This is a genomic window from Acinetobacter sp. 742879 (assembly GCF_000588535.1).
Classification (GTDB): domain Bacteria; phylum Pseudomonadota; class Gammaproteobacteria; order Pseudomonadales; family Moraxellaceae; genus Acinetobacter; species Acinetobacter pittii.
This window is the reverse complement of sequence record NZ_JFYC01000004.1, coordinates 1-56375: the sequence shown is the minus strand read 5'-3', so window position 1 is coordinate 56375 and position 56375 is coordinate 1. Positions and strand designations below refer to the sequence as shown.

Sequence of the window (56375 nt, the reverse complement as noted above, 5' to 3'; positions counted from 1 at the left end):
TTTACCAGTTAAACCTTGTAATTTACACGCATCATAGAAGCCTTCAATTTTTGCATTTACACCACCAATTGGTTGAACTTGGCCTAACTGGTTCATAGAACCCGTAATTGCCCAAGATTGATCAATTGGTATTTGGCTAATTGCAGAAATTAATGCAGAAAGCTCGGCAACTGTTGCACTGTCGCCATCTACTTGTCCATAACTTTGTTCAAAGGCTAGAGCAGCAGAGAAATGTAAAATCTGTTCACGACCAAAGTGAGCTTTCAAGAAGCTAGACATGAGCAACACGCCTTTGGCATGCAGTGAACCACCAAGTTCTACACTACGTTCAATATCAAGAATATCGCCGCCGCCTTGATAAACTGATGCAGTCAAACGTGAAGGTAAACCAAACTCAACATCTGCATAGTGAATAACAGAGAGGGCATTGATTTGACCTAAACGATGACCAGAAGTCTCGATTAACTGAGTTCCACGTGACAGATCTTGCCAGTAAAGCTCTCTTAAATAGCCTAAGCGATACTGTCTGTGTTGTAGTGCCAAGTTAATGTGCTGGTCAGTTACAAGCTTTTCATTAGCTTTAAAAGCATGGTGATGTGCTTCCCGAATCAGGTCGCCCAAAGTTGAAGCATGTAATGACAGTGAGCTTTGATCTTCTGCCTGACGACTTGAGTCGGTAAGTAAAGCTGCTAAAGCACTGCGGTCAAACGGAAGTAATTTATCCGCTTGTACATAATCAGCAATTAGCTGCATGTAGGCTTGCTCATTTTCGTCATTACGTTGCAGAGTATCGGTAAAATCTGCACGAATTTTAAAGACACTGCCAAGCTCTGGTTCTACTTCTAAAATTTCATAATAAATCTCAGGCTCTGCCATAAGAACCACTTTAATATCAAGTGGAACCGCAGCAGGTTCTATCGAGATAGAGCCTGTTAATGTCAGCATATGTTCAAGAGAAGAAAGCTTGAGTTGACCTGATTTCAAGGCACGCTTTAAACCTTGCCATGCATAAGGCTGTTCGAGTAATTGCTCGGCCTCAAGCATTAAAAAGCCACCATTCGCTTGATGTAGAGCACCTGGACGAATGAGAGTGAAATCTGTGGTAATTGTACCGTTGTGAGTAAGTTGTTCAACATGACCAAGCAAGTTGTAGTGCGTTGGGAAATCTTCAAAAATAACTGGTGCACCACTGTTTGGTTTGTTTGAGACAATTACATTGGCCTGATATCGTGCAGGCACACGATTGAACATTGCCGGAGCAAAGTCATCTTCTTCTTGCTCTAAAATGAGTTCAACATTATCAATTACATCTTGAGCATATTGTTTTAAATAATCTTCAAGGCCTTTGACTTGACCATATTTATTTAAAATCAAATCCATGCGTGGCTTAACCACTTGAGTCGCGATGTCTCGATTCAACACAGAGACTTTGTCACGTGCGTCATCTTCTAAATCACCTAAATGCAAACCAAGACGCTCGAGCTTTTTATCCATGTAGCGAACATTCGCTGCAATTTCAGCACGTTGCTTAGTATTTAAAGCATCAATTTCTGTTTGGGTGAGTTCTTGCACCTGATCATCTTTTACTTGTACAGGTACAAAGCCATGCTTTTCATTGCGAGAGATGAGTTTTAAATCGAGTTCTTCACCTTCTTTGGTTAACTCGACAAGCGCTTGTTGCTGCTCATCTCCAGTTTCCTCACGGATACGCTCAATACGATTATGATAGGTCTCGGCACTAAAACGGCGTTCAAGCTGTTTTAAAATAATTTGCCAAGTTTGATGAAGGGCATGTTGAAACTTGGTTCCTTGTCCAGCAGGGAAGCGTAAAGCAAGTGGTTGGCGTGCTTGCTTAAAATTATAAACATATACCCAGTCATCTGGAGTAGGCATTGTTTTCGCATGTTGTTGGAGTAAACGCTTAATCATGGTGCGTTTACCCAAGCCTGCTGTTCCTACTGCAAAAATGTTATAGCCAGAGTAGGGTAAAGAAATACCTGCTTCTACCGATGCTTTGGCACGGTCTTGTCCTAAAAAGTTATTAAGCGGTTTTATACGTTTTGTAGAAGCTGGAATTTTTTCAAAATCTGGAATATGTGTAAGTTGTTCGGGTTTTAAGGCTGTTTTATCCAAAGTCATTTTTATATCAGGTTGCTCAAAAGCTGAAGGAAATGCATTTATTGTGACGTTTGTGGTGTTTGTTTTAGCGAGTGATAAAGTTGAGATGGTCACTTGATCAAGTTTTTGTGTCACTGTTGATATCCAGCAAAAGAAAACGAAGGTTGAAGCTTAAAGGTATACAGGTTTAGCATAAAATATCAAGCAAACTTGCCGTTTTTATCGCCAAAACAAAATTGATTGCATAAAGAATCTTGAAAGGAATTGTAAGAAGGGTTTGAATAGGCACATTTATAATTTATGGAAAATAAAAAACGAATGACCACACAAGCTTCGGGTTGGGTCTCGGCTTTTAAAGCATTTTTAGATCGCCGTGCATTAATTATGCTGTTTCTAGGTTTTTCTGCCGGAATTCCGATTTTATTAATTTTCTCTAGTCTCTCTTTATGGCTTGGAGAGGCGGGCATTGATAAAAGTGCAGTCACTTTTTTTAGTTGGGCTGCCCTAGGTTACTCTTTTAAGTTCGTTTGGGCTCCTCTTATCGATGAGTTACCTGTGCCTGTCTTAACTAAAACCTTAGGCCGAAGACGAGCTTGGTTGTTAATTGCACAGTGTTTGATCGTTCTTGCTATTTGTATTATGGCTTTCTCTGATCCTGCTTTAGGTCAAAGTTATCTTATTCAAATGGCGGTAGGTGCTGTATTACTCGGCTTCTCGGCAGCCACCCAAGATATTGTGATTGATGCTTACCGTATTGAATTAGCAGAAACAGAAATGCAAACGGTTTTGGCCTCTACCTATAATGCGGGTTACCGAATTGGCATGATTGTGGCTGGAGCGGGTGCATTATTTCTAGCTGCCCACTTGGGAACTGCTAAAGGTAATTACATTTACGAAGCTTGGAAAACGACTTATTTAACCATGGCAGGCGTTATGTTAGTGGGTATTGTCACGACCCTACTTGTGCGTGAGCCTGTTGTAAATCGAGTTTATAAAAATTATAAGAGTAGTGATTACTACCGTTTGGTTCTCGTATTTTTTATTGCAGTTATTTCATTCGTAGTCACTTATATTTATTCTGGGCAAGTTACCGAGGCCATTTCACAAGCTGGTAATATTAAAGACAGTGCTGCGTTATTTGGTTTGGAAGCTTTAAGATTTTTAACTGCAACTGCTGCTGCGATTTTTGTAGGTTATCTACTCGTTAAAATTGGTGTGGTTAACCAGCAAATGGCGAAAGAGACATGGATTGCACCAATTCTAGATTTCTTTAAACGCTATGGTGCCAAACTCGCATTAGTGTTGTTGCTACTTATTGGTTTCTTCCGTATTTCAGACATTATTGCTGGTGTTATTTCTAATGTGTTCTACCAAGATCTTAACTTCAGTAAAGAGCAAATTGCAGAAGCAGTTAAAATCTATGGGGTACTATTTAGTTTAGTCGGCGGTTTCTTAGGTGGTCTTTTAGCACAGCGCATCAACATTATGAAACTGATGTTTGTCGGTGCTGTTTTGGCTAGCTCTACCAATTTAATTTTTATTGGACTAGTAAAATCTGGTCAGCCATTAGATATGGTAGACGTAAAAGTTGGTGAACATAGCTATCAAGTCAAGCCAGATGAAGTCGGGTTATGGAAGTTAGAAGTACCAAGTTCTGCTTTTAGTGGAACAAAACAAATTGAAGTAAAAGCTGCTTATGCTTCAAATGATGTAGCGCCTGTTACACGTACTCAGCCATTACTGACAACTGAGTCAGCTAAATCGCCTCTACAAATTTTACCCGTTATGGGCAATGATCAGGTCTCACTTAAAGATGGTGAGGGAAGTGTTGTGGTTCGAGGGCAATACTTTGGACAAGCATTAACTCCTACCCAAAAAATTATTATTAGCCTTGATGGGCAAAATTTTGATGCAAAAATGACTGATCAAAAAGGTGTTTTTAGTACAGCCATTGATGCAAAAAAACTAGTGGCATCGACAAGTAAAGAGCTTAACGTAGCTGTAATGGATGGCGAACAAAAAATACTTTCTGCATCTCATTCATATGCTGTTAGCTCAAATCAAGAAGCGGCAAGTGAACTTGATGTGAATATTGAACCGGTAGCTTATATTGATCCGCTTTCTGGTCAATCTGTTGAAGTCAGCGGTAAGGTCATTAAACCATATAGTTCTTTATGGCTTTATTTTGCCATTATTGTCGATAATTTAGCTTCTGGTTTGGCTGGTGCGGCATTTATTGCATTCCTTTCAAGTTTAACGAGTGTCTCATTTACAGCTGTTCAATATGCAATCTTTAGTTCACTCATGACACTTACTCCAAAACTTTTGGGTGGATATTCAGGTACCATAGTCAGTAATATTGGTTACCCAAAGTTCTTTTTGATGACAACTCTTATTGGTATTCCAATCTTGATCTTAGTGGTTTGGGTTGGAAAATTGCTAAGAGATCATCAAACACATGAATCAGAAAAGGCAGGTGAATAAACATGCGAATGCTTCATACAATGTTGCGAGTAGGCAATTTAGAACAATCTTTAAAGTTCTATACCGAAGTATTAGGGATGAAGTTACTTCGTAAGCGTGATTATGAAGAAGGGCGCTTTACACTAGCATTTGTTGGTTACGGTGATGAAGAAACCAATACCGTGCTTGAGCTTACCCATAACTGGGATACATCAAGTTATGATTTAGGCAATGCCTATGGTCACATTGCGATTGGTGTTGACGATGCCTACAAAGCGTGTGCAGAAATTAAAGCACGTGGTGGGAAAGTTGTTCGCGAAGCGGGTCCAATGAAAGGTGGTGTTACCGTGATCGCATTTGTTGAAGATCCAGACGGCTATAAAGTCGAATTGATTCAACAAGATGCTAATGCGACAAATAATTAAAAATTGACTGTGATGCTTTAAGAATTAGTTCTTAAAAGTCTAGCTTTATTTTTTTAGCCCAGTATGATGAAGGCTTGACCAAATGGTCAATTTATCAACTGGGTTTTTTATTTATCTAAAATAATCATAGGATATGGCTATGCTGAAGTTATTGGCGCTTGATCGATTTACAATTTTATTGGTTGGAATGGTACTACTCGCAACATTCTTTCCAGTCAGTGGTCAAGCAGCGCAATATTTCAATACACTGACCACAGTCGCAATTGCAATCTTATTCTTTTTGCATGGTGCGAAACTATCACGTGAGGCTGTAATTGAAGGTATTTTGCATTGGAAAATGCATTTACTGGTCTTCGCATTTACTTTCTTTATTTTCCCTGTGATTGGTCTGTTGGCTAAGCCAATTTTATTACCTCTGTTAGGTCAACAGCTCTACTGGGGTTTTTTATTTATGTGCTTTTTACCCTCTACAGTTCAATCCTCTATTGCATTTACGTCGGTTGCAAAAGGGAACGTGGCGGGAGCGGTGTGCAGTGCATCTTTTTCAAACTTGATTGGTATGTTTATTACGCCAGTATTGGTGAGCTTCTTTATTTTAGGCCAAAGCCAACATGGATTTGACCCGACGACTTCAATTATACAAATTACATTATTACTGTTAGTGCCATTTATTTTAGGTCAATTATTACGTCCTTATATTTTCCCTTATATGGCAAAAGTTCCGAGTATTGTTAAAGCATTCGATCAAGGCTCGATTTTGATGGTGGTGTATGGCGCATTTAGTGGAGCAGTAGTTGCAGGACTTTGGCATCAAGTAAGTTGGAAAACTTTACTCATTCTAACAATTGCGTGTTCAGTGCTCTTAACAGTCATTATGCTATTAGCACTTTACCTACCACGTGCTTTAGGTTTTAACCGAGCAGATCAAGTTACGGTTTTCTTTTGTAGCTCTAAAAAGACCTTGGCAAGTGGTGTTCCGATGGCGCAAATCTTATTTATTGGCCAACCATTAGGCATGATCGTTTTGCCTATTATGATCTTTCACCAAATCCAATTAATGGTGTGTGGCGTGATTGCAAATTACTGGGCTAAATCGAAAGATTAATTCGCAAAAGAAAATTATTTGACGTATAATGCTGCCCACTTGTTGTGCTTAGCTCTAACCCTAGAGGTTTCGGTGGGCCAAAAGAATGGTCTGTTGTGGTGTTGATCTGCTCATTTTGAGCCTGTCCTCAACTTAGTTGAGAGTGATCAATTGCGATGACAGCTTAAGCCTTTCTTCCAATTAGGAGTAATCGACGATGCGCGCCGATATTCACCCAAAATATGAAAAATTAGTTGCAACTTGTTCTTGCGGTAACGTAATCGAAACTCGTTCTGCTTTAGGTAAAGAAACTATCTACCTTGACGTATGTTCAGCTTGCCACCCATTCTACACTGGTAAGCAAAAGAATGTAGACACTGGTGGTCGTATCGACAAATTCAAACAACGTTTTGCTGGTATGTCTCGCTCTATCAAGCGTTAATACTGCAACACGAAACAAAAAACGGGCTTTATGCCCGTTTTTTGTTTTTCAGTACAAGACCATTATTGGTCTTGTACGTCTGTTAATCGATCAAGTTTTTTCTGAAAATATTGACCTTGCAAGAAACGAGCTTCTACATTCCAAGCATTTGCAAATGAGTTCATGTCATTAAGTTCACTCAGTAAAATCCCGACTGGTTTTACAGTCAAATAGTTCAAAACCTTTTCTTGTAAGCGAGCTAGACCATCATCTGAGTTTAACAGCTCTGTTTTCTTCGATTGCAGTTTTAAATATTGAATATCAAGTTGTTGCAATATTGATTCGCTATACATAGAAGAGCTGAAATCCCGAATCGAAATTTCTGCGCCGTATTGACGCAGGCGAGTTATGTGTTGCTGAGCAATTGCAAGATGAGGTTGAATCGCTTGTTCTGAAAATTGTAAAACCAATGGGCTTTCAAGCTTGCTACCAATAATGGTGAGTAGTTTTGAAATCAGCTCAGGGAAGGATTTATCTTTGAGCAAGATATCAATATTCAGGTTAATAATCAGTTTAGCTTTCGGGTACTGAGTAATAAAGTTATGTAGTTGCTTACATGCCTCAACCAAAATCCAGCGATCTAATTGAATAGAAAGTTCACTGTCTTCTCTTAATTCAGCCAAGTCATTTATGTCATACCATTGTTCATCGCTAATAAAACCGCTCGTCACCTCATAGTTATGGGTTTCTTGATCATGTTTATCGTAGATCTGCTGATATTTTAAATGAATTTCACTTCGAGCTAGTTGTTGCTTTAATTGCTGTAATAACGAAGATTGCAAAGGAGTATCGACTTGCTCAAGGCTAAGATCAAGCGATATAGAAGTTTTGACAGGCTCAGGAGCGATAGTCTCGATGGTTGGAGCTAACTCAATTTCTGCCTGCGCCTTAGGTAACTCTTGCTGACTTGTTTGAGCAAGTAAGCTTGTAAAGCTATCTTCATTTAAAGGTTCAGTAATTGGGGCATAGCTCAGCTTAAATTGGATCGAGTAATTAAGCTCATTAATCTTTAATAAATGCTCTTTTTGCAAACTTTGCAGACTAGTCAGTTGGGAGTTAAGGACTGTGCTGTTTTCAGCTTGTAAAACGCCAACATATGCACCAAGTTCGATATTAAAAATCGGCATTTGCGCGTGTTCTTTTAAGAAACTTTGCAGCTGATTAAAATATTGTGCAGGAGTTTGCCAATCTTGTTGAAATACTCGCTCTGGGCACTGATTTAATTTAAATAAAATTAACGCATTGACTTGAGCAGGGTAGGTCGATAGTTGTCGATTAATTTGTTGCCAAGGCGTTTGTACACCATAACTCTTTTCTGAAAAAAGTGTGTTTGCAGGTGTTTTTAAATCTAGTTGATAGTCAATAGTTAGCTGTACGGCATCTTCTTCCTGACTAGGAATAAACTCTAGTTTTAGAGCGTTGTTACCTGCGATTGCTGCATGTTGACTCTGAATTTCAAAACGTGCCTGATCGAATTGGCCTAATGAAATTTTCTTAAATCTTTGTTTAAAAACATTTAAATCATCAGGTTGTAAAACATCTAAAATCGGTAGACCAAGAATCTCGTCTTCTTGCTTAAATCCAAAAAGATTGAGGTATTCTGTATTTGCCTTAACATGCATCCCTTCTTGAAAAAGGGCAACAGCTTTATGGCTATTGTTGACCAATGTTTGTGTATGGGAGTGAATTGTTTCTAACTCATTTGTCAGGCGTTGTTCAGTCTGCAATAAGTGGCTATACGACAAGGTCCGAATAAGAGTGATATAAAAATAATCTAATGGTTCTAATGGAACTACATCATAGATACCTTTTTGAATATAAGTCTGATATTGCTGAGGCTGATAATCTTCAGGTTGTAATAATAAAACAGGTAAATTTGGCTGCTCAGATGCTTGAATGAGGGAGAGAGTTTGTTCAATTTTTAGGTCATAAGCACGACCAAAAATAATAGCATCCCACGGCGTATTTAACTGTTTTTCAAAACTTTTTAAATCATCAAGTAATAATGCCTGAACTTGATAATCATTCCCCAATAATAAATTTAAAATCTGGTTATAACGTAGCTGGTTGTCATCAATAATGAGTAAACGTGTTTCAGTACGTTTTAACTTTTTAGATAATAAAGAGTTTCTCACTTTAGTGCTTCCCATAAATCTTGAGTGCTAGAGTTATTACCCTTTTTCATCATGAACTGATCAAGCAGACCTTGTTGCTGCTCATTTAAAAGTTCGAAATGAAATTGAATAAAACTTTGCGTAATGAGTTGTGCTTTGAGTAGATACACTTTGATTTCTTCTGTCCCCAATCGTAAATGAATTGTTTGTTGCTCTCTAAAAATTTGAGAGCCCGGTAAAATAAGCGTATTTTGTATTTCTTCTAGATTGTGTGTTTGTAGTAATAGTGCGGGATGATAATTGCGAGTATGGCGCTCAGCTTGAATATGCACTGAACAAGGGAACATGGCTTGTGACAAAATCTCTAAACCTAACTCTAAGGATTTTTCGGTCGATTGTTTAATCCAGCGAATTACACCGCCACGCCATTGTCCATGCAAAGTTTCTTTAACTAAAATGTATTCACCAGTTCTTAAGTTTTTCGGTGCTTCGCCAGACCATTTAATACGATATCCATTAACACTAATATCGAGAACGGTGGTTTGATAAATGGTTTTACTCTCACGACTCAAGCGTTGATAAGAGCTGGTTTGTTGTTCTTTTTTCTCTAAGTTGGATAAAACTTTAGCTTCGCTTTGTAAGTTATAGTTATGGTTAAGCTGTAGCGTTTCTTCAAAGTTTTTTGCTTTTGACAGATAGAAATGGGCAGTGCTTAAACCAAAACAAATTTGAAGCTCTGCATTGTACTCATAACGTTCATGACGACGTTGAGCCGTGGTTCCTAAAATCGTTTGAACATGAAACTTTAAAGCAGGGCTTAAATAAAACTTTTCATTCTTAGAAATATATTGAGCATTTTTATGCATGGTTGCAGTGACATGCTCAAGTAAAGCTTGCGTACCGATGAAGATGCTTGGGTTAAAGTTAGAGCTACGCTTTGTATTATAAACAGGTGGATGGTCTTTATTTGGATCGACCACATATTTCGTTAACGCGGTATCTTTCGGCAAAATATGAATCATTCTTGCCCAGTCAAAACTACATTGAAATAATGCCTGAATTTCTGACTGACGAATCTGGTTGGTATTTAAAATATCCAGCAAAATCAGCTGAGCATAAGCTTGTGTAATATTCGCTAAAGGGTGTTGTATGCCCTGAATATGATTGATATTGATGAGATGGTATTTGTATTGAACTGCGGTTTCATACAGCTGATGCGCTATTAACCATTGGCCTTTAAGAGGCTCGCTATAAAGCATATGCTGCTGATAGAGGAGATTGGTTAATTGTTGCAGGGCATGAAACGTCGATAAGATACGCGCCGTTTGCAAATTCTTTTTTTGCTTATAGGCAAAGAGTGAAAACTTTTGATGCTGTAGTTGCTCATGACTATTTTGTGCAATATTTAGATAAATACTGGCGAAATAGCAGCGGAGCAACATCGCTAGTTCAATAATGTGCTCATTACGATCTGTACTAATCACGCCTTGGTTAAAGAAGTTTTTCTCTAGGCTGGCGAGTACATTGTTAATGGTCGGATGAAGCGTTTGTATGAGGTCGAAACGTAAGGTTTCACTACATTTTAATTCATTGAGCTCTAAAATGGCTGTGAATAATGCTTTTGACGTATCACCGAGTTGCATAATAGAAAGGGTAGTGACCCATTCATTAAGATCTTTAATATTGGCTTCACAAAAGCTTAACCGTTCACGAGAGAGTTCGGTTTGATTGTGAAAAATGTCCGACAGCGCATTATTCATCATCACTTATTATATAACTCAAAAAGTTGTAGCCCCCAAAAGCGGTGTTTTATTCTTTTCGCCCGCAATTTCCCTGACGAGTTTAGGAACCAAATACCCCGGTAGGTTCGCTAACACGTCACGATAGATATCATCTATCTCGGATGATTCTAAATCAAAATGTTGTGCACCTTTTACTTTATCTAAAACATGTAAGTAATAAGGCATAACGCGAGCTTCAAATAAACGATAACTTAAATCAATTAACGTCTGTGCAGAGTCATTGACACCCTTAAGCAATACTGCCTGATTTAGTACAGTAATGTGATGGTCAGATAACTGCAACAATTTTGAACAAGTAAAGTCATCGAGTTCAGAAGCATGGTTTGAGTGTACCACCAGAACTATACGCAGCCTACTGTTTTTTAATAAAGAAATTAGCTCTTCGTCGATCCGGTTAGGAATAACAATTGGGACTCGTGAGTGAATTCTCAGAATCTGGATTTGTTTGAGAGATGATAGGCGTTCTAACCAAAGTGCTAATTTACGGTTAGAAAGCGTAAGCGGGTCACCACCACTCAAAATGATCTCGTTAATGTTCGGGTTTGCTTCAATATAGTTTTTAATATTTAGCCAATCTTCATTTTTTGGCAAATTTTCTTGATAGGGGAAATGACGACGGAAGCAATAACGGCAATGTACGGCGCAAGCACCAGTCAAGGTTAATAAAAAACGCGATTTATATTTATGTAATACACCCGGTAATTGATTTGCTGCTTCTTCGCCTAATGGGTCAGTCACAAACTCAGGATGTTCTTCGAGTTCTAAATGATGGGGTAATACTTGTAGCAAAAGCGGGTCAAGCGGGTTTTTAGCGTTCATTTTTCCGACGAACGCACGAGGAACACGCAATTTAAACTTTTCAGAAGCCAGAATCGCACCCGATAATAGCTGTTCTGAGGATAACTCGAGTAGGCTTAGCAATTCCGAAGGATCAGTAATAAGGTCACTCAGTTGAGATTGCCAGTTTTGCTCTTGGTATAAATAGTTTATCATTTGACACGATTAAGATAATGCAACAACGCATTATATCGCATAGTTGACTTGTTAAGTTTGGAGTGTGCCTTTCATGGCCTATTATTCTACAAATGATTTCAAAGCAGGCCTTAAGGTTATGCTTGATGGTAACCAATGTTCAATCATGGAAAACGAATATGTAAAACCAGGTAAAGGTCAAGCGTTCAACCGTGTAAAATTACGTAACCTTAAAACCGGTAAAGTATTAGAAAAAACTTTCAAATCAGGTGACTCTTTAGAAGCAGCTGACATCGTTGAAGTTGAAATGGAATACCTATACAACGATGGTGAAATGTGGAACTTCATGGATCCTGTATCTTTTGAGCAAATCGCGGCAGACAAAATTGCTATGGGCGATGCTGCTAAATGGTTAAAAGACGATTCAAATGAAAAATGTACAATTATGTTGTTCAACGGCGTACCTTTAACAGTAAGCCCACCGAACTTCGTTGTATTGAAAATTGTTGAAACTGATCCGGGCGTACGTGGTGATACTTCTGGCGGCGGCGGTAAACCAGCTAAGCTTGAAACAGGTGCGGTTGTTCGTGTTCCGTTATTTGTTCAGCAAGAAGAAAGCGTTCGTGTAGATACTCGTACTGGCGATTATTTAGAGCGTGCATAATAGTTAAAAAATACACTATTATCGAAGGGATGATGTAAATCATCCCTTTTTTTATGCGAAAGTATAAGAGGAAAAAAGAAAAAGGAGGAGTAGAGTCACAGGGATTAAGAGAAACAGTACATAACAATATAAAAATGCTGTAGTTATTTATTGAGAGGTTAAGAATGGACACAATGCAAGCGAAATCTACGCTTCCCTCCAAGCTGGTCTGGAGCCTAGTGGCAATAATAGGTGCAATTTCTTTTGGGATGCTGGCACTCAGTCGTGGTGAACATGTCAATGCGGTTTGGCTTGTACTTGCTGCAGCATGTGTATATAGCATCGCATATCGATTTTATAGTCTATTTATTGCAACTAAAGTATTTGAATTAAACCCAAGACGTTTAACCCCAGCACATCGCTTGGCCGATGGTCTGGATTATGTTCCCACCAATAAATACGTGCTTTTCGGTCACCACTTTGCTGCCATTGCAGGAGCGGGGCCATTAGTCGGACCAATTTTGGCTGCACAAATGGGCTTTTTACCAGGAACGATCTGGTTATTGGTCGGTGTGGTTTTGGCGGGTGCGGTACAAGACTTTTTAGTTTTATTTATTTCAACACGTCGAGACGGTCGCTCACTTGGTGAAATGGCAAAACAAGAACTCGGTTCTTTTGCCGGTATTGTGGTCATGCTTGGTGCGCTTGGGGTAATGATTATTATCCTTGCGGTACTGGCATTAGTTGTGGTGAAAGCACTTGCTCATAGTCCATGGGGTGTTTTCAGTATTGCAGCGACGATTCCAATTGCATTGTTTATGGGCGTTTACATGCGTTTTATTCGCCCGGGACGTATTGCCGAAGTTTCTATTATCGGCTTCGTTTTAATGATGCTTGCCATTGTTTATGGTGGACAGGTTGCAGCAGATCCTTACTGGGGGGAGTTTTTCACTTTAACAGGAACACAGCTTACATGGTGCTTAATCATTTATGGATTTATCGCATCAGTTTTACCAGTCTGGTTATTGTTAGCACCACGTGATTATCTATCAACCTTCCTTAAAATTGGTGTCATTCTTGGCTTGGCCGTTGGTATTGTGATTGCATTACCTGAACTAAAAATGCCGGCAGTGACTCATTTTATTGACGGTACTGGCCCTGTATTCTCTGGTAGCTTATTTCCATTCCTATTTATTACTATTGCCTGTGGTGCCATTTCTGGTTTCCATGCGCTTGTATCAAGTGGTACAACACCAAAACTCGTTGATAACGAAGCTGACATTCGTGTGATTGGCTACGGCGGCATGCTCATGGAATCTTTCGTCGGTATTATGGCGATGATCTGTGCAACTGTCTTAGACCCAGGTGTGTACTTTGCAATTAATGCGCCTGCGGCTGTACTCGGTACAACTGTAGAATCTGCGGCAGAAGCTGTGCGTAATTTAGGCTTTGTGGTTACGCCTGAAATGCTAACCGTATTGGCTCAGGAAGTGGGTGAAAGCTCAATTCTTTCACGTACAGGTGGTGCACCTACCTTTGCAATTGGTATGGCACATATCATTTCTGAAATTTTTAACAGCCGTTCAATGATGGCATTCTGGTACCACTTTGCGATTTTATTCGAAGCATTATTCATTTTAACTGCTGTCGATGCGGGTACTCGTGCTTGTCGTTTCATGGTACAAGACACTGTGGGTATTGTTATTCCTGCGGTTAAATCTTCAAGCTCATTCTTTGGTAATTTGCTAGGTACTGCTGTTGCGGTAGGTGGATGGGGCTTCTTCGTCTATCAAGGTGTGATTGATCCGTTAGGTGGTGTCAATTCACTCTGGCCTTTATTTGGTGTGGGTAACCAGATGTTGGCTTCAATGGCACTCATTTTGGGTACAGTTATTCTGTTTAAAATGAAAAAAGAAAAATATGTATGGGTAACGATTTTCCCAACAATTTTCTTGTTCATTACCTGTATGACTGCGGGCTGGCAAAAGATTTTCCACGAAAATCCAAAGATTGGTTTCTTAGCACAAGCGAATAGATTTTCAGATGCGATTGCGCGTGGTGAAATTCTTAAACCAGCAAAAACACTTGAAGAAATGCAGACGATTGTGATGTCAAATCAAATCAACGCTGCACTTTGTGGCTTCTTCATGATCGTTGCGATTGTAATGGTGATTGCTGCGATTGGTATTGTGCGCCGTGCGTTAGCAAGCCCGACACCAACTGCTCATGAAGCACCAGCTGTATATGCTGATCCGAAAGTGGTCACTCCACGAGGAGAGTAATGATGAATTTTAAATTTGCAAAAAATGGAACTGTTATTATTGCGAAAATCATCAAAATGACAGTGCTCTCGCAAAAAGAGCTATTACTTTCTCCAAAGAACTGGTCGCGCATTGCAACCTTGTGGCAGCGTTTGCAGCAAAGTTTTCGACTGATGGTTGGGGTTCCAGACTATCAAACTTATCTGGAACATATGAAAGCTCATCATCCTGATTTAACACCAATGGATGCGACGACTTTCTACCGTCATTGTGTTGATTCGAGATATCCATCGGCAGGCGGTAATTTAAAGAAATGTCCTTGTTAAGTTGAGATTAATAGTCAACTAAAGAAACGGTATGTGGTTAAACCATGTACCGTTTTTCTTTTTTGGAAAATGAAAAAGAGTTTGCTTAAAGTCTGCTCATTTGTATTTTTTTCGATGGTAAATCACTTGTTTTGCTTTTGAAAAATGAATATTATGCTTTCCATTCTAGGTGTATAGCTCAGTTGGTTAGAGCGCTACGTTGACATCGTAGAGGTCTCCAGTTCGAGTCTGGATATACCTACCAAGATGTATCAAGGACTTATAAGCAATTCAGTAGCTTATAAGTCTTTTTTTATGCCTGTTTGTCGCATTCAGTACTTGGCAGAGTTGGAAATTTTGGCAAAAAATGGCAATATTTCCACGCCATTTGCGACAAATCTGCGACAACATGAAACTACCTACACCGCGTAAAAGAGGTGAGACATATACAATTACTGTTTCTCATCAAGGGAAACGTTATTACTGTACCAGAGATACGCCAAAAGAATGCTTGCAATGGGCAGCATTAAAATTACTAGAATTAAAATCACAATCGCGTATAGATGCTGGTGAAGAGAAGCCAAAGTTTTTATTTCGTGATTTGAGCAATAAATACTTTCAGGATGTTGGACAGTTTAATCCTTCTAAATCTTCACGTGATTGGATAAAAGGGCAGTATAAAAATTTTGAAATGAAGTTTGGTGCATTGGCACAAAAATCAATATATGAAATTACTCCAAAAGACCTAACTAACTGGCGTAACAAACGCTTATCAGAAGTTAGTGAGAACACGGTTTTAAAGGAAATCTCACACTACAGTGCGATGTTTACATTCGCGCAAAAAGAATTGTTTTTGATTGATGAAAACCCTTGGATGCAAATGACAAAACCCAAAAAGCCAAAAGCTCGGGACCGTCGCATACATCCTTCAGAAATAGATTTAATGTTAAAGGCTTTAGATTATGAAAGGGGCAGTGTTCCAGTGTTGCCACAGCACTATGTTGCTTGGGGTTTTTTATTTGCCATAGAGACTGCATTACGTCGTGGTGAATTGTTGGCTATGGCAAAGAAAGATATTTATGACGGCTATGTCCACCTACCGAAAACTAAGAATGGAGATTCAAGAAACGTACCGCTATCTGAAGAGGCAAAAGAATTATTAAAATTAATTCAGCACACTGGACGCAATATTATCCCTCAGTCTGAAAATGCATTTAGATTAATGTGGGAAAAAAGAAAAGCGAGTATTGGTCTTAATAACCTTCATTTTCATGATACCCGTCATGAAGCTATTACACGTATGGTTAGAGTTAGAAAGCTACCTGTTGAGGTATTAGCCAAAATTACAGGTCATAAGAAAATTGATGTCTTGGTAAATACTTACTATAACCCTGATGCAACCGATCTGATTGAAGCATTTAACGGATAAAACTAAGCCCGCATAAAGCGGGCATATAATTAATTTTTTCTTTTAGGTCCACGTCTGACCTTTTGATTTTTTAATATTGCATCGGCTGCGTCTGGATCATACATATGCTTGCCGTTAGTACCTTGGTTGATCGAAATGCATTTTGTGCGAATGGTTTCATCTGATAGACCATATTTAGCAACCAGCTCGGCCACAGATACCAACTTACGCTTTTCAAGCTTCAGGGCGGTAACTGTACCGCCAAGAAGCATTTGACCGAGAACGATTTGAGGTGCTGAATCTGCTTCAATCGTTACGATAAATTCAGGCATTATTCCCTCCATCATTTTGCGACATTTCATCCAACGCTTGAGCAAACAGTTTCATGCCTTCACGTAAATGACGTGCGTACTTTTCTGGTGCTGGATCGGCATAGATGAAACGTCCACCATGTGATACAGGAACTGGGGGATTTAAGCCTGCATTTCTGTACACGCTCATGATGTGCCCACCTAGCAACGACTCAAGCTTTTGAACAGTTTTAGGGTCCTGTAATTTTTCGATATATGTAGCCATTACCAGTCACCTCCACTTAACTTGCAAACTAATGCATGACTTGTTGCAGCCACTAATTCTTGTTGTGCTGGCTGATCGTGCTTTTTCGCATGAGAACTTCCAAGCAATAAAACCATGCCATCATTGGGACTGTAATAATTAGCATCGGGAAAATACTCGCGTACTTCATCAAGTAGCTTTGAAAGTGCTGTATTTAACCGCATAAAACGTTTTTCAAAGTTTGGGTTCGCTGTGTAAAGCAAGTCGCTTGCATCTAATTCACCTTCAGCAAGTATTGCCAAAACTTCGGCTTCAGTTAAAGGATGATAGCTCACGTCTTTTGTAATTCTTTTCATGGTTTATCCTTAACTAAACTTGACCATTGGTAGGTTTGACCATTTGATCCCATAATTGCTTTGCAATTTGGGCAACGTTTACCACCACCTCTTAAGGACCATTTGAAAGCTTTAAAATCATCTTTACAAAATGCACAACGGACCATGTAATATGACTTTCCATGTGCAGCACTATCATAAAGAAAGGTTGAGTATCGCTCAGTGACATCATCTGCTACTGAGTTTTTAGTGTGATTGCGTGTATCACTAAATCGAATTGGTCTAATTTTCATGCTTTTTCTCCTTCAACTGGATAAAAAGACATCTTGCCGTTTTCATCGAAATGAACTGCAATGCTGATATCCTTATCATCAATAAGGGCCAGATCCATTCCTTGAAAAAGTATGGTTTTTAATTGCTTGGTTGCTTCAATCCAGTATCTTGCTTGGTTGATCGCATCATCTAAAGCATTGTGAGCTGTGCCTGTTTTTTCAAATTCGATCTGAGGCATAAATACACGGAAAGTTCTAAAGCACATTTCGTGATAAAATTCCCATGGTTTTTTCATTTGCAGTTTTTCAAGAATATTATTAGTCCATCGAATATCTGCGAGTGAGCCAGCGCTCCAAATCTCAGTACATTCATGCTTCATGAAAAGTCCAACAAGCATTCCCATGGCATAGCCGATATTTGTAGTTCCACCAAAAGCAGCTTTATGGGCTTCTTCTGATTGTTCTTTCCACCACGCAAGCGTGCTTTCTGAGATTGTGCAACCAAGGTCTAGGCATGATTGCTGATCAATCTTTTCGCTGATGCAGTCAACAATACCTGTCTCATTAAATACAACAGCGCCCATGCTTAAAATGACAGGGCATTCACCAACATCAAGTGTTTCAAAATCAAGCATTAATCTATTCATTTTTATTGTCCTTAAAACGGTAATTCAATAGCCCAACTGATAAATGCATAGCCATCTGCATATAGCAATTCACCTGTATTTGAGCAGTTCGGGCATTTAACTTTTCCTGACCATGAATAGCTGTCGTTATGGGGTTCTACTTGTATTTCCATATATTCCGAAAACTCACAAAGGGAGCATGAAGTTGGAAATTTAATATTGAGAGTTTTTAAGTTCTCATTTGCTGGATGGCATTTAATGCACATGTCCTCTAAACGGTGGATATGACCGCAATGGCATTTAGTAATTGCAGCTGAGTGGGCGTTGTAGGTTTTAAAAATTGCATACGTTCCGTGTTTTTCATCACCGCCTTGCTGTTTGAAATAAAAGCCATTTGAGATTGCTGATTTCTCAAATTCTTTGAGTGTTAACCCTTCGATATTGAGTGTTTTGCTAACAAAGTCTTCAATAGCTAAATCAATGTTATTCATTGTTTTTCATCCTGTTCAATTTCCAACATTGCTTCCTTGATCTTTTTATAATTCTCGGCAGAACAAGGGCGGGTGAAGTTTTTAATTTGTGAAATAAACGATGGGGCACAATCTAGCTTTTGAGTTAAGAGTGTGCCGCGGCCTGTGCTTTGGCCTAGCCATTTGATTAATTCATTAATCTGCGCTTTGGTAGCTCGTTTGCTACTTTTCTTTTCAGCCTTTTTCGCTTTGTGGTTTTTGATGGATTTAGTCATCATTTCACGTAAAGTTGATTGAGCGCTGATTGGCTGATTATTGAAAGACCAGTCATGACCACTTTCACCATGGGCAAGCTTTTTGATTTCATTGCCTTGAGCCAACCAAGCTTCAACTTGATCATTAAGGCTTTGCTTTAAATAAGAATGTAATGGGCAAATAAGCATTTAAAGGCCCTCCAAGCGACTGACAATAAAATAGGCAGCTAGCAATACTGCAAGGATTCTGAAACCTGATAAAAATTCTTTCATAAGGTTGTCTCCTTAGCCTTTGCTAACTCGGCTTTGAGAGCATCAATTTCTTTATTTTTTAACTTGGCACATTCAAGCCATGACATGAGGCAAGAGGTGACATGTTCAGCATGTGCCATGATCGCTTCATCATCTTCAGATTCATTGTTATGGCCGAATGCATCCCAATCAGTTTGATATGAACCGTTACCGTCCGAGCATTCTTCCCATTTTAAAAAGCTAAGATCACCAGCTTTTTCAACAAAATTTTTCTCAAAAAGTGGACGTTCAATTGATAAGAGGGTGTTGTATTGTTTTGCCCATAAAGCAACGACATCACCATTACTATTTTCAAAAATTGAGACTAAAAACCAATCACGGTCATGATCTGGTTTAGAAGGGTTCCATTCGATAATTGCTGCTTGGTCTTCTTTTTCGTAATAACGAAAGGTTAATTCTTCAGGGGCATCGGATTCAAAGTAAACGCGGTCAGTCGTTACATTGAAGTGGACGTGTACACGTGTAATTTCTTCATCAGAAAGGTGTTCATTCTGATTAAAATTTGTTTTGAAATAATTTTCCCATTCTGGATGGTTCCAGAAACCATATTTATTACGGACTACTTCAGCAGCTTTTAATTGTTGAATTTGCATTATTTGTTTCCTTCATTGTTGTTTTGGAAAAGAGCTTGGTAAGCCACAGACTCGCTTACAGGGTTTAAAGTTGTTGTGCCGTATTTCAGACCGAGAAAGGTGCAAGCTGAGAAGGCTGCAAATAGGGCAATATTGAAAACCGCAACTTGTGATATTTTCATCGTGCTGCTCCTATGTACTGGATGCGGTAGGCTGTACGAACTTTTTTAAGAAGTTGATGTTTTTGATTTAAAGTGATGTCTTCACTTTCATATGCAGCATCAATAAATGCTGTAGCTGTGTTACGAGCTTCTTCAAGCTGTTTGCCTGTATGAGCGTCGCTAATGAGTTCAATAGCTGTGTTGATTTGAGCAACCGAATCGGTACTTTTTGGGGTTGTTTTTGACATAAAGAAACCTCGCAGGTGTTTGGATACCTGCGAGGTTACTTTTTAACTAGTCAGGTTGTCAATACCTGACAGGTTGCAATTTTACAATTTAATAGCTGCCCTTAATCTTTTGGCTAGGTGCGATATAAACTTTTATAGGTGAAATTTTAGTTATTTCATCAATATTTAAACTTTCTCGCTCTCCAAAAATATCTTCTACTTCAACAAATCCGTCTTTATTAAATAGTACTTCGCCGACGTAAACTTTTTTGTCTTTTGTAAAGAATAAGCAATCTTCGCCCTCAATTGGGTCTGCATTCTGCTCACAAATTAAAACCCATCCATTTTTAAAAGGTTTTCTTTGACCGTTGCCTATGACTAAAAAAGCCAATGGGTTTTTTAAATTTTCAGGATAATGAACAGAGTATGTTTCGGTTAAATTCGACGTGATTTCCAGATTCTCCCCCTTTCTTACTAATAGTCCGATAGATACTTTAATTATTCTATACTCATCCTTAAGAATATTTACAGGGGCTAACTTATTGTTTTGAGTATCATCTTCGCTCGCTGCGACATTTAGTGACGCAAGCTCACCAGAATCATTGAATAGATAATTAATTACATTGTCATCTTGCAAGTGATCTAACCAGCCTTCAGGGAGATTCAAGGCGGTAGTAATTCTATTAGTCGTTTCCTGACCAAAGTTTTTTGGCTTTTTTTCACGTAGGTATTGATTTAACAAACCACGTTCCATGCCAATTAAGGAAGCTAAATTTTTTCGTGAAATTCTTTTAGTAATTCTTAAGACATTAGAGCGTCTAATCTCAAAGATATTCAACATTTTTAAATCCTTGGCAATTTATATAAATATTTTCAACTAAAAAAACTTCAACTCAAACAACCTCGTAAGTTGTTTTTTTGGACTTAAAAGAACCTGCGGCAACCTTACAGGTATTTACAAAATGAAACCTCACAGGTATCTTTTAGCAATGTTTAGTACCTGAGACATTCGAAATGGCAATAAATGAAACTGATTTTAGAAGTTTTGTTGACTCAATGAGTCCTGAAGAGTTGCGCAAATATGCCGAGAAAGTGGGCACTACTGATAAATACATCATCAAAAAGCTCCGATTTAGGTATTCAATGCCAACAATAAAATTAATCGAATCATTGGCTTTGGCGAGCAATGGGAAATTAAAAAAAGAAAATCTTTTGCTTTGGTTTGCGGGTTACACCTTACCCAAATCCCTTGTTCAAAAACATGATTGAAATGGAGAATTTTAAACATGTATCTAACACTTAATGAACGTCGTGAACGTGCTGTGTTAACACTTGAGCAGGCTTTAAAAGCTGCTGTGTCAAATAGTAATGAATGCTTAATGGCTCAAATTGCAGAAAATAACGGTTTTAATATCAATACCTTTCGCAATTCTATTAATCCGACAACCACAACTCATAAAGCAAATATTCACCACTTTGAAGCGATTCTCTCAGAAACCAAAGATGAGCGAATTATGGACAGTGTTTGCGCTATTCATGGAAATGCCGCTTGGTTTGAACTTCCCGAAACTACATTGCTGGTCGATGCGAATTTTATGACATCTATCGGAATGCTTGCTCGTGAGCAAGGTGATCTTTCTCAGTCTGTTGCTCAGGCAATTGCAGACAAAGTTATTACAAATGATGAAGCAGCAGTAATTCAAAAAGATGTTTTAAATCTGATTCGTGTTGCAGTGAATCTTTACGCAATGGTTGAAGCCTTTCGGGAGAATGAAGATGTCTAAGGTTTGTTTTATACCGAAAGAGTTTCGTCGCAGCTCTTTAGAATTAATCCATTTCATGAATGATTTAATTGGATCATATCAAAGACAGGGATATGTATTAACGGTGCGTCAGTTGTATTACCAATTAGTCGCTCGTGATGTTATTTCAAACGATTTGAACTCATATAAACGCGTAGCTGCAATGATTAATGATGCAAAACTTGCTGGATTAATTGATTGGGATGCTATTGAAGACCGTACTCGTGATTTTATTGTTCGTTCAAGTTGGCGTTCGGTCTCAAGCATTCTTGATGCGTGCGTAAGTAGCTTTCATATGAATATGTGGCAGGACCAAGCTAATCAAGTTTATGTAATTGTAGAAAAGGAAGCTTTAGTAGGTGTGCTGGAACGTACTTGTAATGAATATGACGTTCCATTATTGGCAGCACGTGGTTATCCGTCTAGTTCGGTTTTGTACGATTTTGCTAAGAAACATATTACTCGTAAGCCTCATTGGAAAAGTCACACAATCATCCATTTAGGTGATCATGACCCGTCTGGATTAGATATGACACGCGATTTGTCGGAGCGAATTAATTTGTTAACTGGGGGAGAGCATCATCTTTCAATTGAGCGAATCGCATTAAATTACGATCAAATTGAAGAATTACGCCCACCTAAAAACCCTGCCAAAGACTCAGATTCTCGCTTTGATGCATATCGAAAAAAATTTGGTACTTCCAGCTGGGAGCTTGATGCGTTAAGTCCTGAATTTTTAAACAATCTTGTTTCATCAAAGATTGAGGAATTTATTGATTTTGATGAATGGGAGGCGAGAAAAGAAGAGATTGATACACGTAAATCTCAGCTTCAGGAAATTTCCGATGGATTTAGAGGGGAATAATTATGGCTCTAAGGTTTGACCAAGTTCGTGAAGCAGCCGAGGGCCGTTGGAAGGATTTAATTTTCCCAGCATTTGCCATTCAAGTTCCAGCGAAAAAAAACCAACATGGACCTTGTCCGATTTGTGGGGGTAAAGACCGTTTTAGATGTGATGACAAGCAAGGGAAGGGTACATGGATCTGCAACCAATGTAACGCGGGTGATGGTTTTGCGCTTATTGAAAAGTCTAGGAACATGGATTACTCGGCAGTACTTCAAGAGGTTGGAGCAATTTTGGGGTTATCTGGTGACTCCAAAATAACTGAAGCTGATAAACAACGCTGGAAAGATAAAGCTGAAGCAGATCGTATCAAGGCTGAACAAGAGGAGATTAAGGCGAACGAGGCTGCCGCAAAGCGCGCAGAACGTGAGTCTAAATGGCGTAGTTTTGACCGTGATTGTCCATATTTGGAACGTAAACAGGTCAAAAATTTTGGATGCCGTATCAATGGGAACGGCCATTTAATTGTTCCACTTTTTGATATAAATGGGAAAATCTGGAACCTTCAAACAATTCATCCTGACGGTTTTAAACCATATTTGAATGGAGGTCGAATCAACCACTGTTTTTATATGTTAGGCCAGATTGCCGAACCTAAACAGGTCGTTTGTATTGCCGAGGGTTACGCGACGGCTGCAAGTATTTATGAGGCGACAGGTTACACAACTATTGTTTCTTTCCAGTCAAGTAATGTGGACAAGGTAGGGATAGCAATCCGCTCTAAGTTTCCAGAAGCTCAAATTGTTTATTGTGCAGATGATGACAGTCACAGTAATCCTCCAGATGCAGGCTTAAAAGCTGCGAATAAAGCTGTGGCTGCCACAGGCGGGCTGGGGATTTTACCCGACTTTAGTACAGTTAACAGCAAAATGGGTCATGACAGTAATGAGGGGCAGCCGCAAGCATCATCTTCTTATCCATCCGATTTTAATGACTTACATGTGTTAGTGGGGTTAAGTGAAGTGCGGAGGCAGATTGAAGAGAAAATTAATTCTTCGGCCATTACTCCGTCTTCTCCCCGCACCCCTCCCGCTCAGGCAAGCCAAGATTTGGGGGTAATGTACCAAAATAGTGCAAAAAATGATGATCAACTTGTTGATTTAAAAGATGATTTTGAGCTTGATTTTGCACCACCTATGAATGAAAAGCCTAGTGTTGATGTGGCTACTAATAAGAATAAGGGAGAAATTATTGAATTTGAACGTCCTGAATTCTCACTGGAAAAGTGTCTAGGTCGATTTATGCTTGTGGAAGGTAAAACAGATATTTGGGATGATTACAAAAAGAAGGTCATCAAGTCTTTAGCCTTCACAAAAATGGTAGGTAAATCTGTTGCCAATCGCTGGCAAGCCCATCCCAAAAGAAAAATGATTGATGCTGATGCCTTGAAAAAACAAATTGATGATCAAAATGCAAGTGATGCTACCGATTTGCTTGGGCGCTTTGTGCATCTTGAAGGGACTTTGGAGTCATGGGATACCATTAACCGAGAACGCATTAAAAATATTGCGATTAAAGAGGCGTATCCAAATCAATATGAGATTTGGGCCAAATCGCCCCACCGTCGAATGATTCGTCATGTTGATTTAGTTTTTGATCCGACTAATTCAACCAAAGAGCATCAAATTAATATTTTTACTGGTCTGGAGGTTACAGCTTTAGTAGATCCAGACTCGGCAGATCAATTATTACCACTCAAGACTGCATATGATAAGGCCAAAAGTTTTATCGACTTACTACGACATCTTTGTGGTGAGGAAAAGGCTGCATTTGGATGGTTGTTAAGATGGTTAGCGTACCCTCTACAAAACAAAGGGGCAAAAATGGCAACCTCTGTTTTAATGCACGGAAATATTCATGGAGCTGGTAAATCGTTGTTTTTTGGCGCTGTCATGGAGAAAATTTACACTATTTATCATAAAACTTTAGATCAGCGCGATTTAGAGAGCCAATACAATGATTGGGCCGAACAGGTGTTGTATTTGCTATTTGAAGAAATATCAAACAACAAAACCAAGCATGGCATGATGGGTTTTATTAAGCATTTAATTACTGGTAGCACGCTATCAATTCATCAAAAATTCTTGGCTTCAATGCGCCAAGCGAACCACATGAATTGTGTATTTTTATCCAACCATACTCAACCGCTACCGATTGAAGAAAATGACCGTCGTTTTTTAGTCTTGTACCCAAAATCAACTTTACCACCAGACCTACTGGAGAGAGTTGCACGTGATCTCGATTCAAAAGAAGTAATTCAAGCATTTTACACAGCTTTGCTACAAGTCGATTTAACAGGTTTTGATGCTCACACAAAGCCCCCGATGACAGAGGCCAAAAGGGACATTATTGAATATACCAAAGCGGGTTATGACACGTTTGTCACTCAATGGATAAAGGGTGAAACGGATTTTCCATATGTGAGTTGTACGTCTATGCAGCTCTATGATGCATACCAGAAGTGGTCTAAACGGACAAATGAACACGTTGTGAGCCAAAAGCGCTTTATGGGTGAGGCAAAGAAATATGGAATTGTTTCTACTACAGATCAAAAGCATTGGCGAAAGCCTAAAGGCACAAGAGGGCAAACTAAAGTGATTATTGTTGGGGTGCCTCCTGAAGATGTGCCATTGCAGGACTGGCTGGGTGAACAGATAGATAAATTTGACAAGGCGTTCGATGGTGGTGATAATGTTCCGATGCCTCTATAAATATAAAAATCAAGGCTTTATGTGTACCATGTGTACCTTTATGTGTACCATTCAAAACAATGGTACACGTCTGCAAGCCTTATATATCAATGCTTTTAAACCTATGTGTACCATGTGTACCATTTGCGCACGCGCGCGTATACGTAAAAGTAATATCTGTATTGAATTAACAACCTTCAAAGTAATTCTTAAACCATCACTCAAAAAGCATTCTCACGTAAGAGAACTTTATATAAATGGTACACATGGTACACATTTAAGTGAAAGCTTTATATATAAAGGCTTTCCAGTGTTTACCTTTTCCAAAAATCATAAACAGATTGTACACATGGTACACACTGATAATTATAAGTGGTGATTTGAATGGAAAATTTAATACGGTTATTGAATCCAAAAACTGTTAATTATGAAGCGATTAGAGTGGATAATACTAAGCCGTTGTATACGGCTCAGGATGTTATTTTAGCAATTAGTTATTCTCAATTGACCCGACTACAGGAGAATTTAATTCGTTTGAAATGCTTAGGTGCAAATACTCCAGAAAATATTTTGATATTTTCAGAGTTGTTAACATCAAAATTTGATCAGGAATTTTGTGAGAAGGGTTTGCGAGTTGAATATCGCCTGCCAGTCGTAAAGACTGCATTAATTGAGTTTTGCATGGTCTCTGGTGATTATCAGCCTTCAACACGTAACCGTGCAGTTTTTTCAGGGTACTCACATGTGACTGTTAAAAATATAATGAGTAAGCATATTGATGATAAGAAGGAGTTTTTTGACAATCAATATGAAATTGCTGAAGCTAAAATAATGCATCAATTAAAAAAAGATACCTGAAAGATTGCTTTTTTATTAAAAAGAACTTGACAGGTTTTACAGTTTTCATCTACATTTCACCATAATGAAGAATTGTAAGTTTTAAAGTTAATTCCTTGGAGGCCACGGCCTCATTTCAAAGGGCTGTATGTTTCGGAAAGCATACAGCCCTCTTTTTTTGAGGATTATTTATGGGCCGAAAAGAACGAGAGGAACATTGGAGACATCAAGAGGCTATGGCAGCTAAGGCTGAAAAGGTTCTGGATCGTGCAAGCAAGAAGGGCAGCAAAGAAAAGACTTGGCGCGGTGCTACTGCTGACTTTATCTCAATGAATGAGTTTTGCAGTGATTGTGCCCGTCGTGGCTTTGTATCAGTAGCCGACAAAGTAGCCCATATAAAAGACCCGAAAACAGATCGGGTCTTATTTTGGGATCAAAGAAATTGGCGAACACTTTGCTCAAGCTGCTATGAACGTGTCGTGGCCGAGACACCTTTAGTTGTTTTAGAGCCTATTTCATCTAAGGCTGAATTGTTTATGGTTGAGGATTGAAATGTTTGATGAAGAAGTAATGTTGCTGGGTGATCCAGTTGTATACCGCAACGACATCAAAGGTTTTAACGATGTTGGCGTTGTTGTTCAAACGGGATCATGTTTCAAGGTGCTGTGGAATGGTGAAAACCATCCACGTGTTCAAGTCTATGGGCAGCTAAGACTAGCTGATCTGGATGAAGTTGAGGCAGGGCAAAGGATTATTAAAAATGAGACTACCTAAACTTGGTTCATCAAACTTACCAACGCTTAAAAGCAATCATGCGACTTTACCAAAACCTGAAAAGAATTACGGCAAGGGTCGTGGTGGTCGGTCATGGCGCAAGCTTAAACAACAAGTGCATGAGCGTGATGACTGGACCTGCTGCCATTGTGGTTGCATAACCATGGAGCTTGAATGTGACCACATCGTTAACACGGCTCAAGGTGGTACTGATGATCTGGATAACCTCCAGTCATTGTGCAAGCCATGTCATGACAAGAAATCATTAGCTGAAAGCAAGGCAGGTATGCGATGAATACAGCTGCAAAACAAGATGAATTAATTCGCAATCAGTTTGAATTAGAGTTTGCTCCAGTTCGGCACTTGCTTGCATATGTATCTTATTCAAATCAAATGAGTTCATATGTACCCAAAGGAAGTGACGAGGAATCAAGAATAGCTGCATCACTTGTCAATATTGCTTGGACTTCATGGTTATATCAGCAAGCTAAGATTAATGCTAAAGATAAGCTGCTAATCCAGCAGGGCCAAGCATACAACGAGCAGAGCCAGAAGGTTAAAGACTTGGAATACAAACTAAGTTTAGATTTTGAGTTGGTTAACCCTGATGCTGTACTTGTCTTAGCAAGAGTTAACTTCTGTAAGTTCCATAGTTATGAACAAATGCGAAACGAGTTAGACCATCTGACTAAAGCTTTTAAGAAAGCAGGCAAGCAAGTCATTGTGTTCGATTCTAGTTATTCATTGGAAGTCATGACTGATGAGCAGCTGAATGATGTTGGTTTAAAAAGAATAAATAGAATTGATGGAGTTCAACATGTTGATGCATGAACATTTAATTCATTGCGATGAATATGCCCGCCTTGAAGAAATTCTAAAACATTTTAAGGAAGCTACGGCTTCCGAAAATCAGGAAGAGGGAATGGTTGTGACCATTGGTATTGATCATGCGCGACCTGTTCAACTGCCAAAGAATATAAAGAACCGACTCAAACGTATGCGAAGAAAGGCGGCAGGAAAATGAGTGAAGATAAATACATTGAGGGAACTTTCTTGGTACCTAAAGGTGAAAAGGTTTTAGATGTTCGTAACATGACCGAGCTGAAGTCACTGCAAATGTTTCTTAATGGATCTCCAATTGGCAAAACCGATTTACAGTCTGAAGCAGTTGGTCAAGTTAGTCGTTTGAAGAATCAAGATGAAATGCGTGGAACATTTGAAGTTTCAAAAAGATAATGCACCTTTGTGGTGCATTTTTTACATGACGGGGGGGTATCCAAAAATTATTTTTTGGGTCTCAGCGGACACCGCCCCCCTTTCTCATTTGTAGAAAATTTTCCTATTTTCAAAGAAGTAAATAAACTTTTTTAGAAAATAGATAAATTTCGATATAACTTGCCAATATTTTGCACAATGGAGGTAAAAATGGCTTTAACTCAAAGAAAGAAAGCATTTGCCCATGCAAGATTGCAGGGTAAGAAAAAAGAAGAAGCAGCAGTGTTGGCTGGCTATTCAGAACGCTCGGCAGCGGCTAAAGGATGCCAATTGGAGAATGATCCCGATGTAGTTGCATATCTGGCGAGCTTGAATTCTCAGGGGGGCGGGGGGCTGGACGCTACACCTTTGGGTGAAGCAGCTATTCAGGCTGAGTTCCGAGCGATGGAGAATGTATCAAATTCTTTGGAGTTTTTGAAAACAATTTACAAAAATCCACGTATTGACAGGAAGATACGTATTGAGGCTGCAAAAGCCGCATTGCCTTATGAGTTTGGGAAAGTGGGCGAGGATGGCGTTAAAAAAGTCCGAGATAATGAAGCTGATCAAGTATCTAGAAAAAGTAAATTTGCAACAGCAGATGAGCAACGTAAACAACAAAGAGTGAGTTGATATGTCTTCGATGTCCCCGATCTGGAGTACAGCTTGCCCAGATTGGGAAAAGAAGATTTTAGCAAAAGAATCTTTAATTGCCTGTAAGCCGTTATTTCCAGATGAAGCCGATATGGCTTTACGTGTTTTTAAAGAATTAATCGTTGTTGATGTAGCTGGTAAACCAACAATTGGAGAGATTACGGCTCAATGGGTTTTTGATTTTGTTGGGACCATCTTTGGTGCATATGACTTTCAAAGTAATCAAAGGTTAATTAATGAATTTTTCTTACTCATTAGTAAGAAAAACACCAAATCGACCATGGCTGCGGGGATTATGCTCACAGCTATTATTTTAAATAGCCGTGAAGCAGCGGAATTTATCATCATTGCACCTACCAAAAAGGTAGCTGATAACTCCTTTACTCCGATGAAAAACATGATTCGGAATGATCCCGAATTAAATGCTTTATTTCATGTGGCAGAACATACGCGAACAATTACCCATCGGACGACTAAAGCTGTCTTGACCGTAGTTGCTGCGGAAACGGGTTCAAGTGCTGGTGCCAAAGGTGCATTTATTTTAGTGGATGAGCTTTGGGTATTTGGCGAACGTGCTAATGCTGAGTCAATGCTTGAGGAAGCAACGGGTGGTATGGCTTCATTCCCTGAGGGCTTTTTAATTTGGTTATCAACTCAATCAGATAAACCACCAGCGGGCATATTTAAAAAGAAATTAGATTATGCCCGTAAGGTGCGAGATGGGGAAATTGAAAACCCTTCATTCCTCCCTGTTTTGTATGAGTTCCCACAAAAACTGCTTGATGAGGAAAAATATTTAGACCCTGATTATTTTTATGTGACAAATCCAAATCTTGGACGCTCTACCCATATCCGTTATTTATTGAATAAGTATGAGCAGGCAAAAGAAAGTGGCGCAGATTCAATTCAGTTATTTTTAGCTAAATATTTGAATGTCGAAATCGGCATGAATAAGCGTGCTGACAGTTGGGCGGGAGCTGATTTCTGGCTGCTATCAGCTTATAAAGACAAGCTTTTCTTAGAATCTATTCTTGATTTGAGCGAGTTGTGTACGGTTGGTTTTGATGGCGGTGGACTTGATGACATGTTTGGCATGTCGATCATTGGTAGGGATAAAAATGATCGGTCATTATGGTACTGCTGGAACCGTGCATGGGTTCATCCAATTGCTTTAGAGCGTCGAAAAGAAAATGCACCAGCTTATGAAGACTTTGAGCGAGATGGTGATTTAGTCATCGTTAAAAATGTCGGTGACGACGTTAGCCAAGCTGCTCAAATATGCAAACGCATTTATGATGCTGGAAAGTTCCCTGAAAAAGCTGCAATTGGGCTTGATAAATTGGGTATGCCGTCTTTGCAAGATGGTCTTTTAGAGCAAGTGCCATTTGAACTTTTAATTGGTGTTCCCCAAGGGTATCAATTGTCGGGTTACGTACAAACAACCGAAAGGAAAGTTGCAGAAGGAAAGTTTAAACATGCGGGGCAACGCATGATGAACTGGTGCGTTGGAAATGCTAAGGGGGTTTATCAAGGTAACGCCTTGACGATTCGTAAGCAAGAGTCAGGCAAAGGAAAAATTGACCCTTTGATTGCAACCTTCAATGGGGTTGCTTTGATGTCGATGAATCCTGAGTTGCCTGTGCAAAGTCATCAAGTATTTTTTATATAAGTTTTTCTAATTTTCGAGCGACCTAATAGGTCGCTTTTTTTTTTGGAGTCTAAAAAGATGAAGCAAGCCTATAGTTTGCTCGAAATCAAAGCGGTTGATGAAGAGCAATGGGTGCTTGAAGGGATAGCAACAACACCAACGCCAGACCGCGTTGATGATGTAGTAGAGCCTAAAGGTGCTCAATTCACTTTGCCAGTTCCATTTCTTTGGCAGCACGATAAACGTCAGCCAATTGGACAGGTAGTAGAAGCAAACGTTACCGATGCTGGCATTCAAGTCAAAATTCAATTGACTAAACCTGATCAGGTTGAATCTGAAACTTTAAAAGCTCGCCTTCAGGAGGCTTGGGACAGTATTAAAACTGGTCTTGTCCGTGGCTTGTCCATTGGTTTTCGAGGCCTTGAAATGGCTGATATTCAAGGCACATGGGGCTACAAATTTATTAAATGGGATTGGTATGAGTTATCAGCTGTAACTATTCCAGCTAATCAGGAAGCAACCATTACAGGGATTAAGTCCCTTTGCCAAAACAAAAAGGCAAATCCAGAACAAACACCACAAGAAAAATCTCTGTTGTGTAATCCACCGTCGTTGAAGAATCCAGCAGCTCCAGTGCCAAAAGTTGGTGGAGTGAAATTGCTTGATACGCCTAAATTTAAATCTACTGGAGTAAAACTCGTATGACTTTGCAACAACATATCGACAAGATTAAAGCAACTATTCAGGATACTCAGAAAAAAATCTCGGGTATTATGGAAAAATCACTTAAAGATGGGAAAACTCCTGAGGGTGAAGATGAAGCTACTATCAAAGGCCATGAAGCTGAAATAGATAATCTAAAACTAAACTTAAAACGTTTAGAAGATATTCAAAAATCTCAATCAGATTGGTCAAACAATACAACTCCTGTTGAGGGACAAAATCCTACTGAAGCAGTAAAAACTACTGGTGGAGAAAAAATTGAAGTTAAACCAAATCTTGAAAAAGGTATTGGGTTTGCTTTAATGGTTAAAGCCTCTGCTGTAGCAGCAAATAGTAAAGGCCAAGTTACCGCAATTGATGTATTAAAAGCTTGGGGTGCTCCTGAGATCGTTCAAAATGCATTAAGCGAAAAAGCGGTGATTGGTACTACGACTGATGCAAACTTTGGTTCAAGTTTAGTTAATTATGAAAACTTAACTGGAGAGTTTATTGAATTACTCCGAGGCAGAACGGTTGTTGACCGTTTGGCCCCAAAAATGCGTCAAGTACCGTTCAATATTAAAATGCCTTCACAAACAGGTGCGTCAACAGTTGGTTGGGTAGGTGAAACAAAGACTAAACCTGTAACAAATCCAACATATGGGAATGTAACGCTATCTAAATCTAAAGTAGCAGGTATTGTTTTGCTATCTGAGGAGTTAGTTCGTTTCTCAAATCCTAAAGCAGATGCATTGGTTCGTGACGATTTGGTGAAATCAACAGCTGAATTCCTAGATGATCAGTTATTTGATCCTGATAAAGCAGAATCCGATGATAGCCCTGCATCACTTCTCAATGGTGTAACAGCAATTGATAGCTCAGGTACGACAGCTGCTCAGTATGAAGCTGATGCCATGAAGGTAATTAAGCAGCTAACTGATGCAGGTATTTCTTTAAGTGGTGCAACTTGGGTGATGTCTGAAACTCGCGCTGCATCTTTAAGTATTATGCGAGATACTTTAGGTAATAAGTATTTTGAAGGTATGAACTTAAATGGTACTAAGTACTGGTTGACGTTACCTGTTGAAATTTCAGAAAAAGCGGAAGATATTATTGCTTTGGTTGTCCCTGGTGAAATCTTGCTTGCTGATGATAATTTCATGGATTTTGCAATTAGTACTGAAGCAACAATTAATCTAGGAACGGAAGCTGCGCCAAACTGGATCAACTTATATCAAAATAACTTGATGGCAATTCGTGGTGAGCGTTTTATTCGTTGGAAAAAACGTCGACAACAGGCAGCTGGCTATATCAAGTACCCTACAGCTTAAATTTTTTGCAAAACAGCCCAATAGGGCTGTTTTTTTATGCCTAAAGAGGTATCGAAATGCCTAAAGTCAAATTTCTTGTCGATTTGTGTTCAGGTCCAGCTGGTACAGAGGTTGATGTTCAAGATTATGAAGCTAATTTGCTTTTACTGTTGGGTGTAGCTGAATTAATTGATGGTTCTGAGCTTGAACAAGTAAAAGCTGAGTCATTGGGTAAAAATTCTCCAAAAACAATTCAAGGATTAATTATTCAACCCGAAGGTGTTTTATTAAATCTTAATGGAACCCCAGTAGTTGATGATTTCGGTAGTTTTGTACCGATTGCCCCGCAGAATCCTATAAAGACAGCTCCAAAAGTTGTCAAATCCTCCAGTAAAACAGGTAAAAAGGGTGCATAAATGGGATTTCTAAGCAATGTTTTCCGTAGAAAGTCCATGACACCTGTGTCTGGTACAGGTGGGTGGACCTCTGTTCAAGAGTCATTCATGGGTGCTTGGCAACGAAATATGGAATTAAAGCGTGAAGATTTGCTCTCATTTCATGCAGTTTTTGCCTGTGTTTCGTTAATTTCAAAAGATATTGGGAAATTACCCCTTGAGCTGCGTAAGCAAGAGGGTTCTGTTTGGGTTTCCACTAAAGATGAACGTTTTAAGTTTCTTGAAAAGCCAAATCGATTTCAAACCATGCAGCAGTTTTTGGAATACTGGATTATTTCAAAAATTACTCGTGGGAATACCTACGTTTTAAAATTTCGAGATGCTTTTGGGAAAATCATTGGTTTAATTGTTTTAAATCCTGATTTAGTTAAGCCGTTGGTAAGTGATGCTGGGGAAGTTTTTTATCAAATCAGTATTGATAAATTGGCCCAAGTCGGCCAGTCCTTAATTTTGCCAGCTTCTGAAATTATTCATGATCGTTGGAACTGTTTTTATCATCCTTTAGTTGGACTGAGTCCTATTGTTGCTTGCTCCTTGGCTGCATCACAAGGTATTGCCATTCAAAAATATGGATCAAGTTTCTTTGCAAATATGAGTCGACCTAGTGGTATTTTGACCAGTGCTGGAAAAATATCTGATGAGGATGCAAAAAAAATCCGAGATGCTTGGAACCAAAATTACTCTTCTGGAAATGTAGGTAAAACTGCAATTTTAGGCGGGGATATGAAATATGTCCCTATGGCAATTCCTGCTTCAGATGCCCAAATGATTGAGCAACATAAAATGAGTGCTGAGGTAGTTTGCTCAGTATTTAATGTTCCTGCTTTTAAAATCGGTGTTGGTGGAATTCCGCAAGGCCAGAAAGTTGAAGATATGAACCTTATTTACTATGGGGACTGTCTTCAAAGCTTGATTGAAGCAATTGAGAATATGCTTGATGAAGGTCTGGAGCTTAAAAAGTCAGGTTTTGAAGCATTTTTGAATCTTGAAGCATTGTTGAGAATGGATTCAACATCTCAAATGAACTTCTATGCTCTTGGTGTTCAGCGGGGCATATTCTCACCTGACGAGGCTAGAGCCAAGTTTAATTATAAGCCCGTTGCTGGTGGGCATACTCCATATATGCAGCAGCAAAACTTTTCATTGGAAGCTTTGGCTAAACGTGATTCAAAGGAAGACCCGTTTGCTAATAGCAAAGGAGGTAAAAATGCCGCTGACAGTGAATGATGTAATCCGTCACCTTAAATATGATGAAGGCAGTGCCGATCTGGATGATTTACAAAGCTTGCTTGATGCAGCTGAGCAGGCTGTAAAAGATCATGTGTTGACTAAGTACGATGCAGAAAACAAAGCTCAGCAACGAGCAATTTTATTGTTGTGCGGCTATTACGATAAGTATCGAAATTTAGAGGGTGAAATGCCCACTAATGGTTTTTTCCTGCCGCAACCTGTATTGGTCCTTCTTAATCCATATTATGTGCCATTGGCGATTTAATTATGGATGAATTTATTGAGTGGGTTAAACAAACGCCACATTATAAAAACCTCATTTTTATGCATGGAGATCGTCTCTTCATTCGAGAAAATGGGGTTTTTAAGATTTTGGCAATTCAATTGGCTTATGAGGCTTGGACAAAATGACATGTTCAGGATGTGAGGCGAGGCGTGAGTGGATTAAACAAAACCTCCAGCGAGCAGACCGAAAGCGGAAATTGTTGTTGCAATGGCTCGCTGGTCAACGAATTGATTCTAGTGGTTCGGGAGTTAATTCAGGGAGTCAAAGCTCAGAACGAGGTGATGGCACAAATCATGGATCAGAACAGTGAGTTAATCTCAATGTTGCAATCTGATGATGAAGATGATGACGATAATCCTGAATATTTGAGTGACTAATTATGTCGGGTATTAGTGCTGGAGAGCTTTGTCACCGAGTCATTATACAACGTGATGAAGGCTCAAAAAGAAATGAAAATGGTTATGAAGGTCCTGCTAATTGGCAGGATTTTTTGCATTTATGGGCCAAAGTTACCCCTTTATCTGCACGTGACTTAATTGCAGCCCAAGGGAACCAGTCGCAAGTTGTAGCACGATTAAAGATACGACATCGAACAGATATTGATAGTTCAATGCGCGTTATTTTTAAAGGTGTGAAATACGCAATTGATGGTCCTGCCTTGAATGACCCTGAAACGGGGAACATCTACAGTACTTTTTTGCTTTCGAGTGGAGTGGAAAAGTTCAAGGAGGGTTAATTGGAAAAATTTGCAATCTGGAGTGGTGAAGAAAATCCAGCACGTAAATTAAAACATTTAGCTGATCCGAAAACAGCAAGACGAATTGCGAGAAAAGCAGCTCGAAAGGGATTTAATAAAGTGCGTGATGCTGCTCGGCAAAATGCACAATTAATTGATGATCCTGAAACCCGTGCCAATATTTCCAAAAACATCAAAGTTGCAGCAGGAAAAGTTGGCAACAGAGACTTAATTAAAATGCGTGTTGGTATTGATGGCGGTGCATCATTTGCTGCAACCCTAAAGCCTACAAGTGGTGGTGATACTCGTCACTGGCGTTTCGTTGAGTTCGGGACTGCTTATGTTCCTGCAATTCCTTTTATGCGTGTTGCCTTTTACAGCAAAATTGATGACGTGATTGAAACCTTCGCCCAAGTCTTTAGTGAAGAAGTGGATAAGGAGTTGGCGACATTATGAGTTACCTACCTATTTATAAAACATTAAAACAATCGCCTGCTGTTGTTGCAATTTTGGGTGCTGAGCCAAGGGTATATGAAGATATTGCTCCCGTAGGGGCAACGGTTCCCTATGTCGTATGGCAAGACCTTGGTGGTAAATCCTTAAATTATGTAGATAACATGCCAGCAGATAATGATGATGTTATGTATCAGTTAAAAGTATATGACACTAATGCGGAGCGTGCCTCCGAGGTTCGTTCTGTTGTACGCAAGGCTTTAGAGCTTTATTGCTACATATTAAACCCACGTATTAGCGGTGTAGACCCTCCAACTAAACAATATTTCCGCGGCTTTGATGCCAGCTGGATACATGAAGCTTAATTAAATTATTCAAACATTAGCACCCTTAAGGGTGCTTTTTTATTGCCTATAAGGAGCAAATCTCATGGCTAAAAAAGGTATTGTCGGTAAAGGTACAGAATTTTGGGCATTGCATGGCACTGTTCCTACATTGACCAAATTACTTTGTATTAAAACCTTCGATTGGGGGGATGAAAACTATGATGAATATGACAGCGGTTGCTTAGATGATCCCGATGTTGATCAAAGTGAATTCATTCTTGGTAAGCCGGGCGACGGATCAATTGCAATTGATACTGACCCAAAAAATGCGACTCACTTACAAGTACTTGAGTTTGCAAAATCACTTGAAAATTTTGTTCTGTACGCTGGTTATTCTGATGGTACAGGTGCGCCAACTCTAACGGATAATGTGGTGGATCTGCCTGATACTCGCTCTTGGTCATATGCGACAGTAAAATTGCGTCGAGGTAAACCAGTGATTGAAGCGAAATCGCTTCTTAATCATAGTTTGCCGTTACGTCGCCAATCTGAAATTATTGATGAGTGGAAGGTTACAGCATGAAGCTCAAATCATTAAAAGGGGTAACAAAAATCGCTGCTCCAGTTGAGCGGACAGTTAATTGGGCTGTTGAAGTTACTGAAGAAAACTTTGCTTTTCTTCGGGATTCAACGGGAAATCTTGAGCTTCAGTTTGGTGAAATGGTGGACCTTTCGGGTCAAGTCTTTATTAAGCGTTTGAGCTTTGAAGATATTGAAGCAACATCAAAAGCCTACCAATGGGACTTTGATTTTGAAAATATTGAAAACTCGAAAGTTATTGGCCTTAATCACCGTCTTTTACGTGCTGCTCAGTTATTGGGATCGGTTTGTGAAGATGAAAAGGGCACTAAGTTCTTTGAGTCTGTAGACGATGTATTTGATTCTGACCCAATCTTTGTTGAAGCCTTGTATCAAGTTGCGGACTCGGTGAATAAGTTTTCGGGAAAGTCTCAGAAAAAGAATTCGAAGAGTACGAATTCTGGTGTGAACTCGTCATCTGCGGAATCGGTGGAAACCGAATCGAAGACACATGGCGAAACTTAAGTAACTGGGAAGTTAATATCTGGCGAGCTTATCGTGCAAAACGAGGCTCGCTTTTTGTTGGTCGTAGAGTTGAGCAGGCAATAGGTAATTTAATGGCCTTCTATCACAATGGGAAAGTAAAGCCAGAAGATCATGCAGATCCGAATGATTTTATGCCTCATGAGGATGAGGTTGAAACTACCTTTGAAGAAGAAGCAATGAAGCGAAAACGAAAACAAGAGGCCACCTAACGGTGGCTTTTTTATGTCTGGAGAAATTTTATGGCAACTAATCTTGGTACTTTGACCTTAAACTTGCTGGCAAATACTGGGTCATATATCCAAGGTTTGTCACGTGCCGAGCGTCAAACGCGTAATAGTACAAGGGGAATGGCCGATGGCTTTGATTTGGTGGGCAAATCCTTAACTGTGCTTAAAGGTGTTGTTGCTGGTTTATCTGTAGCGAGTGTTACATCATTCGCTTTAGAAGTAATTAGAACGGGCAATGAAATAGACAAACTTGCAAAGCTTTCAAATTCTTCAGTATCGCAATTTCAATATTATTCTAAAGGTGCTTTAACTGCTGGCATTAGCATTGAAAAATTCGCCGATCAAATGAAGGATATGCAAGATCGTATCGGTGACTTTCAGCAAACAGGCGGTGGGCCACTTGCGGACTTTTTTGAGAATATCGCCCCATTAGTTGGCGTGACTATTCAGCAGTTTCAAAAGTTATCTGGACCTGAAGCATTACAACTTTTTTATAATTCATTAGAGAAAGTTGGCGCTACAAAAAACGATATTAAATTCTATATGGAGCAGATTATTTCTGACTCTTCCCAGCTTATTCCACTATTAGAAAATAACGGAAAATTATTTAAAGAGTGGGGTGATAGAGCTAAAGAAACTGGCGCGGTTATGTCAGATGACATGGTTGGAAGTTTGGTTGAGGCTCAAAAGAATTTACAGATTTTTGAAATGCAATGGGAAGGTCTGAAAAATGGCCTAGTTGCTGACGTTATCCCAGCTCTCCAAATGGTTGTACAAAATACCGATACGATTAAAGCTGTAGCGGTAGCAGCAGCTGCTGCGATTGGTACAAAGTTAGTTGTACAGGGCACTATTTTAGCTGGCACGTTTACCATGGCAGCTATACGTGCTGGTGTAATGGAAGCTACTTTAATTAGTATGCAAGGTGCAGCAGCTACTACAGCAACTTCAATGGGGGTTTTGCGTGGTGCGGTTGCTTTCTTGGGTGGCCCAGCAGGTCTAGCTATGCTTGCTGTTCAGGCAGTTGTTGCAGGTGGTGCATACTATGCAATGAAATCTGCTACTGATGAAAGTACAAAATCCTTAAATGATCAGGGTGAATCAATTGAAAGTTTGATTGGTAAATATGATTCATTGAGTGTCGCTAAACAAAAAGCCTTTTTGTACGATGAGCAACAAAAATTAATTACTGCTACTGAAGAATATAAGCAAGCTGAAAATCAAGTTGCTGCTTATGCAAGTAGTATTGCCAATGTTGCTAACGTTAGTAGTCGATCTGCCCAATTGATTGAAGAGTGGCGTAAACAATATTTAGCTGGGGGGATTACTGCAACACAGTTATCCGATTTGATTGGTTCACTCGGTGATGTTCAAGACGTATACAACTCACATATGGTTGAGTATGCGGGCATAGCTGATAAAGCAAACACTAAATTGAATAACCAAAAGAGTTTAGTAGATAGCTTGTCAGATGCAAACCGTAAAGTGACCAAGACTCAAGAGGATCAAAATAGAGTACTAGATAGTGCTGTTGCAAAATACCAGTTACTCACCAAATCTCAAAGAGATTATATTGCGCAAATTAATCAAGATGAGGCAAGACAAAGATACATCCAAAATACAATGCGTATGGGGGGGTGGTCTAAAGAACAAGCGGAGCAGTTTGCTGATGCTCAGGTAAGTGCGAATGGTGAAAATGCTTTTAAGGTTGGGCTTCCACAAGAAGTTGTGAATGCAACTTTGAAATCTTTCAATCGGAAAAACTATAAGTTCGGAAAGCAGGACTTGGAAGCTATTGCAAAAGTCCAAGGTATTGCTAAGGCAAATAACTTTGCCCAGATTGAAGGTTTGTATGGATTGCCAGCAGGAACCTTAGCGGCATATGTCTTAGGCGAATCTGGTGGAAATGAAAAGGCAGTTAGTCCAACAGGGGCAACAGGGTTATTTCAGACCACAAGCATATTTAGGAGACAATATAAGGACATATTATCTAAAGGTGGGAATTCAATTGAGGCACAGGCTACGGCTGTAGCTGATGCAATTGCTCTAGGTCTTAAAGAGTTTGGTAGTCTTGATAAAGCGTTAATGTCAATTAATGCTGGGATAACTGGAACTTACAGATATATAGATGGCAATATTGGCTATGGAAAAGGTCAAATGTCGCCAAAAAAAGCCAAAGAGGTACAAGGTTATTATCCTAAGTTTGCTAAATATTTTTCTGCTGTAAATGGTAAATCCACTGTTGATGACTCGATTTTAAACCCGTCACAGGGTGATCTACTTGGGTTAATTGATGAAGCTGCTGAAGCAAAGAAAAAGCTTGATGATGCTCGCAAGGATTATGAAGGCAATTATCTGACCGAGCCTCAAAAGCTTTTACAGGACCATAAAGATAACCTTGAAAAAGCAGCTATCCTTTATGGTGGTACACCCCAGCTTAAGGAAATGATTGATAAGGAAAACGCACTGTATGCTGCTCAGTCGGCAAAATTAATTGCTGATGAGCAAAACAAGTATAACCAGTACTTTGCTTTTGAAACTGATCGTATCAAGCAGATTGAACGCGATTATGAAAATCAAAAGCAACTTGTCTTGGCTGATGTTGAACTGAACAAGACTAAAAAAGCAGAAATTACTTCGGCTTTAGATCGTCAGAAAGAACAGGAAATTGCGTGGGAGAAACTTGAGCAACAGCAAAGATTAAGTGATGCGAGTGCATTCTTGCGAACTGAAATTGAAAATATTCAAATTCGGTATGCATTTGAGCGTGAGCAAATTTTACTTAATTCTCAACTTGCAAAAGATGAGCAGCAGCAGCGTATTGCACTTTCAAAAGCTCAAGAGCAGCTAGGTCTTTTAGATCAGGCAACTCAAGCGAGTGGTGCATGGGATGCAACTTACGCTGATATGAATGGTACGGGTCAATTTTACCAACTTGATCAGCAGCGGCAAGGCCGAACTTCTCAATCAATGGCGTTGGCAAATGCACAAGATGCATTGGCGCAAACTGCTGCTGAAAGGGAAGCGATATGGCAGGCTCATAAAGAACGTATGTTTATGATTGACCAGCAGTATGAACTTGATAAGGCTTCACTTGGCACTAAGGCGGCATCTGATACTTTGTCGGGCATGACCGATTTAATGGGTTCTTTGCTTGGTGAGCAATCAGCTGGTTATAAAGCAATGTTTGCAATGTCAAAAGCTTTTGCTATTGCTCAGGCTATCATTAACGCACCAAAAACATTCTCGGACGTTTATGCATCTGTAGCTGCTATTCCTTACGTGGGGCCTTATTTGGCGCCTGTGATGGCGGGTGCTGCGGTCGCAGTTCAGTTGGCCCAAGTTGCACAAATTAAGTCAACTAACTTAACGGGTATGGCCCATGATGGTATTGATTATGTACCGCAGGAAGGTACTTGGTTATTAAACAAAGGTGAGCGTGTATTAAGCCCGCGTCAAAACCAAGACTTTACGCGAGCCATGGCTGAAAAACGTTTTGATTCCCAAATCAACATTACGATTAACAACAATACCAGTGCCGTAGTTACTGCCCGTCAAGATTCAAACGGTGGGGTAACGATTGATGTTGTTGATGAGCGTATAGCGAGATCATGGGAAAACTTAAATCGTGCAAACAGTGATGAATCTAGGGCTGTAATGGATAATTTTAATGTGGGCCGTAATCGGGGAGGTTAAAGGTGGATAGATTCATGCTTTGCCCTATGAAAGAAGGCTATAGCTTTACACCAGGGAATAATCTTAGGGAACAAGAAAGTGAAGGGGGGCCACCGAGACAGGTCCCCTTTTTTATTGGCGCTTATCATCGTGTAAAAGTCACCGTGCTTTTGGATAAGAAGGGCAAGCGCCAGTACTTTTGGGCATTCTGGCGGCTCAAGCAGCGTAAACCTGAAAACTGGCTTTGGAAATTATCATTAGATAATGGGATTTCTGAAGAATGTGAGTGTCGCTTTATTTCATCTTCACTTCCAAGTGAATCATATCGAAATAAGGTGGTCATTAAGGTGACGTTTGAAGTCTTGGTTAAACCCGTATACCGAAGTGAAACTGATGATAGAAATATCGTTAATTATCGCCAAGGAGGTTTAACTCCAGATGTTGAGAAAATCCCTAATGAATGGTTCCCAGCAGCGACTGGAGTTAACAATGGCTAAGATCACACCAATTATGCTTTCTCTCTTGGATCAATCGAGTGGATCGGTTGGTCTGGTTGAGTCAATTGAGGTTACTCACCCGAACTGGTCTGAGGCCTTGCGTTATGTTGTTAATTCTAGTGAGCCTTTGATTTTAACTCATGAGGACGGTCAGTTTTTTGAATATAAGCCAACCATACTTACTATTGAGCGTGGAAGTGATCAAGACAATCTTGATCAGACTATAAGAGTTTCAGTCGCAGATTTAGGCCAGCAAATCCCTGATTTAATAGATCAGGTTTATCTTGATGATGTGCCAATTTTGCCCGTACTGAATTATAGAGCTTATCTCACGGGGGTATATAACGAGCCATCTTTTATTGATAAGGGATTGCTTATTGAAAATGTCTCACGTAGTTACAAGGGTTCAACTTTTGAAGCTAATGCACCTAATTTAAATGATTCGGGTACTGGTGAGCTTTATGTTGCAAGTACTGATCCAAGCTTGAAAGGGTTTTATTGATGGATATTAGACCGTTATTTCATCTTAGATATGATCCAATTAATTTTCATTGTGTTCATTTCGTGATAGCAGCTGCAAAGCATATTTATGGGCTGGATTATTCGCAATGCTTTATCGGTTTAACGGGTTCTATTGATGAGACTTTAAAAACGTCCCGTGAGACGGTTCACAGGAACAAACTGATTAAGAATCCAGTCGAAGGCTGCATTGTCTTGATGACACATTTAAACGGAAGCTCGCATGTCGGGCTTTTTTTTCGCCATAAGGTTTTTCATTTAACAGAGCAAAGTGTACAGCGGATCACTTTGCATCAAGCTGGAAAGATTTTTAAAAGGATTCGTTATTATGAGCCAAATTTGTATCATCAATAATGCACTTGATGGATCCGACAAATATTTTTTAGAAACAGATAGTATTTTATACACCTACCTTCAATACAAGAATAAGTACCCGCAAGCTCTTATCTTTAAAGGTAATCCATGCCCTGAAAATAATATAACGCCTACTGGATCAGGTGACAAACAGGCAATTGCTCGGCTAATGGAATCGAATGATGACTGCACCATAGTTTTATATTCTGGTGATTTAATTTCGATGGTTAACTGGGTGGTTGGTAAAGTAATTGGGGCGGGAATATCCGCTTTAGTTAAAGTGCCTAAAGCACCACTTAATAATGCAGGTACAAGCACGGGTTCCAGTAATAACAATTTATCAGACCGTGAAAATCGCCAGCGTCTTAAGCAGCGGGTTCCATTTATTCTTGGGCGTGTAAAGTCTATTCCTGATTTATTTGCTCCAGTGGTTCGCTATTTTAAAAATGATGTCGAAGTTGAAGAAACTTTGATGTGTATTTGTGAAAACCATGTTCAAGTGTCTGATTTCAAGGAGGGTGATACACCTATACAGGAAATTTCGGGAACAAGTGTAACGGTCTATGGGATTGGACAGTCATTAATAGGCACTGAAAATATTTTTAAATGGGGGGATACATTTGATCAGCCGCCGATGATTGCAAAAAAGACTTCATCGGTAAATGGTCAAACAGCTTTATCACCGAATAGTACCCGTATTGAAGCTTCAGACATTTATTTTCAATTTCCTAATTTGATTAAAACGACGAGTTCAGATACAGCGGGTAATTTCTCAAAGTTTTTAGTTAATGAATCTTTGATTATCTCTGGGGCAAATTTTGGAATTGCGGATTTAAATGTCACAGGCATAACCAATATTGATCCCGTAAACAAAACATTGTCCATAGCCTCAGATCAGACTGTGACAGGGTATGACACGTATAGAAAGATTAATGTAACGTCTCTTCTAGTGACTGATCCTGTTAATGGTCAATTAGATTTGGCAGGCTTATATGATGTGACGAGCATTGTGTATAGCGGGGGTATTTATACGATTACTTTAACTAATCCAACAAATACCAATATTAATTTCTCCAGTCTGACCGAGTCAGCATCCGAAAATATCTCAGCAAGTTTTACTGCAAACAGTGCGAATATTTTTCTTGATGGAAGTTATGTAGTCACAGGTGTTGATGTAGATAACAAGGAGATTGCTTTAGCAACTCCAAGTGCTGTAAATCCTGATTGGTATAAATTGGCAGATATAACTGATCAGAAAACGGGTCTAGGTACAATTAAGCTTCGTGGCAGTAATGAGAACTACATTGGGTGGTTCACCATTGATTCAAAAGATGCCACAGGGTTACTGCTGAACTTTCAGGCTTTAAACGGTATCTATCAAGGTTCTGATGCAAAAACTGTAGAGATAAGTGTTGAGTATCAAAGCGTAGTTGGCGGTGAGCCTACTGGCATAATTTATACCAAAACGATTTCTTTAACTGGCAAGCCAAACAATAGAGATAGTGTCGGCGGTTCAATGTGGATTGACCTTCCGTTCTCTGGAGCTGTTCGGTTTCGTGCGCGCAGAACAAATGATAATGGTGACTCGGCAGATTTGTCTGATGAGACAAAGTTTGTCAGTGCATATGCATACCATTATTTGCAAAAACTGGTGTATGACAATCGTACTTTGCTGCGTAGTAGAACACAGGCAACACGTACAGCCACTGCTTTAGATAGCCGTGAATTAAACTGTATCGCTGAAAGCTTGGTTTATAGCTATAGAACAGGAGTACGTTCTGGAACCCGTATTCCTTCGCGTAATATTGCGGACCTTACCATTGAACTTGCTTTACAAGACAAAATAGGTCGACGGGTAATTTCTGAAGTTGATGTAGAAGCTTTATATCGGGTGGTAGATGAACTTACTGAATATTTTGGTTCTTCCAAAATGGCAGAGTTTAATTATACGCTTGATGATGCTAACCAATCATTTGAAGAAATTATGCGGATGATTGCAGCTGTAACATGCTGTCATGACCGAAGAAGTTCAATAACGCTTTATTACGATTTTGAACGTTCGGATAATGTGCCAAGCATTTTATTTAATCATCGGAATAAAAAGCCACAATCTGAAACCCGTACAAATAGTTTTAAAGTTGAAAACTATTACGATGGTGTAGAACTCACTTATGTTGATAGTGAAGAGGGTTGGATTGAAAAGACTTTAAAAATACCTAACGAGCAGATTAATAACCCACGCAAAATAACGGGTTATGGGATTGTCTACAAACAGCAAGCGCATATTGTTGCTTGGCGAGCATGGAATAAGTTGCGGTTTAAACGAGTTTCTTGTCAGTATGAGGCGTATGCGGAAGCTGAGCTAGTCAATCAAGGAGATGTCGTTGCATGTGTTGATGATACTCGGCTAACGCCTATTTTCTTGGGTGATCCTGATGAAATGGTGTTATCTGGTGAAATCCTAGATTGGAATGGACTTACGATTACAGGTTCACAACCATGTGTTCTAAATACAGATCATGAATTTTTTATTCATTTGCAGCTCAAGAATAAAATGATTGATGTTATCCCAATCGTTCAGGGTGAAAACAGTTTTCAGTTTGTGCTTTCACGCCCTCCAAATGAATCACTGGTGACTAAAGGAGAGGTCAAGACCGTTTATTCAATTACAGCTGATGATCGCCAAAATGATCAACTTTTTTTAGTGACTAAAAAAGATGTTAAAGGCATTTTTCAGAATGTCCTTACATCTATCAATTTTGACCCCCGTTATTATCAGAATGATAATGACATAAAGAACAACTTAGTCTGAGTAAATATTTAAGAATCCCCGCTTGTGCGGGGATTTTTTTGGAGAAAAAAATGGATGAGATGCTTGAGCCTGAAGATATAGCGGGTGCGAAAATTGACCTTGAAAATATTCGTCAAGGTGCGGGTGAAGATATGATTGTGAACCCGCGTTCTGGGTTGCCATATAAATCTCTGCCTATGGTTTCTCGTGAAGCTGAAAACAGAGGTGGTTTTATTTCGGCTCCGACACTAGATCGGTTGCAAGAAATTACACCAAGCTATAATTGGCAGCTTGGTCGTGATGATAGTACGGGTAATGAATATCGCTGGGATCCTCAATCTCTTCCAAGTCCTTCTTGGGTGCCAACTGGTAGAAACTCTTTAATAGATGCTCAGAAAGCTTTAGATGGGAGAATGCCATTAGATGCTGAGGATGCCTTGGAGCGTCATGAGGATAGCTCCGGATTTATGTATGAATATACTACTAAAGAAGGTGGTAAAAAATTAGTTGGATTAGATGGGAGTGTTCAAGATAATCTTAATGATTTAAAGGTTAAAGTCTTTAACCGTAATGGTGTGATTCCATATGCATTTGAAGATTCTGAGGGTAATGTATTTGGATATTTCGATGAGTTCTCAAACCTCCATCTTCCTAATAATATTTATCTTGGTAATAAAAGTCTTTTAGATGTTTTTCAAACTCCAAACTTTGACAGAGTTGCTGGGAAAGTTTACCAAGATTCTCTAAAAAACAAGTATCCGCCTCGGTCAGAATTTACATCTATTATTACTCGTAACGAATCTGATGGCTTAAGGAATCGAATGATAGCAGCCATCAAAATTTCGACTGGCTTATTTATGGTTTGGCATCGGCAAACTAAAGCAGAATACGATGGAGATGGTTCAGGGTCAGCGTTTTGGTGTGGCTTTGCTGATATTGATAGTAATTTCAATATTACAGTTCGAGATCGAAAATTATTTATATACCCAGATTCAGATGCGGGGATTGTTAAACATCCTCACCTAGGGCGAACAAATGATAATCGCTTAATTATGGTTTATGAAAAATCTATTGGTTATGTAGAAGAAACATCAACAAATAAGGTGAATTACATTAGATATGTTAGATACTCATCTGATGAGGGTGTTACTTGGACAGAACCTTTAGAGCTTTCATACATTAACAATCCTCCGACTTCAGCTTTAAAAGCACTAGGTACAACATGTGAAGTTTTAAAATTAAAAACAGGTCGTTTAATTGTTGCATTATATTCTGCTACAGGTCATGCGGGATGTATCTACTCTGATAACAATGGTATTTCTTGGGCTTACTCAAACGTATGGATAATTCAATCAAATTGGGGGCAAGAGCCTTCAATTACTTTTGATAGTAAAGATAATTTGATTATGAGTATTCGCCCCAAATCAAGTAATCCTATGTTTGCTGCATTTGCAAAAAGTACAGATTCGGGTGAAACATGGAAAATTATTCATACGAACAAAGTAGCAAGCGTTACAAACCAATCCTTTCTATTTTATGACTCTGCCTTGGGTTTGCATATTGTAAGTCATGATATAGATCCAACAAATAAGAGAATAAAGTTTAGGCTTTCACTTTCTTACGATGATTGCAATACATTCCCTATCCATTATGCGCCTTTCTTGGATACCAAATATGTGGGTTATACCCAATTGATAAAATGGGTAGATGGAATTTACTTGTTACTCATGGAGCACAACGAAACATGGGTGGGTTTGAACACAAATGAAGACTTAGCCATTCAACTTCTTACCATTTCGGAGATTGTAAACAATGTCACTAGTATTTAAATCTGACAAAACATCCATTTATAATTTTGGTACATGGAAATCAATATCAGTAACAGCCGAGGATGCTTTTAATATTTACAAACAAAGAGTCTTAGCAGATGGTGGTGTAATTCAAGATGAAGCTGCGACATTAATTGCTTTCAAATTTTTGATTGATAATGGCCTTTATGGTGCAGCTCGGACATGGGTTTCTTCTAAATTTGGATTAAAGCTTGAGGGAAATGCGGTTGTAAAAGCCTATGCTATTGATGGTGAAGATTTAATAGCTCAGCTATATGGGACTGGTGTTTACCCGACACTTACTGCTAATGGTATAAAATTTAACAATTTGCGAAATGATGTAGTTAATGGAGGCATATTTACTACTGAAAAAAAAATAGGTTTTAAAGGTAAGGGTACAGTGGTGGGGCTGCAAATTTATTCACAAATTCCATCAACACCAACCCAAATGATTCATGCAGGCATAACTTTACATAACGAACAAAATAATGTTAGTCCGCTTTTCTTCGTTTTGACTGCTTCAAATGGGACTTTTTTAACTTTGAGACGTCAAACAGGTACTGCTAATCAAAATAGCACTGTAAGCACTACTTATGTAAATATTGATATGAACATGACAACAGACCTTAATAATCGGTTTGTTTTCAGAACTTCTGAAATTTTAACTACTGGAGAAGGTTATAGAAACGGCCAATTAGTTACCAATCCTCTAATGAATCCAGCAAATTTTGATAGTTTTTATGCTTATTTAGATTTTGGTGGTGTGAATTATCACTCAGCTGGAGCGCCGAAACGAGCATTCTCAGAGATAACAGCCAAGCACTTTTTTCTATTTGATGATATGAATAATGAAAGAGCATTAGCGTTATCTCATATGAATATTTAATTGTTTTGAATTGGCTGGCAATGCTTCTTTTGAATACGGTATTATGTTTGGGCTAATAAATTTATAACCTTGAAATTATGAAAAGATTTGAAAGCCTAGATTGGTTGCGAGGGTTAATGGCCTTCGCAATCATGATTTATCATTTAATAGGATGGCAGTTGTTTCATCCAGAGTCAGGAAGTGTTTTAGGTAACTTTGGAGTATATGGAGTTTCAATATTCTTTGTGCTTTCTGGTCTAAGTATGGGAATTGTATACAACAATTATATTAAAGACCTTCACACATCTTTTGTATTCTTTGTCCGTCGTTTATTTAGGCTCTTGCCACTTTTATGGATAGCAATAGCCGTAGTATCAGGCATAAGCTTTATATTACATGGGCAAATTGATTTATATAAAATCTTCTTAAACGCAACATTATTATTTGGTTTTGTTGCGCCAGCAGAATATATAAACATTGGAGCTTGGAGCATTGGTAATGAAACATTCTATTATGCATTCACTCCATTGCTTATTATGCTTTATGCTAAGCATAAACAGTTAGGGAATTTGGCTGTTTTGGGTTTGGTTGCTGTAGGGATTTATTTTGCTTTTTATGCGTTAGATTCTAGCAAGCCTCTGTCAGAACAATGGCAAACATACATTAATCCTTTTAACAATTTTTTCCTATACGCTTGTGGTTTGGCTTTGTATTACAACTTTCATGAAATAAGCATGAAAAACATTGCTAGTGTTTTGGTTTTAATCTCTCTTGCTATTTTGTGCTTGTATCCAGTTGCTGGTGATCAGATTAACATCACTACTGGGGTAAACCGGGTTGTTTTTGCGTTGGCTTCAATAGCTTTGACATTAGGCTTCTATAAGCTTGAGATAGAATTGCCAAATTGGTTTTCTAAACCTTTTGCAAACTTGGGTGAAGCTACATATGGTGTCTACTTATTACATCCAGTCGTTTACATGTTTGTTAACAAGGTAGTTCATCAACCAGTACTTTGCATTATTGTTACTTCAGTCGCAACAATCATTGCTGCAAATATTTCATACCGAGTTTATGAAAAACCATTTATCAAGATTGGTAAAAAATCTACTACCTTTGAAGTGAAGAAGATAGAACAGGTAAGCTAGTTGATGAAAGTACTTATAGTTGTGACATTCTTTATTCTAACTATTTTAGCGCTTATCGGTGGCATAGTTTCGGGGGATAAGGTTTTTATATTTATTGCTTTCTTACTTTTTCTTGCTACATGGTTATTGAAAAGTTCACTAAAAATTGAGTTTCTAAATAAAGATTAGAAATTTTCTTGAAATGAAGCACCCAATCTGGGTGCTTTTTTATTGCCTAAATTCTGGAGAAATGGGTCATGGCAGATAATCAGCAAATTATAGACACGTCAACAGCTTTGGCGACAAGTAAAGCTGCAACATACGGGGGTAGTGTGGTAGGAGCAGCTTCAGCGTGGATCGGCTCAATTGATCTAGCTTTTTGGGTAAGTATCATTATCGGTTTGGCTGGTTTCTTAATGAACTGGTACTACGCTAAAAAGAAAAATAAGCGTGATGAAATTGCCCTTAAAGCATATTTAGAAAGCTTAGAAAAAGGTGAGTGTAATGTCAAACAAGACTAAAATTGCGGTGGTACTTATAGCAGCTTCGGCTGCTTTTTTTGTGCCTTTAAAAAATAAAGAAGGTTATACAGCAAAACCCGTTATTCCTGTTGCTGGTGATGTTCCTACACAGGGTCATGGCACAACCGTTAAACCGAACGGCCAAAAAGTAAAAATGAACGATCCACCGATTAGCCGAGATACCGCTGATAAATGGCTGCGTAATCACGTAAGTAAGGATGAAGCATTTTTAAAGAAATCTTTGCCTAACGTGAAGCTTACTCAAATTGAATATGAAGTCTATTTGGATTTTATTTATCAGTACGGGCAATCAGCTTGGACTGGCTCATCTATGCGAAGGCTACTTTTAGCGAATAAGCCCCGACAGGCATGTGATGCATTGCTGAAGTGGAAATACGTCGCTAAGCGGGATTGCAGCATTCGTAAAAATAATTGTTATGGCGTGTGGACTAGACAGCTTGAGCGTCATCAAAAGTGCGTAGGTGAAAACTCATGACTTGGATTCTCTTAAATAAGCGTTGGACCGCAATCATTATTTTAGTGGTTGTGGTTGTTATACAGACAGCTATCACAAATCGCTATGCAGGCCTTTTGAAACAAGCTGAACAGCAATGTCAGTCACAAATACAAGATATTGAGCGAAAGCAAGTAAAAGCGCTTGCTGAAGCACAAGACGAATTCAATCAAGTGAGCGCAGAGTATGAACAGCTTAAGTCAGAACAACGCACAAAAGTCGAGTATGTTGAACGTGAAGTGCAAAAGATCATTGAGCGTCCTGTTTATCTCAATCGTTGTATTGATTCTGACGGGGTGTACCAGATCAACAGTCTTATTGAAGCCAAACGTACCAGCTAATTTAATGCAACCATGCGAGCGATTTAATAAGCTTGAAGATGGGACGGGTAAAGTTATCACTCCATGGATTATTGATACATTAGCTAAAGGGAATGAATGTTCAGCTAAAGTAGATGCATGGATAGAAATAGGAAAAGCCCTCAGGTGAGGGCTTTTATAATTTTACTCTCCAAAATCTGATTGTTTTATTAGGTGTGAAATATTGTCAGGAATTATAATACTCTTAATAATTGGATGTAATAAAATTCCGTTTTCGTAAAAGTCAAAAACTATCCTAAATTCATATTCTTTGTTGTATCTTTCTGGTTTTAAATATTTGATATTTTTGAATATGTCTATTAAGTCACTTTGCATGGCATCTATATTATGGTTATCTAAATATAAATCTCTATCACTGTAAAGGATATCTTGAAAATGACTTTTTACAGTTAATTTTTTGGGATCTTCAATATGCTTTTGAAATATTTGATCACCACTTTTTAACATTTTAATAATCTCATCAATTAAAGCATTTTCAATTGCTTCTACAAAGCGCGCTCTTTTGAAGTAACTTACATACCAATAATCATCGTAGTCTGGGAAAATAGTTTTTGAATCTTCATGATTATTAAGTTTTGATATACAAAAAATAAATCGATTATTATTGATCCAGTTATATGTTGCTCGATAATCAATTTTTATGTATTTACCATATGAATGCTTTATTTCCAAATTTTCAACATGTGCTCTTAGATAACTATTATGGGAATTATTTAAATGATTGAATAAATCAATTTCTATGTATTTGTCCCTGATATCAAAAAAAATATTGAAAAAACCTTCCTCTTTATCAGCAATTTGTTCACTTTCAGTTTCTCTATACTCATGTAGTGTGCCAATTTTGAGAGTTTTGGAATTGCAAACATTATACTTTCTTGTGCAACTTTTGACTAAAAACATATCTTATTTGTTCCAAATTCGATCTATAAAAGAATGGTATGGGTGCTGTTTAGCATAATATTTACTTTTTATTGATCTAAACACTATCTTTGTTAATTATCTATAGTCAACATGCCTTCAAACGTAAAATAATTATTAGATTTAAGATTTTGAGACATCGACCAAGACCGATTTTGATACATGCTCCCGCCAAAACCTAATTTAAATTTTCCGAACTTCTCTTGTATCCCTTCAATAGCACACATCAAATTCTCTGTTTTTTCTAGGTCACTATAATCCGTTAGTAAGTCATAAGTATAAGTGTGCTTGCTCTCCAGTGCAGTCAAAACAACCCCGCATTTTTTGAAGTCCACGCCAGTTTTAAAAATGTAATCAATCATTCTAGTGGTCGCTTTTACAAGCTTTCTAACGTCATCTGTTGGTACAGCAAAGGGTTGAGAAATTTCTTTTTTATAGAATGGCTTATTCACATCAAACGGGCTTGAGTGAGCAAAGCCGATGATGCAGCCGCATAGAGCCTGATCCTTTCTTATTCGCGTAAATGCTTCTTGAGTCCTTCGCGCAATGGCTTCTTTTAAATCGTCCTTTTCAGTTATTTTTTGCTTAAATGCACGTGATGAAATGATTTGTTTGCGAGAGGGTGGGGTGTCTTCAATTTCGATGCATGCAATACCGTTAAGCTCCAGCACTGTACGCTTCATAACAACGCTAAATAATGATTCCATATGGTAAGGGTTAGCCATCATTAAATCATAGACCTTGCTAATCCCCATCGCCTCTAGTTTCTTAGAATGTTGTCTACCGACTCCCCATACTTCTGATACGTGAGTTTGTTTGTAAAGTAAATCTCTAATATTGGCTTCAAAGGTGGTTAGGTTACACACCCCATCAAATGTCATGTAGGTTTTAGCAAGATGATTTGCCATCTTGGCTTCAGTCTTGCTTCTGCCTATTCCAACGCATACTGGTAGACCGATCCATTGCCATATGCGATTTTTCATGAGGCGGGCGTAGGCATCTAAATCATAGTTCTGTCTGTATGCTGTCAGCTCCAGAAAAGCTTCATCAATGCTGTACGTCTCATGCTCATGAGGAGCTACAAACTGTTTTAATATTGCGTGAAATCTACGGCTCATTTCAGCGTAAACAGGGTAATTGCTGGAGAGTACAGCTACATTATGTCGTTTTACTAAATCAATAATTTTAAATAGTGGATCACCCATTTTGATACCAATCGCTTTCGCTTCAGCTGAACGTGCAACAGCGCAACCATCATTATTGGAAAGCACAATAACAGGTTTGTTAATTAATTGAGGGTTGAAGAAACGTTCTATACTGGCGTAGCAGTTGTTCACGTCAACCAAGCAAAAAATACGCGGTTTCATAAAAATTGATTTCGTTACAAATTCAAGTTTATGGTAGAGATGAGGCTTAAAAAATTCAAATTATAAAAATCTTTGGAAATCAGGGACACGACAATTAAGGTCGCAAGAATGAGTGCATTTGGTCGGAAATTAAACGGTTGAATGAATTAATCCTGAATAATTTTGATGAGTTTGGCCTTTTATTAATTTATGATCTGCGACAGAAATGCGTCAATAGTATTTTAAGTATTTGAAAATAAATATATATGCTTGTCCTTGACATCGTAGAGGTCTCCAGTTCGAGTCTGGATATACCTACCAAGATTTAAAGTCATATAAACTCGAATAGCTTTATATGACTTAAAAAGCCCTAAATTATAATGGTTTAGGGCTTTTTTATTGTTTTTATAAATTAATTTCAGTTTCTATATTCGCCTAAAAGAGCAATTTCATTTCCTAAAAGGCTGAAGCAGTTTGGAGCTTTTTTAATACCGAATGTTTTAGATAACGATAAATTCTTTATTAATAATTAAAATTAGCGAAGTACCTCCTATTTGAGGTACTTCTAGGATCTATATTTATGCAAAAAAAACTTCCAATACCAGATAACTTACCAAATCATTTAACGGACATTTTTTATCCTATCAATATAAATTTGCCTAAAGGTGATTTAAAAGAAACTGTAGAGCTGGATAAAGCAATAAATCAAGTTAACGCAAGTGATGTATATGCTTCACAGGATTATCCTCTGCATAATTTATCTGAATATGCGGGTTGGGCTCTTAACTCAGAAACAACTCAATCTGCAAGTAAAGATAGCCCTTTATTAATTACTCATTGGTATTATTGGGGACAACAGCTTTATAGATCTATTAATCCTTATAAATTAGATCTAAAAGCTCCAAGTTTGTTAGAAATTCCTGCCTATACAAAATTACCAGAGTCTCTAGACTCAGTGATTGCTGAACAAGATGAAAGATTAGATCTTTCTGATACCGATGCTAAAAAGATTAATGGTTTTATTCCTGCCATGCATGGTGTTATCCCAAAGGGCAGTATATTTAAACAAGGCGATGTGATTCTAAAAAAAGATGAGAAACTGACTCCTGAAAAATTAATTGTTTTAAGACGAGCGGGAATCAAAGAATTATCTATATATAAAAATCCCAGAATTCTCATTGTAAGTATGCATTCTTTTGATCAAGAAGAAATGAGTGAGGAAAGTCTTTATGTTAAAGATGTCTTGAAAACATGGGGCTATGAGCAAGTAGAAATCAAATCACTCAAACCTGAACGTTTTGATGCGGCATTTAATAATCTTAAAAAAGATAATGACCCAGCTTTAGATGACTCATTAACGACGAGCAGGGACGATTATATAAAGTTCTTTGAAGAACAAACCTCAAACTTTGATTTCATTCTTTGCTGCACATATCAAAATAATCGTTCTTCTTTATTCCAGCTTGAAAAACTTCCAATCTTTGATCAAAGCAGCATGTCATCGGCCTTGAATACACGTTGTATACCAGCTAATGAAATTAAAATTCTTAAAGGCCAAGATAGGACTCCACCTAGCCGTGAGACTGTGCAGATATATGATGAAAGCGGTAATCATAAAGGTATGCGTGTAGTCGTTACAGAAGACAAAGCGACTATCATTAATTTACCGGGTGACATCCAAGATATTACGATTCTGATGCATGCTTTTGTGAAATATATTTTGAATAAGCACATCTCAAACTTTTTTGATCATGCTTACTTTAAAGGTAAAACTGACATAGAGATTGTTCCTGATGTGACAAATAGAAAGTTGTTGTGGGGTCATTATAAGGCTCAAGAGAATGGGGAATATGTATTAGAAATTATTGAGCAACAACAGTCATATCGAATAGAGCCATTTGTTAAAGCTAATTGTATTGTGATAGTACCTTTTCAAGAGCAGGCAATTGCAAAAGGCACTGATTTATATTTTATGAAAATAGATTAAATCTATTTTCTATTTATAACTTAATTGGGTGGTGTAACCTTTAAACTTTTTAAAAGGTTACAGCCTATAAAGTTATAGCCGCCAAATCCCCCACCTTTATAAACCCTCATTTAACAATAACTATCTCATTATTTATCCTTACTTTTTAATGATCTAATTTAAAACAAATGTCATTTTGTGTGCTTGACTGCTAAAGAGCAGGGCACTATCCTTTGCCTGCTGGCCACATTGCCAGTCGGTTGTCGCAGACCGTTCCGAAAAAGCATTAAAAGTTAATTCTTTTAGTGACGAACCCTCGTGCCCCCTCTACGGTGGAATGATCTGACCCCATAAAGTTGGACAGTTAGTTAAGCAGTTTTTAAAAACTGGTTTCTATATTGTACAGGGGATAAACCTTGTAGCTTCACCTTGATTCTCTCATGATTATAATAATGAATGTACTCTCGTATAGTTTTCTCTAACTCATCAGTTGATTGAAATTTTTCACCATGAAAGCACTCCGATTTTAATATTCCAAAGAAGCTTTCTATTACAGCATTATCTAAGCAATTTCCTTTACGAGACATACTTTGAATTAAACCATGTTGCTTTAATTGCTGTTGATAATGAGCCATTTGATATTGCCATCCTTGATCTGAATGGAGAATTTGTTTCTCATGTCGCTTAAGTTTAGCTAAAGCATGAATGAGCATATCTTTCACTAACTCATAATTGAGTTTACGTTGGATCCGGAATGTAATAATTTCCCCATTAAATAAATCTATAATTGGTGATAGATAAAGTTTTTCACCGTTAACATTAAATTCCGTCACATCAGTTGCCCATTTCTGGTTGGGACGGTTCGCTTTAAATTGCCGTTGCATAATGTTATCGGCCACCATCCCGACACAACCACTTTTATATGAGCGATATTTTAGTGCTCTGATACGTGATTTAAGTCCCATAGTTTTCATAAGACGATATACACATTTATGGTTGATTATTATTCCTGTACTTTTCAGAGCAAGAGTAATTCTACGATAGCCATAGCATCCCTTATGCTTGTGATATATGGACTTGATCTGCTGTTTTAACTCAGTATATTTATCCTTAGAGCGTACAGCTTTCATGTGATAGAAATAAGTACTACGAGCGATCTTGGCAATACTGAGTAAGAGCTTTAATGGATAAATTTGCCTTAATTCTGAAATAACTTGAACACTGTCTGCAGTAGAAATTGAATTTAGGTACGTTGCTTCAGTTTTAAGGCTTTTAGCTTTTTTAAAAAGGCAACCTCTGCTCGTAAAGCGGTCACTTCATCAATGAGCTCCTGCTGAGATTTATCTTTGTCATCTTTTACAGACTTGGTTATTTTAGTTTTATCTTGTTTAAGCATATTGGTATAAATCCTCGTGGTATTAAACCCAGCAATCCCTTCTTTATGATACTGAGCTAGCCACCTTCTTAAAATTGACGTCCCGCTCAGATTTAACCGTCTTCTAACTTCTCTTACCGGTATCTTATCAAGAAGCATTTGTACAGCCTTGATTTTAAATTCGGAAGAGTAGTAGGTTTTTTTAGTTTTAACATTCAGGCCATCTTCACCTTGTGCCTTATAGTTTTCAATCCATAAGCGGATGGTTTGGAGATCTACATTAAATTCTTGTGAAAGGATTTTATATCCTTTACTTCCCTCTAAATAAGCTTGAATGACTTTTAATTTTAACTCTTTTGAATGCTTCGGAATTGGCATAGAGCACACCTCATAAGTTTTAAAAGTCTAACTTATGGGGTGCAGTTCAG

At 38.5% G+C, this 56375-nt stretch carries 65 protein-coding genes and 1 tRNA gene (1 of these 66 running past the window's edge); 47 read left to right on the top strand and 19 right to left on the bottom strand.

Translation table 11 applies throughout. The features are described from left to right. Positions 1-2253, bottom strand: the 5' portion of a protein-coding gene (locus J690_RS11140; RefSeq protein ID WP_005067989.1) for a Lon protease family protein. The gene continues 366 nt to the left of window position 1, outside the view; the window shows 2253 of its 2619 coding nt (coding positions 1-2253); it begins with the start codon at positions 2251-2253; its stop codon lies off the left edge, out of view. A 165-nt stretch (positions 2254-2418) separates the two neighbouring features. On the opposite strand from J690_RS11140, the gene J690_RS11135 reads away from it, so the two are divergent. The 4 genes from J690_RS11135 to rpmE all read left to right on the top strand — a co-directional run bounded on the left by J690_RS11135 (position 2419) and on the right by rpmE (position 6532). Next, positions 2419-4602 carry an AmpG family muropeptide MFS transporter gene (locus J690_RS11135; protein WP_081405135.1) on the top strand — a complete coding sequence of 728 codons (2184 nt, stop codon included), beginning with the start codon at positions 2419-2421 and terminating at the stop codon, positions 4600-4602. A gap of 2 nt (positions 4603-4604) precedes the next feature. Continuing rightward, positions 4605-5006 (top strand): lactoylglutathione lyase, encoded by a 402-nt coding sequence (gloA, locus tag J690_RS11130; protein WP_032035854.1) that lies wholly within the window; start codon positions 4605-4607, stop codon positions 5004-5006. Between the two features lie 133 nt (positions 5007-5139). Next, on the top strand, positions 5140-6111 hold the full coding sequence (locus J690_RS11125) for a bile acid:sodium symporter family protein (RefSeq protein WP_081309613.1): 972 nt from the start codon (positions 5140-5142) through the stop codon (positions 6109-6111). 196 nt (positions 6112-6307) lie between these two features. Further along, positions 6308-6532, top strand: coding sequence for a 50S ribosomal protein L31 (gene rpmE, locus J690_RS11120; protein WP_001200845.1), 225 nt, complete (start codon positions 6308-6310; stop codon positions 6530-6532). A 62-nt stretch (positions 6533-6594) separates the two neighbouring features. On the opposite strand, the gene J690_RS11115 is transcribed toward rpmE, so the two are convergent. Genes J690_RS11115 through epmB form a run of 3 tightly spaced genes read right to left on the bottom strand, consistent with a single transcriptional unit; the run spans position 6595 to position 11480 of the window. Further along, positions 6595-8706, bottom strand: coding sequence for an EAL domain-containing protein (locus tag J690_RS11115; RefSeq protein ID WP_081405142.1), 2112 nt, complete (start codon positions 8704-8706; stop codon positions 6595-6597). Beyond that, a complete protein-coding gene (locus J690_RS11110; protein ID WP_032035846.1) occupies positions 8703-10448 on the bottom strand; it encodes a hypothetical protein in 1746 nt (581 codons plus the stop codon). Before J690_RS11110 ends, J690_RS11115 begins: the two co-directional genes overlap by 4 nt. A 15-nt stretch (positions 10449-10463) precedes the next feature. Beyond that, a complete protein-coding gene (epmB, locus tag J690_RS11105; RefSeq protein ID WP_032035844.1) occupies positions 10464-11480 on the bottom strand; it encodes an EF-P beta-lysylation protein EpmB in 1017 nt (338 codons plus the stop codon). 73 nt (positions 11481-11553) lie between these two features. Between epmB and efp the strand changes: the two genes are divergently transcribed. The 5 genes from efp (at position 11554) to J690_RS11080 (ending at position 16097) form a co-directional block, all read left to right on the top strand. After that, positions 11554-12123 (top strand): elongation factor P, encoded by a 570-nt coding sequence (gene efp / locus J690_RS11100; RefSeq protein WP_032035842.1) that lies wholly within the window; start codon positions 11554-11556, stop codon positions 12121-12123. Positions 12124-12287: 164 nt separating this feature from the next. Then, entirely contained in the window at positions 12288-14384 is a 2097-nt protein-coding gene (locus J690_RS11095) for a carbon starvation CstA family protein (RefSeq protein WP_017399304.1), read from the top strand. Further along, positions 14384-14689 carry a YbdD/YjiX family protein gene (locus J690_RS11090; protein ID WP_000980869.1) on the top strand — a complete coding sequence of 102 codons (306 nt, stop codon included), beginning with the start codon at positions 14384-14386 and terminating at the stop codon, positions 14687-14689. Before J690_RS11095 ends, J690_RS11090 begins: the two co-directional genes overlap by 1 nt. 167 nt (positions 14690-14856) lie before the next feature. Next, a tRNA-Val gene (locus J690_RS11085) sits at positions 14857-14933 on the top strand. A gap of 144 nt (positions 14934-15077) precedes the next feature. Next, positions 15078-16097 carry a tyrosine-type recombinase/integrase gene (locus J690_RS11080; protein WP_032035840.1) on the top strand — a complete coding sequence of 340 codons (1020 nt, stop codon included), beginning with the start codon at positions 15078-15080 and terminating at the stop codon, positions 16095-16097. 29 nt (positions 16098-16126) lie between these two features. Here the strand turns inward: J690_RS11080 and J690_RS11075 are convergent, their stop codons facing one another. The 11 genes from J690_RS11075 to J690_RS11035 form a co-directional block, all read right to left on the bottom strand. Beyond that, a complete protein-coding gene (locus J690_RS11075) occupies positions 16127-16408 on the bottom strand; it encodes a hypothetical protein (protein WP_001113835.1) in 282 nt (93 codons plus the stop codon). After that, positions 16401-16652 carry a hypothetical protein gene (locus tag J690_RS11070; RefSeq protein WP_032035839.1) on the bottom strand — a complete coding sequence of 84 codons (252 nt, stop codon included), beginning with the start codon at positions 16650-16652 and terminating at the stop codon, positions 16401-16403. Before J690_RS11070 ends, J690_RS11075 begins: the two co-directional genes overlap by 8 nt. After that, positions 16652-16987 carry a hypothetical protein gene (locus tag J690_RS11065; protein ID WP_228132997.1) on the bottom strand — a complete coding sequence of 112 codons (336 nt, stop codon included), beginning with the start codon at positions 16985-16987 and terminating at the stop codon, positions 16652-16654. Before J690_RS11065 ends, J690_RS11070 begins: the two co-directional genes overlap by 1 nt. Further along, positions 16984-17259, bottom strand: a complete 276-nt coding sequence (locus tag J690_RS0104315; protein ID WP_032035835.1) for a hypothetical protein — start codon at positions 17257-17259, stop codon at positions 16984-16986. Before J690_RS0104315 ends, J690_RS11065 begins: the two co-directional genes overlap by 4 nt. Beyond that, positions 17256-17885, bottom strand: a complete 630-nt coding sequence (locus tag J690_RS11060) for a 3'-5' exonuclease (protein WP_050688045.1) — start codon at positions 17883-17885, stop codon at positions 17256-17258. Before J690_RS11060 ends, J690_RS0104315 begins: the two co-directional genes overlap by 4 nt. 11 nt (positions 17886-17896) lie before the next feature. Further along, positions 17897-18355, bottom strand: coding sequence for a hypothetical protein (locus tag J690_RS11055; protein ID WP_032035833.1), 459 nt, complete (start codon positions 18353-18355; stop codon positions 17897-17899). Then, on the bottom strand, positions 18352-18777 hold the full coding sequence (locus tag J690_RS11050; protein ID WP_032035832.1) for a hypothetical protein: 426 nt from the start codon (positions 18775-18777) through the stop codon (positions 18352-18354). The genes J690_RS11055 and J690_RS11050 overlap by 4 nt, the downstream gene beginning before the upstream one ends. An 80-nt stretch (positions 18778-18857) precedes the next feature. After that, a complete protein-coding gene (locus tag J690_RS11045) occupies positions 18858-19493 on the bottom strand; it encodes a hypothetical protein (RefSeq protein WP_050688044.1) in 636 nt (211 codons plus the stop codon). Further along, positions 19493-19654, bottom strand: a complete 162-nt coding sequence (locus J690_RS24270; protein ID WP_155762595.1) for a hypothetical protein — start codon at positions 19652-19654, stop codon at positions 19493-19495. Before J690_RS24270 ends, J690_RS11045 begins: the two co-directional genes overlap by 1 nt. Continuing rightward, positions 19651-19881 carry a hypothetical protein gene (locus J690_RS11040; RefSeq protein WP_032035829.1) on the bottom strand — a complete coding sequence of 77 codons (231 nt, stop codon included), beginning with the start codon at positions 19879-19881 and terminating at the stop codon, positions 19651-19653. The genes J690_RS24270 and J690_RS11040 overlap by 4 nt, the downstream gene beginning before the upstream one ends. Before the next feature lie 88 nt (positions 19882-19969). Continuing rightward, on the bottom strand, positions 19970-20701 hold the full coding sequence (locus J690_RS11035) for a hypothetical protein (RefSeq protein WP_032035827.1): 732 nt from the start codon (positions 20699-20701) through the stop codon (positions 19970-19972). Positions 20702-20874: 173 nt separating this feature from the next. Here J690_RS11035 and J690_RS0104295 point away from each other — a divergent pair, with 173 nt between their 5' ends. The 37 genes from J690_RS0104295 (at position 20875) to J690_RS10885 (ending at position 50303) form a co-directional block, all read left to right on the top strand. Then, complete coding sequence (locus J690_RS0104295) at positions 20875-21129, top strand: hypothetical protein (protein ID WP_050688043.1); 255 nt, start codon at positions 20875-20877, stop codon at positions 21127-21129. A 17-nt stretch (positions 21130-21146) separates the two neighbouring features. Next, complete coding sequence (locus J690_RS11030; RefSeq protein WP_032035823.1) at positions 21147-21644, top strand: phage regulatory CII family protein; 498 nt, start codon at positions 21147-21149, stop codon at positions 21642-21644. Beyond that, positions 21637-22527 carry a hypothetical protein gene (locus tag J690_RS11025; RefSeq protein WP_032035822.1) on the top strand — a complete coding sequence of 297 codons (891 nt, stop codon included), beginning with the start codon at positions 21637-21639 and terminating at the stop codon, positions 22525-22527. The genes J690_RS11030 and J690_RS11025 overlap by 8 nt, the downstream gene beginning before the upstream one ends. A 2-nt stretch (positions 22528-22529) precedes the next feature. Then, entirely contained in the window at positions 22530-25277 is a 2748-nt protein-coding gene (locus tag J690_RS23545; protein WP_081405134.1) for a DUF5906 domain-containing protein, read from the top strand. Positions 25278-25640: 363 nt separating this feature from the next. Further along, positions 25641-26114, top strand: a complete 474-nt coding sequence (locus tag J690_RS11020; RefSeq protein WP_032035819.1) for a hypothetical protein — start codon at positions 25641-25643, stop codon at positions 26112-26114. A gap of 170 nt (positions 26115-26284) precedes the next feature. Further along, a complete protein-coding gene (locus tag J690_RS11015) occupies positions 26285-26644 on the top strand; it encodes a hypothetical protein (protein ID WP_050688042.1) in 360 nt (119 codons plus the stop codon). Position 26645: 1 nt separating this feature from the next. After that, positions 26646-26867, top strand: coding sequence for a hypothetical protein (locus J690_RS11010; protein ID WP_032035815.1), 222 nt, complete (start codon positions 26646-26648; stop codon positions 26865-26867). Further along, complete coding sequence (locus J690_RS11005; RefSeq protein WP_032035813.1) at positions 26854-27162, top strand: HNH endonuclease; 309 nt, start codon at positions 26854-26856, stop codon at positions 27160-27162. Before J690_RS11010 ends, J690_RS11005 begins: the two co-directional genes overlap by 14 nt. Then, complete coding sequence (locus tag J690_RS11000) at positions 27159-27698, top strand: hypothetical protein (protein WP_050688041.1); 540 nt, start codon at positions 27159-27161, stop codon at positions 27696-27698. The genes J690_RS11005 and J690_RS11000 overlap by 4 nt, the downstream gene beginning before the upstream one ends. Next, entirely contained in the window at positions 27685-27891 is a 207-nt protein-coding gene (locus J690_RS10995; protein WP_155762594.1) for a hypothetical protein, read from the top strand. Before J690_RS11000 ends, J690_RS10995 begins: the two co-directional genes overlap by 14 nt. Beyond that, entirely contained in the window at positions 27888-28103 is a 216-nt protein-coding gene (locus J690_RS10990) for a hypothetical protein (RefSeq protein ID WP_032035808.1), read from the top strand. Before J690_RS10995 ends, J690_RS10990 begins: the two co-directional genes overlap by 4 nt. A gap of 189 nt (positions 28104-28292) precedes the next feature. Further along, complete coding sequence (locus J690_RS10985) at positions 28293-28754, top strand: terminase small subunit (protein ID WP_032035806.1); 462 nt, start codon at positions 28293-28295, stop codon at positions 28752-28754. Between the two features lies 1 nt (position 28755). Next, positions 28756-30444, top strand: a complete 1689-nt coding sequence (locus J690_RS10980) for a terminase large subunit (RefSeq protein ID WP_032035805.1) — start codon at positions 28756-28758, stop codon at positions 30442-30444. 57 nt (positions 30445-30501) lie between these two features. Next, complete coding sequence (locus J690_RS0104265) at positions 30502-31128, top strand: HK97 family phage prohead protease (RefSeq protein ID WP_050688040.1); 627 nt, start codon at positions 30502-30504, stop codon at positions 31126-31128. Then, positions 31125-32456 carry a phage major capsid protein gene (locus tag J690_RS10975; protein ID WP_032035800.1) on the top strand — a complete coding sequence of 444 codons (1332 nt, stop codon included), beginning with the start codon at positions 31125-31127 and terminating at the stop codon, positions 32454-32456. Before J690_RS0104265 ends, J690_RS10975 begins: the two co-directional genes overlap by 4 nt. Positions 32457-32512: 56 nt before the next feature. Next, positions 32513-32851 (top strand): hypothetical protein, encoded by a 339-nt coding sequence (locus tag J690_RS10970; protein ID WP_032035797.1) that lies wholly within the window; start codon positions 32513-32515, stop codon positions 32849-32851. After that, positions 32852-34117, top strand: coding sequence for a phage portal protein (locus J690_RS10965; protein WP_032035795.1), 1266 nt, complete (start codon positions 32852-32854; stop codon positions 34115-34117). Next, complete coding sequence (locus J690_RS10960) at positions 34098-34385, top strand: head-tail connector protein (protein WP_032035793.1); 288 nt, start codon at positions 34098-34100, stop codon at positions 34383-34385. Before J690_RS10965 ends, J690_RS10960 begins: the two co-directional genes overlap by 20 nt. A gap of 2 nt (positions 34386-34387) precedes the next feature. Further along, positions 34388-34531, top strand: coding sequence for a hypothetical protein (locus tag J690_RS24380; RefSeq protein ID WP_171073730.1), 144 nt, complete (start codon positions 34388-34390; stop codon positions 34529-34531). A gap of 24 nt (positions 34532-34555) precedes the next feature. After that, positions 34556-34783 (top strand): hypothetical protein, encoded by a 228-nt coding sequence (locus J690_RS0104260; protein WP_032035791.1) that lies wholly within the window; start codon positions 34556-34558, stop codon positions 34781-34783. 2 nt (positions 34784-34785) lie between these two features. After that, positions 34786-35142, top strand: coding sequence for a phage head closure protein (locus J690_RS10955; RefSeq protein WP_032035789.1), 357 nt, complete (start codon positions 34786-34788; stop codon positions 35140-35142). Continuing rightward, a complete protein-coding gene (locus J690_RS10950; RefSeq protein ID WP_050688039.1) occupies positions 35143-35598 on the top strand; it encodes an HK97-gp10 family putative phage morphogenesis protein in 456 nt (151 codons plus the stop codon). Further along, positions 35595-35960, top strand: coding sequence for a tail completion protein gp17 (gp17, locus tag J690_RS10945; protein WP_032035785.1), 366 nt, complete (start codon positions 35595-35597; stop codon positions 35958-35960). The genes J690_RS10950 and gp17 overlap by 4 nt, the downstream gene beginning before the upstream one ends. Positions 35961-36024: 64 nt before the next feature. Next, on the top strand, positions 36025-36504 hold the full coding sequence (locus J690_RS10940) for a phage tail tube protein (protein WP_032035783.1): 480 nt from the start codon (positions 36025-36027) through the stop codon (positions 36502-36504). Next, positions 36501-37025 (top strand): phage tail assembly chaperone family protein, TAC, encoded by a 525-nt coding sequence (locus J690_RS10935; RefSeq protein ID WP_032035781.1) that lies wholly within the window; start codon positions 36501-36503, stop codon positions 37023-37025. The genes J690_RS10940 and J690_RS10935 overlap by 4 nt, the downstream gene beginning before the upstream one ends. Positions 37026-37117: 92 nt before the next feature. Then, entirely contained in the window at positions 37118-37255 is a 138-nt protein-coding gene (locus tag J690_RS24690; RefSeq protein WP_322835852.1) for a hypothetical protein, read from the top strand. Positions 37256-37285: 30 nt separating this feature from the next. After that, complete coding sequence (locus J690_RS10930; RefSeq protein ID WP_032035777.1) at positions 37286-40969, top strand: transglycosylase SLT domain-containing protein; 3684 nt, start codon at positions 37286-37288, stop codon at positions 40967-40969. Positions 40970-40983: 14 nt separating this feature from the next. After that, complete coding sequence (locus J690_RS10925) at positions 40984-41445, top strand: hypothetical protein (RefSeq protein WP_032035775.1); 462 nt, start codon at positions 40984-40986, stop codon at positions 41443-41445. Continuing rightward, positions 41438-41947 carry a hypothetical protein gene (locus tag J690_RS10920; protein WP_032035773.1) on the top strand — a complete coding sequence of 170 codons (510 nt, stop codon included), beginning with the start codon at positions 41438-41440 and terminating at the stop codon, positions 41945-41947. Before J690_RS10925 ends, J690_RS10920 begins: the two co-directional genes overlap by 8 nt. Next, on the top strand, positions 41947-42318 hold the full coding sequence (locus J690_RS0104250) for a hypothetical protein (RefSeq protein WP_032035772.1): 372 nt from the start codon (positions 41947-41949) through the stop codon (positions 42316-42318). The genes J690_RS10920 and J690_RS0104250 overlap by 1 nt, the downstream gene beginning before the upstream one ends. Further along, entirely contained in the window at positions 42293-45130 is a 2838-nt protein-coding gene (locus J690_RS10915) for a host specificity factor TipJ family phage tail protein (RefSeq protein ID WP_032035771.1), read from the top strand. The genes J690_RS0104250 and J690_RS10915 overlap by 26 nt, the downstream gene beginning before the upstream one ends. Positions 45131-45180: 50 nt before the next feature. Continuing rightward, the gene (locus tag J690_RS10910) at positions 45181-46938 is read left to right on the top strand and encodes a sialidase family protein (RefSeq protein ID WP_050688038.1); all 1758 of its coding nucleotides are present in this window, start codon (positions 45181-45183) and stop codon (positions 46936-46938) included. After that, positions 46922-47824: a hypothetical protein gene (locus J690_RS10905; protein ID WP_032035769.1), complete on the top strand. Its 903-nt coding sequence runs from the start codon at positions 46922-46924 to the stop codon at positions 47822-47824. The genes J690_RS10910 and J690_RS10905 overlap by 17 nt, the downstream gene beginning before the upstream one ends. A gap of 77 nt (positions 47825-47901) precedes the next feature. Beyond that, entirely contained in the window at positions 47902-48948 is a 1047-nt protein-coding gene (locus J690_RS10900) for an acyltransferase family protein (RefSeq protein ID WP_032035768.1), read from the top strand. Positions 48949-49184: 236 nt separating this feature from the next. Continuing rightward, positions 49185-49448 carry a holin gene (locus J690_RS10895; RefSeq protein WP_032035767.1) on the top strand — a complete coding sequence of 88 codons (264 nt, stop codon included), beginning with the start codon at positions 49185-49187 and terminating at the stop codon, positions 49446-49448. Next, positions 49432-49944 carry an endolysin LysAB3 gene (lysAB3, locus tag J690_RS10890; protein ID WP_032035766.1) on the top strand — a complete coding sequence of 171 codons (513 nt, stop codon included), beginning with the start codon at positions 49432-49434 and terminating at the stop codon, positions 49942-49944. The genes J690_RS10895 and lysAB3 overlap by 17 nt, the downstream gene beginning before the upstream one ends. Further along, a complete protein-coding gene (locus J690_RS10885) occupies positions 49941-50303 on the top strand; it encodes a BAR domain-containing protein (protein ID WP_032035765.1) in 363 nt (120 codons plus the stop codon). The genes lysAB3 and J690_RS10885 overlap by 4 nt, the downstream gene beginning before the upstream one ends. A gap of 162 nt (positions 50304-50465) precedes the next feature. Here J690_RS10885 and J690_RS10880 read toward each other — a convergent pair whose 3' ends face one another. Both J690_RS10880 and J690_RS10875 read right to left on the bottom strand, forming a co-directional pair. Further along, on the bottom strand, positions 50466-51242 hold the full coding sequence (locus tag J690_RS10880) for a hypothetical protein (protein WP_032035764.1): 777 nt from the start codon (positions 51240-51242) through the stop codon (positions 50466-50468). Positions 51243-51334: 92 nt separating this feature from the next. Further along, positions 51335-52627, bottom strand: coding sequence for a Y-family DNA polymerase (locus J690_RS10875; RefSeq protein WP_032035763.1), 1293 nt, complete (start codon positions 52625-52627; stop codon positions 51335-51337). A gap of 559 nt (positions 52628-53186) precedes the next feature. Here J690_RS10875 and J690_RS10870 point away from each other — a divergent pair. Further along, entirely contained in the window at positions 53187-54593 is a 1407-nt protein-coding gene (locus J690_RS10870) for a molybdopterin-binding domain-containing protein (protein ID WP_032035762.1), read from the top strand. 347 nt (positions 54594-54940) lie between these two features. Here the strand turns inward: J690_RS10870 and J690_RS24805 are convergent, their stop codons facing one another. Both J690_RS24805 and J690_RS24800 read right to left on the bottom strand, forming a co-directional pair. Beyond that, on the bottom strand, positions 54941-55783 hold the full coding sequence (locus J690_RS24805; protein ID WP_265596853.1) for an IS3 family transposase: 843 nt from the start codon (positions 55781-55783) through the stop codon (positions 54941-54943). 32 nt (positions 55784-55815) lie between these two features. Next, entirely contained in the window at positions 55816-56325 is a 510-nt protein-coding gene (locus J690_RS24800) for a helix-turn-helix domain-containing protein (RefSeq protein WP_002120495.1), read from the bottom strand. Positions 56326-56375: the final 50 nt, after the last annotated feature.

Bases quoted from the DNA above. Each gene is read 5' to 3' on its own strand.
- J690_RS11135 (WP_081405135.1), top strand. From the start codon at position 2,419: ATGGAAAATAAAAAACGAATGACCACACAAGCTTCGGGTTGGGTCTCG.
- gloA (WP_032035854.1), top strand. From the start codon at position 4,605: ATGCGAATGCTTCATACAATGTTGCGAGTAGGCAATTTAGAACAATCT.
- J690_RS11125 (WP_081309613.1), top strand. From the start codon at position 5,140: ATGGCTATGCTGAAGTTATTGGCGCTTGATCGATTTACAATTTTATTG.
- rpmE (WP_001200845.1), top strand. From the start codon at position 6,308: ATGCGCGCCGATATTCACCCAAAATATGAAAAATTAGTTGCAACTTGT.
- J690_RS11110 (WP_032035846.1), bottom strand. From the start codon at position 10,448: ATGATGAATAATGCGCTGTCGGACATTTTTCACAATCAAACCGAACTC.
- epmB (WP_032035844.1), bottom strand. From the start codon at position 11,480: ATGATAAACTATTTATACCAAGAGCAAAACTGGCAATCTCAACTGAGT.
- efp (WP_032035842.1), top strand. From the start codon at position 11,554: ATGGCCTATTATTCTACAAATGATTTCAAAGCAGGCCTTAAGGTTATG.
- J690_RS11095 (WP_017399304.1), top strand. From the start codon at position 12,288: ATGGACACAATGCAAGCGAAATCTACGCTTCCCTCCAAGCTGGTCTGG.
- J690_RS11090 (WP_000980869.1), top strand. From the start codon at position 14,384: ATGATGAATTTTAAATTTGCAAAAAATGGAACTGTTATTATTGCGAAA.
- J690_RS11080 (WP_032035840.1), top strand. From the start codon at position 15,078: ATGAAACTACCTACACCGCGTAAAAGAGGTGAGACATATACAATTACT.
- J690_RS11075 (WP_001113835.1), bottom strand. From the start codon at position 16,408: ATGCCTGAATTTATCGTAACGATTGAAGCAGATTCAGCACCTCAAATC.
- J690_RS11070 (WP_032035839.1), bottom strand. From the start codon at position 16,652: ATGGCTACATATATCGAAAAATTACAGGACCCTAAAACTGTTCAAAAG.
- J690_RS11065 (WP_228132997.1), bottom strand. From the start codon at position 16,987: ATGAAAAGAATTACAAAAGACGTGAGCTATCATCCTTTAACTGAAGCC.
- J690_RS0104315 (WP_032035835.1), bottom strand. From the start codon at position 17,259: ATGAAAATTAGACCAATTCGATTTAGTGATACACGCAATCACACTAAA.
- J690_RS11060 (WP_050688045.1), bottom strand. From the start codon at position 17,885: ATGAATAGATTAATGCTTGATTTTGAAACACTTGATGTTGGTGAATGC.
- J690_RS11055 (WP_032035833.1), bottom strand. From the start codon at position 18,355: ATGAATAACATTGATTTAGCTATTGAAGACTTTGTTAGCAAAACACTC.
- J690_RS11050 (WP_032035832.1), bottom strand. From the start codon at position 18,777: ATGCTTATTTGCCCATTACATTCTTATTTAAAGCAAAGCCTTAATGAT.
- J690_RS11045 (WP_050688044.1), bottom strand. From the start codon at position 19,493: ATGCAAATTCAACAATTAAAAGCTGCTGAAGTAGTCCGTAATAAATAT.
- J690_RS24270 (WP_155762595.1), bottom strand. From the start codon at position 19,654: ATGAAAATATCACAAGTTGCGGTTTTCAATATTGCCCTATTTGCAGCC.
- J690_RS11040 (WP_032035829.1), bottom strand. From the start codon at position 19,881: ATGTCAAAAACAACCCCAAAAAGTACCGATTCGGTTGCTCAAATCAAC.
- J690_RS11035 (WP_032035827.1), bottom strand. From the start codon at position 20,701: ATGTTGAATATCTTTGAGATTAGACGCTCTAATGTCTTAAGAATTACT.
- J690_RS0104295 (WP_050688043.1), top strand. From the start codon at position 20,875: ATGGCAATAAATGAAACTGATTTTAGAAGTTTTGTTGACTCAATGAGT.
- J690_RS11030 (WP_032035823.1), top strand. From the start codon at position 21,147: ATGTATCTAACACTTAATGAACGTCGTGAACGTGCTGTGTTAACACTT.
- J690_RS11025 (WP_032035822.1), top strand. From the start codon at position 21,637: ATGTCTAAGGTTTGTTTTATACCGAAAGAGTTTCGTCGCAGCTCTTTA.
- J690_RS23545 (WP_081405134.1), top strand. From the start codon at position 22,530: ATGGCTCTAAGGTTTGACCAAGTTCGTGAAGCAGCCGAGGGCCGTTGG.
- J690_RS11020 (WP_032035819.1), top strand. From the start codon at position 25,641: ATGGAAAATTTAATACGGTTATTGAATCCAAAAACTGTTAATTATGAA.
- J690_RS11015 (WP_050688042.1), top strand. From the start codon at position 26,285: ATGGGCCGAAAAGAACGAGAGGAACATTGGAGACATCAAGAGGCTATG.
- J690_RS11010 (WP_032035815.1), top strand. From the start codon at position 26,646: ATGTTTGATGAAGAAGTAATGTTGCTGGGTGATCCAGTTGTATACCGC.
- J690_RS11005 (WP_032035813.1), top strand. From the start codon at position 26,854: ATGAGACTACCTAAACTTGGTTCATCAAACTTACCAACGCTTAAAAGC.
- J690_RS11000 (WP_050688041.1), top strand. From the start codon at position 27,159: ATGAATACAGCTGCAAAACAAGATGAATTAATTCGCAATCAGTTTGAA.
- J690_RS10995 (WP_155762594.1), top strand. From the start codon at position 27,685: ATGTTGATGCATGAACATTTAATTCATTGCGATGAATATGCCCGCCTT.
- J690_RS10990 (WP_032035808.1), top strand. From the start codon at position 27,888: ATGAGTGAAGATAAATACATTGAGGGAACTTTCTTGGTACCTAAAGGT.
- J690_RS10985 (WP_032035806.1), top strand. From the start codon at position 28,293: ATGGCTTTAACTCAAAGAAAGAAAGCATTTGCCCATGCAAGATTGCAG.
- J690_RS10980 (WP_032035805.1), top strand. From the start codon at position 28,756: ATGTCTTCGATGTCCCCGATCTGGAGTACAGCTTGCCCAGATTGGGAA.
- J690_RS0104265 (WP_050688040.1), top strand. From the start codon at position 30,502: ATGAAGCAAGCCTATAGTTTGCTCGAAATCAAAGCGGTTGATGAAGAG.
- J690_RS10975 (WP_032035800.1), top strand. From the start codon at position 31,125: ATGACTTTGCAACAACATATCGACAAGATTAAAGCAACTATTCAGGAT.
- J690_RS10970 (WP_032035797.1), top strand. From the start codon at position 32,513: ATGCCTAAAGTCAAATTTCTTGTCGATTTGTGTTCAGGTCCAGCTGGT.
- J690_RS10965 (WP_032035795.1), top strand. From the start codon at position 32,852: ATGGGATTTCTAAGCAATGTTTTCCGTAGAAAGTCCATGACACCTGTG.
- J690_RS10960 (WP_032035793.1), top strand. From the start codon at position 34,098: ATGCCGCTGACAGTGAATGATGTAATCCGTCACCTTAAATATGATGAA.
- J690_RS24380 (WP_171073730.1), top strand. From the start codon at position 34,388: ATGGATGAATTTATTGAGTGGGTTAAACAAACGCCACATTATAAAAAC.
- J690_RS10955 (WP_032035789.1), top strand. From the start codon at position 34,786: ATGTCGGGTATTAGTGCTGGAGAGCTTTGTCACCGAGTCATTATACAA.
- gp17 (WP_032035785.1), top strand. From the start codon at position 35,595: ATGAGTTACCTACCTATTTATAAAACATTAAAACAATCGCCTGCTGTT.
- J690_RS10940 (WP_032035783.1), top strand. From the start codon at position 36,025: ATGGCTAAAAAAGGTATTGTCGGTAAAGGTACAGAATTTTGGGCATTG.
- J690_RS10935 (WP_032035781.1), top strand. From the start codon at position 36,501: ATGAAGCTCAAATCATTAAAAGGGGTAACAAAAATCGCTGCTCCAGTT.
- J690_RS24690 (WP_322835852.1), top strand. From the start codon at position 37,118: ATGGCCTTCTATCACAATGGGAAAGTAAAGCCAGAAGATCATGCAGAT.
- J690_RS10930 (WP_032035777.1), top strand. From the start codon at position 37,286: ATGGCAACTAATCTTGGTACTTTGACCTTAAACTTGCTGGCAAATACT.
- J690_RS10925 (WP_032035775.1), top strand. From the start codon at position 40,984: ATGCTTTGCCCTATGAAAGAAGGCTATAGCTTTACACCAGGGAATAAT.
- J690_RS10920 (WP_032035773.1), top strand. From the start codon at position 41,438: ATGGCTAAGATCACACCAATTATGCTTTCTCTCTTGGATCAATCGAGT.
- J690_RS0104250 (WP_032035772.1), top strand. From the start codon at position 41,947: ATGGATATTAGACCGTTATTTCATCTTAGATATGATCCAATTAATTTT.
- J690_RS10915 (WP_032035771.1), top strand. From the start codon at position 42,293: ATGAGCCAAATTTGTATCATCAATAATGCACTTGATGGATCCGACAAA.
- J690_RS10910 (WP_050688038.1), top strand. From the start codon at position 45,181: ATGGATGAGATGCTTGAGCCTGAAGATATAGCGGGTGCGAAAATTGAC.
- J690_RS10905 (WP_032035769.1), top strand. From the start codon at position 46,922: ATGTCACTAGTATTTAAATCTGACAAAACATCCATTTATAATTTTGGT.
- J690_RS10900 (WP_032035768.1), top strand. From the start codon at position 47,902: ATGAAAAGATTTGAAAGCCTAGATTGGTTGCGAGGGTTAATGGCCTTC.
- J690_RS10895 (WP_032035767.1), top strand. From the start codon at position 49,185: ATGGCAGATAATCAGCAAATTATAGACACGTCAACAGCTTTGGCGACA.
- lysAB3 (WP_032035766.1), top strand. From the start codon at position 49,432: ATGTCAAACAAGACTAAAATTGCGGTGGTACTTATAGCAGCTTCGGCT.
- J690_RS10885 (WP_032035765.1), top strand. From the start codon at position 49,941: ATGACTTGGATTCTCTTAAATAAGCGTTGGACCGCAATCATTATTTTA.
- J690_RS10880 (WP_032035764.1), bottom strand. From the start codon at position 51,242: ATGTTTTTAGTCAAAAGTTGCACAAGAAAGTATAATGTTTGCAATTCC.
- J690_RS10875 (WP_032035763.1), bottom strand. From the start codon at position 52,627: ATGAAACCGCGTATTTTTTGCTTGGTTGACGTGAACAACTGCTACGCC.
- J690_RS10870 (WP_032035762.1), top strand. From the start codon at position 53,187: ATGCAAAAAAAACTTCCAATACCAGATAACTTACCAAATCATTTAACG.
- J690_RS24800 (WP_002120495.1), bottom strand. From the start codon at position 56,325: ATGCCAATTCCGAAGCATTCAAAAGAGTTAAAATTAAAAGTCATTCAA.